This window comes from Bradyrhizobium sp. AUGA SZCCT0177 (assembly GCF_018130125.1).
In the GTDB taxonomy this organism is placed as follows: Bacteria; Pseudomonadota; Alphaproteobacteria; order Rhizobiales; family Xanthobacteraceae; genus Bradyrhizobium.
The window spans coordinates 1-54,255 of sequence record NZ_JAFCMA010000041.1; the positions used below are offsets into that span (position 1 = coordinate 1).

The window sequence follows — 54,255 nt, forward strand, 5'->3', positions numbered from 1 at the left end:
AGGCGTAAACCAGCGTCCACCGCAACCCGTCCAACGTCCGTGACGACGGCCGACGCCCTCTGAGTGGGACGGGATGGGCCTAGATGTGCCCCTGATTTGGGTCGAAGGAAAGGAGAATATTTTTGATTTTCAGAAATTAATGACTTGACATCATTTCTGATAATCGCAACTGATTTGCCCGTCGGGTCGTTTTGTCGCGCCTGCTGTGCCCGTCCGCGGGCATAGGCCTCCCAAATGGAACCGGCGGCCATTCAGAAAGTTTACATGGGGTGGAGGACACCATGCGCAAAGTCTTCTCACTGTTGGACGACGAACAGCGGCAGGCTCTCATTGAGGTTGTTGACCTCGGCACGGCCGTTGCTTCAGCCGGGCTGATCGTGTCGCTCCTCAACGTGTTCGTCGATCTGGTGACGTGAACCGCCTGAGCCATCGGGTGGGTGGGAGTTTCTGGTTAGCCCGCTTCGAGGGCCGGAACGATTCGTGCTTTCGGTTTGAACCTGGAGGTGGGTTATGAAACACGATCTGATTCATGAGGACGCTGCGAGAGAAGCGCTGCCGACCGAGAAAGAGCGGAACTACGGGATGCTGACCGCTGGGGTTATGGCCCTGGTGGCTGTTGGAATGGCAATCTACTGGATTGTGTAGAGCCTGCCGGATTTCACAAAGCGCCGGCGTCAGGAGATATCGCGCGGAAGTTTCCAATCGGGCCGCGGGTCGCAGGGCTCTTCGACCCTGGCGACGTGATAACCGCTGGGAATCACCTGGCCGCCTTCCTCATCCGCAACCGGAACGTCCGTCACAAGCCCCTCTATCAGGGCTGCTTCCCAGACCTCTTTCTCGGTAGGGAAGGCACTTCCGATCTGCTTGTCGCCTTCAAATAGCGCATACATCGGGCCTCCTAACCAAAACCCCGCCAGCTACACGTGTAACTGACGGGGCTTTTGAGATGATATTTCCGGTGGATTTCTCCCTCGTTGTATCACTCGAACAATCAACGTGCCCGGAGAAAAGTCGTTCCTATGTTCCTGCCGATTCTTTTTGTGGCTGGAAGCGGACATCGAGCGGGGAACCAGGGCAATTGAGAGGCCGTTTGTTTCGGTACGCGCAAAGCGTTCATCGCACGAGTGTGCTTTGGGGGCTCCGGAGAAACGTCATGATCCGTAAATTAGCTTCGGGCGAATACCGGCTCTATTCCCGCAAGATCAATCCCAAGACCGGGAAGAAACGCAATCTCGGCACCTTCAAGTCCCGCGCCGCGGCTGAAAAACATGAACGCGAAGTTCAGTATTTCAAGAGGCATTAAGCACGGAAGCATCGATAGGAACTCTCCAGCACCGATGGTGTTTTTGCATCAACCAACGAAGGAGGGATTCATGCCCCGCGGCGACAAATCTGCCTATACCGACAAGCAAAAGCGTCAGGCCGAGCACATCGAGGAGGGCTACGAGCAGCGCGGCGTCTCCCACGACGAAGCCGAGCGTCGGGCCTGGGCTACCGTGAACGCTGAAACCCATGGCGGCAAAAAGAGCGGGTCCGGCCGAGGCAAGAAGGTGGACCACGCCCCGTCCCGCAAGGGCGGCAAGCTCGGCGGGAAGGCCGCCGCCAAACGCCCGGCGGCGGAACGTTCCCGGTCGGCGAAGACGGCGGCACAGACCCGTAAACGACGTGCAGCTTAAGGAGGCGAGAGATGGCCAGTTGCGAGACCTGCGGAAATTCGTACGACAAGGCTTTTCAGGTCGTGATGAACGGCAAATCGCACACTTTCGATAGCTTTGAGTGCGCCATTTTTGCCCTTGCACCAACCTGCAAGCAGTGTGGAACGCGCATCGTCGGTCATGGCCTCGAAAAGGCCGGCACCTTCTACTGCTGCGACCATTGCGCTCTAAACGACGGGGTCAGCGGGTTGCGCGACCGTCTTTGATACCGCGATGTCGCTGCAACGAGGATGACGGCATTAAGCCCGCCGGATTCACGCCCGGCGGGCTTAATGGTCGCATCTAAATTTTAATGAGGTTTCCCGGTCAGGCCGTCTTGGCAAACATCGTGAGAACGCCGTCGGCGATGTTGATGGCCACGACTTGTGACGAAGTCAGGCCCTTGGCCTTGAGCACCGATGCCGCTTCCGGCGTCGCGTCGATGGACTTGCGAAGCGACTGAATGTCTTCCTCGCGGGTTTGGGCCACGAGTTCGTCGACCTTCGAACGTACCGCCGGCTGCAGATCCTTGACGTCGACGACCTGGATGCTCCGGATGACGGTGCTGGACTGCGAGGGCTGCGCCTCGGATTGCGAGGGGCTTCCCTGGGACTGCGAGGGGGTTCCCTGTGCCTGCACGATGGCTGGCGCGCCCAGAGAGAGGGCGGCAATGATGACGGATGCCGTAACGATGCGCATGCTCACTCCTTTTCAGTTTGACTGAAGGGACTCCTATCCACGAAGTTTGGTTGGGGTCTGATTCCGATGTGGCCATTCAGTGAAACCAATGCGGCTGCAATGCGCGCAGCCGAGCCTGCCGGTTCCCGGTCTGATCGGCCGAAGGTTCCGATTTTCCCGTCGATGTTGCGCCCTGTAGCGCGCTCAGCCCACCTGACGCACGCGAGGCTGTGTCAATCACTCGTGCGAAGCATCTGCAACTCGGCAATGCGTTTGTCGGCGCGGCGGAGCCGCCGGCAAAGCTCGCGGTTGATATTCTGCATCACCATCACATAGGCGTGGATGTCGGCTTTGTAGCAGGCGTAGAGTTGCCGGGCGGTGAGTTCGTACAGCACGGTCGGGCTCTCCGCGACGACGGTGGCTGACCGGTTCTGCATTTCGATCAGCGTCATTTCGCCGAAAAAATCTCCGGGCTCGAGACCCGTCATGCGCAGGACGCGCCCGGACTCCAGCAGCTTGCTCACCACCAGCTGGCCGGAGTGAACGATGAACATCGATCGACCCGCCTCGCCTTCCGCGACGACCGTGGCGCCGGCGTCGAAGCGGCGCTCGGCCAGCATTGAGATCAAAAGATCGAGGCTTGCGTCTGAGAGGCCACCGAAGAAAGGCGTGGCGAGCAGGAACGCTTTCAGATCTGGGGAGCTGACAGCCATCGGGCCAATATACCCGCGCGCCCGGCGGCGGCAAGCGGGCCAGGCCAAGGTGGGCACGGCGCAGACGCGCCTGTGCCCACCTTGCGGTTCCTTTGCAGTGACGATTTCAGCTCGTCGGCATCACGTAGGCGTAGATCCGGCCACGCGAGACCGGCGCTTCCCGGACCCGGTTGCCGTTGTTGCCGGAGATCATGATCGGGTTGCCCTTGGCGTCGATGCCGGTGATCACGCCGACATGGCCGCCGCCGCGGCCCCTTGTCATCACGGCGATGGCGCCGACCTGCGGGCCGGAGACGCGCTGGCCGTAGCTGGCGAACGATTTCGCCATGTCCGAGCCGGTGCCGCGATAGCCGGAATGCTGCAGCACCATGTTCATGAAGCGGGCGCACCACAGGCTGCCACGTCCGGTCGGGTTACCGCCAAGATACCGGCGCGCCTCAGTGACGACGTTGGAAGAGCCGCCGAAGCTGCTCGGCGCCATCACCCCGCCGGGCGGCGTCAGGGTCGAATTATGATCGGTAAAGGTTGCGCTGGCATCAACGTTTGCGTTGGCATCGGCAAAGCCGCCGGCCTGCATTTGCGCGACACCGCGCTCCCAGCGCGACAGGCGCGCGATCTTCCGGTGATGGTGGCGGGCGTAATGCCGTGCATGGTGACCGGCGTGGTAGCCGCGGACGTGGCGCCCTGCGCCATGGTGGGGCCGGGCTGACGCCGGCGTGGCAATGACTACGATCGAAACCGAACACAACGCCAGCGCAAGGACACGAAGCGACCGGCGAAACGCAAACAACTGAAGCATCTTTGATCCTCTATGACACACCACAATCCCGCAACGTTCGTGGACAAACGAACGCGGCGACGGGTTTGAATTTTTGGCTGTGGCGGGAGGAAGATTTCATGCGGCGGTGCGGAAACGATTCCGGGGTGATTCCGCGCCCATTTGATGGCCAAAAAGAAACGAGCCTGCCGCATTGCGGCCCAGAGCATTAACTGCAATTTTCGAGGCCGGAGAACGCGCCAAAACCAAGAGGAACCTTAAATGCCCCATGCCGTCACCAGCGATAATGTCCGCCTGCATTTCGAAGAAGCGGGCACGGGAACGCCGATCATCTTCCTGCATGAATTCGCGGCCGACCACACCAATTGGGAGCCGCAGATGCGCTACTTCTCGCGCGGCCACCGCTGCATCGCCTATTCGGCGCGGGGCTATACGCCTTCCGACGTGCCGCCGACATCGGACGTCTACACCTACCAGCATTTCTACACCGACGCGCTCGCGGTGCTCGATCACCTCGGGATCGCAAAGGCGCATTTCGTCGGGTTGTCGATGGGCGCCTATTCGTCGCTGCAGGTCGGCCTCAACGCCCCGGAGCGTGCGATGTCGATGACGCTGGCCGGCGTTGGCTCCGGCTCTGCAATCGAAAATCTCGAAGCCTTCCGCAAGCAATGCGTTGCCAATGCCGAGCAGTACGAGAAAATCGGCTCGGTGGAGGTCGCCAAAGTGACGCGCGAGGCGCCGAGCCGGATTCCGTTCCTGGTCAAGGACCCGCGCGGCCACGCCGATTTCTATGCCGCGCTGGCGCGCCATGACGCCAAAGGCTCGGCCAACACCATGCGCAGTTTTCAGGGCGGCCGCCCCTCGATCTACACCCTGACCGACGCGATCCGCAACGTGCCGACGCCGGCGCTGATCATCTGCGGCGACGAGGACGACAATTGCATCGAGCCGAGCCTGTACCTGAAGCAGCATCTGCCGGCGGCGGGACTGACGTTCTTCCCGAAATCGGGACACGTGCTCAATTTGGAAGAGCCCACGCTGTTCAACGAAATGGTCGAGCGCTTTATTGCGCTGGTCGAGGCCGGGAGGTGGCCGGTGCGGGATCCGAGGTCGATGGTGGCGGGGTAGCCTCTTTCCGTCATTCCGGGGCGTGCGTAGCACGAGCCCGGAATCCATTGAGCGACTAGTTGCGTGGATGAATGGATTCCGGGCTCGCTACGCGCGCCCCGGAATGACGGCGGGCGTCATTTCCCCTTCTCCGCCCGGCTCAGCAAAAACACACCCTGCTCGCCGAACATGTTCCAGAACCACCACGGCAAATTCAGCCGCAACGGGCGGCCGTAGAGATCGAGGGCGACCGCGCGCTCCATCTTGACGTTGATCTGTTCGCAGAGCTGGACGAAATCCTTGATGGTGCAGAAATGGATGTTCGGCGTGTCGTACCAGGTCGCGGGCAGGTTTTCGGTGCGCGGCATGTGGCCGCCGACCAATAGCTGCAGACGCATCCGCCAGAACCCGAAATTCGGGAACGAGACGATGGCGCGATGGCCGATCCGCAGCAGGTTTTCCAAGACCACCCTCGGCTGCCGGGTCGCCTGCAGCGTCTGCGACAGGATCACGTAGTCGAAGGCGTCGTCGGGATAATTGACGAGGTCGGTGTCGGCGTCGCCCTGCACCACCGCAAGGCCCTTGGCGACGCAGCGGTTGACGCCCTCGCGCGACAGCTCGATGCCGCGGCCGTCGATGCCGCGGCTTTCCAGCAGCTGCAGCAGTTCGCCATCGCCGCAGCCGACGTCGAGCACTTTGGAGCCGCGCTGCACCATTTCGGCGACCAGCAAATGATCGCTGCGATAGTTCCCGGTGCGGCCGGGTGTGACGCCCGTGAGCGGCAACGCCTGTTGGATACTCATGACGCAGCGCCACCATTTTCGAGGCCACGCGCCTTGCCAGCGGACTCCAGGAAGGCACGGGAGATGTCGAAGAATTCGGGCACGTCGAGCAGGAAGGCGTCGTGACCGCGATCGGTTTCGATTTCGGCGAACGACACCCGCGCGCTCGATGCGTTGAGCGCATGCACCAATGCCCGCGATTCCGAGGTCGGGAACAGCCAGTCTGACGTGAACGACACCACGCAGAACCGCGTCTGAATGCCGGAGAACGCCTTCGCCAGCACGCCGTCATGATCGGCGGCGATGTCGAAATAATCCATCGCCCGCGTCAGATAGAGATAGGAGTTGGCATCGAAGCGCTCGACGAACGACGAGCCCTGATAACGCAGATAGCTTTCGACCTGGAAATCGGCGTCGAACGAAAATGTCGGCAGATCCCGGTCCTGCATCCGCCGCCCGAACTTGCGATGCAGCGCGGCGTCCGACAAATAGGTGATATGCCCGGCCATCCGCGCCACCGCGAGGCCACGATGCGGATGCGTCCCCTGATCGACATAGCGTCCACCATGCCAATCCGGATCGGCCATTACTGCCTGCCGGCCGAGTTCGTGGAACGCGATATTCTGCGCCGAATGGCGCGTGCTGCACGCGGTCGGGAGCGCGGAGAACACGCGTTTCGGATAGGCCGCGGTCCATTGCAGCACCTGCATGCCGCCCATCGAGCCCCCGACAACACAGAGCAGCGTGTCGATGCCGAGGCGGTCGAGCAGCATGGCCTGCGCCCGCACCATGTCCGGTATCGTGACGACCGGAAAATCCAGTCCCCACACCTTACCTGTCGCGGGGTTGGTCGAGGCCGGACCGCTCGAACCCATGCAGCCGCCGATCACGTTGGAGCAGATGATGAAATACTTGTCAGTGTCGAGAGGACGGCCAGGACCGACCATGATTTCCCACCAGCCCGGCTTGCCGGTCAGCGGATGCACATTGGCGACATGCTGATCAAGCGTCAGCGCATGGCAGATCATGATGGCGTTGGATCGCCCTGCATTGAGCTTGCCATAGGTCTGGTAGGCGATCTGGAAGGGCGCCAGATCGATGCCGCAATCAAGCCGCAACGGTTGATCGGCGCCGAACGCCGCCACCAGCGAACTCGGATGGTCCGCCTCGTGCGCGCGCTCCTCGGTATGCACCGAGGAGCTGGCTATCGACTGAACGTTTGTCATTTCGGCCACCGACCTCCCAAAGGGAGGCCCTCCCGGACAGAAATCAGGCCATAAAAAAAACCCGGCCTGAACAAAGGTTCGACCGGGATCACTTCTGTCCCCGGCCTGTTTAGCGAGTTGTTTAACGTGGCTGCAAGCCGGCCGGCTCAAATGACCACGGAATAGGCTAAAGCTAGTCCGAAGGGAGCTTTTCGTCAAGGCGGGCCATGGTTAACCGGCCGGGCGCGCCATCATTGCCGATGTTTCTCTTTGCTTTCGGCGGCCGTCTTTCCTAATCAATGCCCTTGTATTTGCCGGTGATTTCGGCCCCCGGCGCTAAAGGCTAGAACATGTCCAAGGGACCCTCGAAGGCACCCCCCGCCCCGCCCTCCCTCGCGGTGCTGCGCCTGGAGATCGACAGCATCGACGAGCAGGTTCACCGCCTGCTGATGGCGCGCGGCGACATCATCGATCGGCTGATCCAGGTCAAGGAGACCCAGGAAGTCGGCTCCGCGTTCCGCCCGGCGCGCGAGGCCGACATGATGCGGCGGCTGGTGGAGCGTCACCGCGGCATTCTCCCGATCGACACCATCGAGAGCATCTGGCGCGTCATCATCTCGACGTTCACCTACGTCCAGGCGCCGTTCTCGGTGCATGCGGACGTCTCGGTCGGCGAATCCGCGATGCGCGATTCGGCGCGGTTTCATTTCGGATTCGTGGTGCCATACGTCGGGCATTTCAGCGCGCAGGCCGCGGTCGAAGCGGTGGCGAAATCGAAGGGCGATCTGGCGCTGGTCTCGGCGACGTCGAGCCGCACGCCGTGGTGGATTGAGCTCGAAGCCGACGGCGCGCCGAAGATCATCGCGCGGCTGCCGTTCCTCGAACGCGCCGACCATCCGGCAGCCTTGCCGGTGTTCGTGGTCTCGCGCGTCGCCGACAACGCCATGGTGACCGAAGTCGAGACCTGGAGCGTGCGCGTCTCCGGCTGGAACGCCGAGATTGCGCGCGCGCTGGCGCCGCTTGCCGAAATCGTCGCCGTCCCCGATACCGCCTTCGATGGTGCGGCGCTGCTGGTGTCGATATCAGGCATTGGCCTGGAGAAGATCAAAACCGCTTTGATCGAGGCCGGCGCGTCGGTGCGCTCTTCGGCCCTCGTCGGCAGCCACGCAACACGCTATACGGTGCCCCCGAACGGGGCGGCCAAATCCTGAATAGACGCCCTACGATCCGGAGCCAGAAGATGTCCCGCCCCGTGCCGAACCCCGGCATTCTCGATATTGCGCCCTACACCCCCGGCAAGAGCCCGGTGGCCGAGCCCGGCCGCAAGGTGTTCAAGCTGTCCGCCAACGAGACGCCGTTTGGCCCGTCACCGAAGGCGCTGGCGGTCTACAAGGACGCGGCTGGTCATCTGGAGGACTATCCGGAAGGCACCTCGCGGGTGCTGCGCGAGGCGATCGGCCGCGCCTTCGGGCTCGATCCGAACCGCATCATCTGCGGCGCCGGCTCGGACGAAATCCTCAACCTGCTGGCGCACACCTATCTCAAGCATGGCGACGAGGCGATCTCGACCAGCCACGGCTTCCTGGTGTACCCGATCGCGACCATGGCGAACGGCGCCAAGAATGTCGTGGCGGCCGAGACCGAGTTCACCGCCGACGTCGACGCGATCCTGAAGCTGGTCACGGCGCGCACCAAGATGGTGTGGCTCGCCAATCCGAACAACCCCACCGGAACCTACATTCCGTTCGACGAGGTCAAGCGGCTGCGCGCCGGATTGCCTGACCATGTGCTGCTGGTGCTCGACGCCGCCTATGCCGATTACGTGTCGCGCAACGATTACGAACTCGGCATCGAGCTGGTGGCGACCACCGAAAACACCGTGGTGACGCATACGTTCTCCAAGATTCACGGGCTGGCGTCGTTGCGGATCGGCTGGATGTTCGGCCCGGCGAACATCGTCGACGCCGTCAACCGGATTCGCGGGCCTTTCAACGTCTCGACGCCGGCAATGCTGGCGGCGGTGGCCGCGATCGAGGACACCGCGCATGTCCAGATGTCGAAGACCTTCACGGAGCACTGGCGCAACTGGCTGACGGAAGAAATTTCCAAGCTCGGCCTCAAGGTGACGCCGAGCGTGGCGAATTTTGTGCTGATCCATTTCCCGCAGGAGAAGGGCAAGACCTCGGCGGACGCCGACGCGTATCTGACAAAACGCGGCCTGGTGCTGCGGGCGCTGAACAATTACGGCCTGCCGCATGCGCTGCGCATGACCATTGGCACCGAAGAGGCCAACCGCCTCGTCGTCGACGGCCTCAAAGACTTTATGGCGGGCAAGTGAGCATCACGTGAGCACTGAACCTCTCTTCAAACGCGTCGCGCTGATCGGCTTCGGCCTGATCGGCGGCTCGATCGCCCGCGCCGCACGCGCGCAGGGTCTCGCCGGCGAGATCGTCACCTCGGCACGCTCGGCCAAGACCCGCGCGCGGGTGGAAGAATTGCGCGTGGTCGATCGCGTGCTCGAAACCAACGCGGAAGCGGTCAAAGGCGCCGACCTCGTGATCCTCTGCATCCCCGTCGGCGCCTGCGGACCGGTCGCCGAGGAGATCGCGCCGTTCCTCGAGCCGGGCGCCATCGTCTCCGACGTCGGCTCGGTCAAGGGCGCCATCGCGCGCGACATGGGCCCGCATATTCCGCAAGGCGTCCATTTCGTTCCCGCCCATCCCGTCGCCGGCACCGAGCACTCCGGTCCCGATTCCGGCTTTGCCGAACTCTTCATCAACCGCTGGTGCATTCTCACGCCGCCTGATGGGACCGATCCCGCCGCGGTGGAAAAGCTGCGCGAGTTCTGGGCCGGCCTCGGCGCCAAGGTCGAGATCATGACGCCGGATCATCATGATCTCGTGCTCGCGATCACCAGCCATCTGCCGCATCTGATCGCCTACACCATCGTCGGCACCGCCGACGAACTGGCGCAGGTGACGTCGTCGGAAGTGATCAAATTCTCCGCCGGCGGTTTTCGCGATTTCACCCGCATCGCAGCCTCGGATCCGACGATGTGGCGCGACGTGTTCCTGGCCAACAAGGAAGCGGTGCTGGAAATGCTCGGCACCTTCAACGAAGACCTCTCAAAACTCACGCGCGCGATCCGCCGCAACGATGGCGAGGCGCTGTTCGAGCATTTTACCCGCACCCGCGCCATCCGCCGCGGCATCGTCGAGATCGGCCAGGATTCGGCAGCGCCCGACTTCGGCCGCCCGCACGCGAATTTAACGAAGAAGCCGGAGTAGACCGGCTCACGACGGAGTGAAGCATGATCATCGACCATTCGAAGCTGCTTGGGCTTGCCAACCGCATCGTCACTGCCGGCGGCAGTTCGCCGACGGAAGCCGCCATCGTGGCCGAGCATCTGGTCGAGGCCAATTTACGCGGCCATGACAGCCATGGCGTCGGCATGCTGGTCGCCTATGTGCGCGACCTCGACGCCGGCACGCTGAAGATCAACCAGGCACCCGAGATCGTCTCGGACTCCGGAACCATCTCGGTATGGGATGCCCGCGCCGGCTACGGCCAAGTGGTCGCGCGCCAGGCGGTGGAATGGGCGATTGAGGCGGCCAGGAAACACGGCGTCGCGGTCAACGGGCTCCGCAATGCGCACCATATCGGCCGGGTCGGCACCTATGGCGAGATCGCCGCCCGCGCCGGCATGGTGGCGCTGCATTTTGTGAATGTCGCTTCGGGTTCACCCGGCGTTGCGCCCTTCCGCGGCCGCGAAGGAAGATTCCTGACCAACCCGGTCTGCATCGCGATCCCCGGCACCGACAACAACGAGCCGATCCTGCTCGATTTCGCCACCAGCCGCGTGGCGCTGGGAAAAGTGCGGGTGGCGCATAATGCCGGCAAGCCGATGCTTGATGGTGCGTTGCTCGACCATGCGGGCCAGCCCACCACCGACCCTTCCGTCATGTACACCGACCCGCGCGGCGTGGTGCTGCCGTTCGGCGAGCACAAGGGCTCCGGATTGGCGCTGGTGTGCGAACTCCTGGCCGGCGCCATTGTCGGCTCGCCTAGCGTCACCACATCGACGCCGCCCGAACGCGGCATCATCAATGGCATGCTGAGCATCGTGATCGACCCTATCAGGCTTTCGACGCGCGACAGCATGATGGCCGAGATCGACGACATGATTTCCTGGGTGAAATCGGCCAAGCCAGCGGAATCGGAATCGCCGGTGCTGATCGCCGGTGAGCCCGAGCGGCTTGCGCGGGCGCAGCGTATCGCCAAAGGCATCGAAATCGATGACACGACCTGGGGCCAGTTGACTGATATCGCCGAGCGCTATCAGATCCGGATCGATAGCTGAGCAACTCCGTTTGGGCGCATGCAATGAAGTCCTCTGCCGGCGGGATTCAGCTAACGGCGCTCGATCCCGCCGGCTACCAGCATATGCCCTGGAAGAACGGCGGCGGGGTCACGATCGATATCGCCGTATCCATGCTCCCTGGATTCGCGCCGGGCAGTTGGGAAGGAATCGTCTGGCGTTTCAGCCGGACCGCCATCGTGACGCCGGGCGCGTTCTCGGATTTGAGCGGCTATGACCGCCAGCTGGCGCTGGTTTCCGGCGAGGGGCTCGTGCTCGGGACACCCGTTGGAGAGATCGACGTCAGGCAACCGTTCAGGCCGGTCCGGTTTGCCGGAGAAACCAGTATTGTCAGCCGGATCGAAGCCGGACCCGTCGAAGTCGTCAATCTGATCGGTGACCGCTCACGCGTGGCGATTGACCTCTCCTGCCCTTTGAGCGGCGCAACGCACGCCTGCCCGGCCGGCGTTCACATCGTCTATGCCGCGACAGGTTCCTGCGAACTGTCGATCAACGACAAGGCCTGCGAGATCTCGGCCGGCCACGCCGTGCGCATCGATGCCGAAGAAAGTTTTGCAATCGCAAGCCGGTTTGGCACCGCGATCGTCGCCAGCGTTATTCCCGTGGTGCGGACATCCGGCTGATCCGGATTCGTCACGGAACGATGACGGTCGACGGCGCAGTTCCCATCGCGCAAGTGAGCGGGTCCAAAATTCATATGCCGGAAACACATTGGTAACGCTTCCACTTGTGTTAGCTTGCCAACACCACTTCCGCCAAAGAACTTGCCGCCACTTAAAGAAGCTGCAGCCACCGATCGCGGGGAAAAAATGTCCGGCTCCAAGAAGCGACCCATCATCCTCCCCGTCATCGCGTTGCTGGCCCTGCTGTTCGCGAGCGGCGATCCGGCGCGAGCCCAGACTCTGAACGCCGTCAAGGAGCGCGGCACGCTGAATTGCGGCGTCGGCCAGGGACTGCTGGGCTTTTCCAGCATGGATGACAAGAATGCCTGGAGCGGCTTCGACGTCGATATCTGCCGCGCCGTCGCCGCGGCGATCTTCGGTGACCCTGCCAAAGTGACGTTCACGCCGCTCGATGCGGCCACGCGCTTTTCCGCGCTGCAATCGAACAAGATCGACGTGCTGTCGCGCAACTCGACATGGACGATGTCGCGGGAAAGTTCGCTCGGCCTGATGTTTGCGGGCGTCGCCTATTACGACGGCCAGGGTTTCCTGCTGCGCCGGGATGCCAGGATCGATACCGCGCTACAGCTCGGCGGCAAGACCGTGTGCACCCAGACCGGCACCACGACCGAACTGAACCTGGCGGATTATTTCCGCGCCAACGACATGCAGCTCAAGGTGTTGGCGCTCGCCACCGCCGAGGAAAGCCTCAAGGCCTATGACGATCGTAAATGCGACGTGCTGACCAGCGACGTCTCGCAGCTCTACGCCGAGCGTCTAAAACTCTCTGCGCCCGACAGCCACATCATCCTGCCGGAAGTCATTTCAAAGGAGCCGCTCGGACCCGCGGTGCGGCAAGGCGACGACCAATGGTTCAACCTGGTCAAGTGGACGCTTTATTCCCTGATCAATGCCGAGGAGCTTGGCGTCAAACAGGCTGGCATCGACGATGCGGTGAAATCAGCCAATCCCAACATAAAACGCCTGCTCGGCACCGAAGGCGAATTCGGCACGCAGTTGGGCCTCGCCAATGACTGGGCCGCGCGCGCCGTGCGGGCCGTCGGCAATTACGGCGAGATCTATGAGAGAAACGTCGGCACGCAGTCGAAACTCAGTATTCCGCGCGGGCTGAATGCGCTCTGGACCCAGGGCGGCATCCAGTACGCGCCTCCCGTCAGATAGTTCTTCAGGGGTCAGGCCATGACCGTGGATTATTATGCATTGCTGACCAAAGCCGTTGCCGGCAAGGACACCCTCGGCCGCGACAAGATCTACAAGGATGCCTATGACCTCATTACGAGGTCGTCCCACCTCACCCGCGAGGCCGCCGCCTCAAATGTCGCCGCCCTCGAAGCCGCGATCCGGCGGATCGAGGATGAGATCGCCGTCGAGGAAGGCCGCGACGCCGCTCAGATCAACGAAGTGTTGTCGGAAGGCACGAACTGGAAGCCATGGGCCTTCGGCGCCGCCGCGCTTGCTGCCGCCATCGCCTTGTCGGCTCTGGTCTATAGCTATGTCGTCACCAAAGGCCCCGTCGTCGTCGCCACCGGCGTGACGGCCCCACCGCCGAAAGCGGCGCGCGCCCGCGAAGATGTCGTGATGGCCGACCTGAAGGCCGGCGAGGACGGCGGCTCCACCGGCGAAGGCCTGCCGTTTTCGCTGCAGCGGCAAGTGGTGTTCTACCGCACCACCGTGGTTCCCGGCTCGATCGTGATCGACCGGGAAAACCGCTTTCTCTATCTGATCGATTCCAACAATTCCGCGCGCCGCTACGGCATCGGGATTGCGCAGGAATGCCTCAAGGGCGGCAGCTTCTTCCGCGTCACCAACAAGCTCGAATGGCCGGACTGGCGCTCTTCCGCGCAAAACGCCCGGGATGCCGACGCGTTGGCCGCCTCCGCCGGCCGTCCCGGCAGTCCGCTCGGCGCCCGCGCGTTGCTATTGGACAAGCCCGGGCTGCTGATTCATGGCACGAACTCGCCCAAAACCATCGGTCACCTCGTCGCTTCCGGATGCATCCGGCTCGTCAACGACGACGTCGAGGATTTGTACCGCCGGGTTTCGCTGGAAACGCGGGTGGTGTTTGTGAGCTAGGGGCTGGTGTGCGCGCCGACGGCGGGCGCAATACTCCGGCTGTGACCGTCGTCACAGCCACCGGGAACTGCCGCGCTTACTCCTGCCCTGACGGATGGCGGGAATAGTCCCTCCACCGGCAACAGGAGGGACTAAAATGGAACAGCTGACCAAAAAAGCCGACGAACTGACCATCGACGAACTCGATGCCGCGTCGGGCGGCGCCCTCTACCAGCCGCTCATCGTGGTTGCGATTGTCACCGCCGTTGCAATCCGCGCAGGCATCGAGTCGCTGGTTCACAAGATTACCCGTTGAGGTTCCTGCAAGCGCCTTGCGGCGAATGTTCGATTCTTCGAAAGGCGCTTGCAGCGCCCGAAAACTCATCTCGTCGACAAAAGAGTCCTTGGATTACGTCGCGCGCGGATTAACGACGGTGTACCCGCGCAACGAGCGCGCATGGATTCTCGTTGCGTGGCCACCCGAGTTGGCATCGTACGCCATCCACGTATCACCTCCGACATGCTGCTCCAGGACGAAGACGTGCCCGCGTCGCGCGGCAACCATTCCCGGTGCAGGCGCCGTCCGGGGAAACCGCAGCCAGTTGGAGGCAAGATTTAATCCGGGCACGATATGGCCGAACACCCGCATGGATGCGCCGCACCCGCAGAAAGAGCGGGGACAACCGGCTGGGCGACCGCCGACGATTTGACCACGCCCGCTATTCGCTTCCGCCCTTGCATTGCGCGGCAAAATTGCCGACCGTTCTGTGCTCTGCGATTCCCGGCCGTATGCGTTCACACTAACGCGTTGCGTTGGCGAATTCGAAAAGTCACACGGCATGGTTACGTTGCATCCCGGCGCTTGACCAACGAAGCGGGGCGGGCGTGCTTCGGACGCGGTTGAAGAACAGGCAATGAGTACGGACGCAACAAATACTAGTCTCAACATGACAGGGCTCCGGCTTTTTAGCACCTGCCCTGCGTTCACATACCCATCATTGTTAGGCGAAAATGCGGTGGCGCAACGTCCGCTGCTCAGCCCTGAGCCCATCAGCGCCCGGGTTAGCCCCTCACAAGATCGGCCCCAGCGCGGGGGCTGGAGAGCGCTGGGGCCGTCTTGAGCGCGGCGCAGGGGCGGCCCTGGCGCTGCGCTAGAAGTTACCTGTTTGGAAGCGTCATAAGGTCCGGAACGGGCTCAGCGACCGGCCTCTTCGTAATTATCCCAATCCTCCCATCAGCTTTCACTCGTCAGATGTTTCAGCATCAGGTTGCACGCTTCCTCGGTCTCCTCGAACGTTGAAAAAGGCGATCCGCCGATCTTGATCGCCCCGCTGCCCAGATAAAGCGGACGCCATGACGCCACGTAGCCGGGCCGTCCGTGAAAGCCGGGGCCGGCGCGGCTCTCGTGGGTGATCACGAACGAAAAGCCGTCGCTGCTCGCGCTCCAGATTTCCAAACTATCGACGGCACGGTGGAATTGCAGGGCCATCAGCAGTCGTTCACTAGCCATCTTTCATCAAAGCTCGCCGCCACATGAAATCTCTTGCCAGAGCCCACAGCGCTTCAGCCGCGGGGTCCTGATCGGGCAGGACGAAATCAAAGCCCGCTGGACCGGGATCAGGTATTGAGAGCGCGTCGCTTTCTGCCTGGTGATGAAATTTCGGCAGCGACAGCTCCCATTCATTCGCTCTCACCGAGCTGCCTGTTAGTGGGCTTTGATCACCCAAGATTCCCATTGCTCCTGAGGGGCGCTTCGTCATCTGCTCCTCCTGCGGACAACCTCTCTTGTGGTGAGTTCCGAACTTGCAGTTTGCGATACTGTTTGAGTCGTCTGGCGGCCGATCACGGGCCTTACCTATCTGGACTCGATTTCGGAAGCTGCCATAGCCGAGCACCAAAGTGCTTCCGAGCGCAACATTCCCTCGGGGGTAAAGCACTCCCTTCACGGAGTACTCCATTTGCGCCGGGCAGATCACTTGAAAGATATATATCCAAGGCGATTAATGGCGCGAGGTCATTTTTTGCCAGCTCGATCCCGGTTGAGCGCGCCGACGTAGCGCGCCGATGCAAACCGGGGCCGCGTCATAAAAAAGCGACGCCCTCTCGTGACGTCGCGAAGGCAATCGCCAAAGCGAGACTGCTGAATCGAAAACGATCCGACAGCCTCGCGTTGCGCAATCAGCTCAAAAGATTGCGCTGATGCAATATCCGATGCCGCCGAGGAGCGCGCCGCCAATGGCACCCGGTATGGCGCCGATGCCGCCGACCGCCGCGCCGCCCATGCCGCCGGTCACGCCGCCGGCACCCACCGCGACGGCCAGTTCCTTCCAAAAGCCGCCGGCCGCGGCGTCGAGTTCATCGATCGAAAGCTCATGATTGGCTGCATCGTTTTTCGTAACGTTCGTCATTCCAGTTCTCCATCCATGTTGAGCTGCGGGATCATCCCGCAACCATCGTCAGGATGTCCGAATGGTTCGGAGTCTGCCGTGACAGAAATCACGCATCGTCAGCGCAGCTCGGTTGTTGAGAGAGTGTTCCAGAAACGGAACTATTCGATTCGAAAATTTACAGCAGCGTGCATCGTCGGACGCGCGCGTGGTTCTTTGAACCAGGCGCTGACGAGCGTCGATGTTTCAGGCCCGACGGCTTGTCATCGGCGTCTCATCTCGCCGCCCACCAGAACCGGCTTCAGTTCTCGAAGACAAAACTCAAACACGGTGCTTACCCTTGGCACTTTCCGCAGATCCTTATGGGTAAGCAGAAACAACGGATAATTCAGTTCGGGGATCGGACCGAGTACGTTGACGAGGTCATGGTCTGCCGCCGCATACACGGCGGGCAATGGCGCGAGACCCGCTCCGGACTTGATGGCCAAATGCACGCTGGGAATATTGCTGCAGGTTGCGACGATCGGCGCATTCGGCGCGTGCGATCTCATCCAACGCGCGGCGGGCAATCCTTCGATATCTCCGGAAAACTCGATAACACCGAAATTATTGAGGTCGCCGGATGTCTCCGGACGGCCGTGCCGGGCAACGAGGGCGGCGCTCGCGAAGATCGCCCAGGGCACCTCGGCAATCTTTTTGCCCACCAATGCACCGTTATCGGCACCTCCTCCCCGTATCGCGATATCAGCCTCGCCCTTGGAAAGATCGAGCGCCCGCTGTTCCATAATCAACTCAATCCTGATGCCCGGGTGGCGCGCATGAAACTGATCCAGGAACCCCGACCTGATGATGCGCTGTCCCACCGTGACGTGGCTGGTCAGTTTGACATGTCCGGCAGCGGTCAAATCGAGCGCGGATATCCTCCGATGCAACGCGTCGACCGCCGCTTCGACGTGCTCTGCATCCGCCAGCAATTGCTTGCCCGGAGGGGTCAAGCGATAACCTTCTGACGTACGCTCCGCGAGCGAACAGCCGATGGCGGTTTCGAGCGTCCGCAATCGCCGTTGCACCGTCGATGGATTGACGCCAAGCGCCTCGGCGGCGCTGGCGAGGCTGCCCTGGCGGGCCACCGCCAGAAAATATCGCAGGTCGTTCCAATCGAACATCAGGTCCACCCGCATCTTTGCCGACACGGCGCGCAAACTTGCGGCTCCAACCAGCCGGCCTTCGATAGTAATATTCGTACAGACCTTTCAGACCATTGCAGGATCAAACATGAAACAGCATCTGTCCATGGTTTATGCCGTTGGTCTCGCCCTGCTGGTTTCGGCGCCTACCGCATTCGCGCAAACACCCGACGGCGAGAGCGAGGCTGCCATCCGGCGAATCATCGTGGAAATGACAGAAGGATTCAACAACCACGACGGCAAGGCCGCCTCGCGCATGTACATGCAGGATGCCCGTCTCGTCACCGTTCGAGGTGACGTGATGAGCGGTCCCGCCGAGATTGAAAAGGGATTATCGGCCATCTTCGCCGCCCGCGCAAAAAATGCCACGCAACGCACGATGGACGTCAAGATTCGGTTGGTCAGGCCCGACATTGCGTTCGCTTATGTGACCAACGAACTGAGCGGACTGGTCGCCCCGGACGGAAGATCGTTACCTGCGCATCAGGAGTTAAGCTTGCGTGTATTCGTCAGGGATGGCGGCTCGTGGCAGGTAGCCGCATTTCACAACACAATGATTGCCCCATTTGCGCCACCCGTCCGGTAGGAAGCAGCACGGCGCGTGAGGATTCCACGTTCGTCGTCCCGGCCAATGTCGGGGCGGCAAAGCGATCAAAACAGCGGCGGTATCTGCCCAACCTTCAGAGGCCCCAGCAACACCGCGCCGTCGACGAAGCGCAGCGGGAAGCTGCGTGCCTTCTTGCCTTCAAGCTCGGCTGCGGTGCCGAGCGAATTTATGCCGACGGCGACGCCGACATTGGTGTTCTGCTTGACGACCTTGCCAAGACCCGGAATAGCCTTGTCGAGCGCGCCGAACAGATTGGTGAGGTCCTGGCTCTTGACGCCGGGCGCCACGCGATCGAGCGTGGCCTGCGGCACGCCCTGCTCCAGCATTTTGTCGATACCCAGCGCCGGGATCACCCGCTCCAGACCCGTCACCGTCATCTGCAGCTCGCCCTCGATCTGCCCCTGCGCGTTGAGGCCCAGTGTCCCCGCGGCCACGGCGACCAGTTCGCCCTGCTGAATCCGCGAGCGCACGATCTCGACCTTGCCGCCCGCGGCCTGCATTTCGCGGAAGCGCTCGGGCCACGGCTTTGGCGAGAAATCCTTCAGGCCGCTGAGCTTGGTCTGCACATCGGATTCGAACGGCGTCGCCAGCAGCGGATGCAATTCCTGAATGCTCCCTCCTGATATCTGCAGCGCGGTCTGGATCACCGGATCTGCAATCGATGATCCCTCCGCAAGCCTGCCGTGCAGTTCAACACGGTTGGCGCGCGCCAGCGGCGTCTGCACCGGTCCGTTGACGCGCTCGATCGAGGGATTGTCGAACACGATCGAGGCGCGCTCCGGAACGGCCGGCAGCCCCGCGACGCTGCTGCGGCCAACGCTCCAGCTCACCTTCAGCGACGGCGGCTGGCCGCGATCGGCAATCGTCGCCGGCGCCTTGAATTCGGCGATCAGGAGTTTCGGCTGGTAGATCGAGGCGATCACCATGATCTCGCCGAGCCGCGCCGTGAACGGCGCCTGCGCGCCCGCGGTCTGCGAGACCAGCGTCACGCTGGCGTCCTCGCAGCGGACTTCGAGGCGGAACGGATAGCCGGCGACCGAGCGCTTGCCGCAATCATAGATCCGGCCGGCTTTCGCTTCCTGCGCGCGCCACGCATCGGCGCGCACGCCGACCTCGGACGCCGCATAGAACCAGAAACCGCTCCAGGCGATGGCTGCGACCACCAGCAGTGCGGGCAAGATAAAAAGGCGCCAAAGCGGGCGCCGGCGCGGCGCAGGGGTGATGTCAGGCATGCGGCGACCTTTGGCTCATGATTTTGTCAAATGTAAGCGAGTAGAGACCCGGGCAAAAGCCGCTGAATTCGCTTCGCTTTGCCTAGCTGTTCTGGTAGCCGTGGCGCCCGATGTCCGCAATGACCCTGCAAGATTCGGAATTCTCGAGCGGCGACCTCTGGGTGTTCGGCTATGGCTCGCTGATGTGGCGGCCGGGCTTCGAATTCGTCGAACGGGTGCCGGCCCGGCTGATCGGCGAGCATCGCGCGCTCTGCGTTTATTCCTTTGTCCATCGCGGCACGCCTGAAAAGCCCGGCCTGGTGCTCGGGCTCGATCGCGGCGGCGCCTGCCGCGGCATCGCGTTCCGGGTCGCGGAGCAGAACCGCGCCGCCACGGTCGCCTACTTGCGCGAGCGCGAACAGGTCACCTCGGTCTACCGCGAGGTGGAGCGCTCGGTGTGGCTGGAAAACGAGGCGCGGCAGCGCGTCAGCGCGCTGGCCTATGTGGTCGATCGCGGCCATGTGCAGTATGCCGGAAGGCTCTCGCTGGCGGACCAATTGCGTCACGTGCTGCAGGGTCATGGCCAGTCCGGCATCAACCGCGACTATGTGCTGGCAACGGTGAAGGCGATCGAGGCCGAAGGTTTTCGCGATACGCAATTGCATCAGCTGGCACTGATGCTGCACGATTCGCACCCGGTCTTGCACCGGAAAACGCCTGCGAAATAGGCGTTTGCGGCATTTTCGCCACCCTGCTTCGATGAGGTGGAAAACGGGGTGACGCAAATGGCGTTCTGGGCTAGGTGTCCCGCATGGGCACGACATCACGCCGTTTCGACGGCTTCTTCAAAAGCGAATTCAGGGTCAACGATGCCGTCGGACGCAGCGTCAGCTACGTCCGGGACGGCAAGCTATTGGGTGGCAATTCGGGGTTCGCCCACATCGGGACCTATCGTTTCGACGGCGAGGCGATCGCCGTCGAGGTGACCAGCCGCCGGCACAATTTCGGCGCCGATCATCAATCGCTGCTCGGCTCCGACATTTCGACCATTGCGGTCACCGGACGGGCCGTCGGAAAAGCGTTTTGCTTTGAGGGCGGCTCGCCGCAAATGCCCAACGCGACGTTTCGATCCGTGATGACGCCGCTCGACGAGAGCGAACTCGCAGCCCCCGGCACGATCGGCGAAGGCGGCATTTCCGACGGGCTGTACTCGATTCACCTCAAAATCCTGGACGGCGTGCCCGGCGGCTTGACCGGCGTCATGCTGCTGAACAACGGCCGCATCGTCGGCGGCGATGCCTTCTTCTATTACCTCGGGTCGTATTCATCATCGAACGGCCGCTGGAAGGGCCAGATGGTCAATCAGGAACACACCCCGGCGCGGGGTGAAGACCCGGTGTTTGGCGGGCATGAAATCGGAATCGGGTTTTCCGGGACATGCGATGCGGAGGGCGGCACCCTCGAGGGTACCGCGCTCGCGGGCAAGCGAAGCATCCGGTTCGAAGCCGAGCTGAAACTGATCTGCGCGGCTTAGGACAGGGTGATCGCGCCGACGACCGGCTCACCTCTCCCCGCATGCGGGGAGAGGTCGGATTGCGAAGCAATCCGGGTGAGGGGGTACAGGTTCATCAATTGGCACAAGCGTTCGCGGTGAGAGCCCCTCACCCCGACCCTCTCCCCGCGAAGAGCGGGGCGAGGGAGAAGTGTCAATTGGCTTGCGCGGTGGCCGGCCGGCGCGGCGCCGTCGAACCGGCCGGCTGATCGTCGGGCAAAACTTCGATGCCGATATCGGCGAGCCGCACCCGCACCTCCGCCGCGACATATTTCGCATATTCCGACAGCAGCAGACGGAAGGTCGCACCTGAGGTCCACCATGGCTCGTCGCGCCATTTTTCGCCGACCACCGCAAACGGGATCAGTTCGATATCCGGCATCGCATGCGACAATTCGACGATCGCCCGCGGCATATGGTAGTTCGAAGTCACCACGATCAGCGATTTGAAACCGCGGTCCTTGACCCAGCGCCGCGTCTCCGCCGCGTTGCTTCGCGTATTCACGGCCGAGCGGTCGAGATCGACGCAGCAGCGCAGCAGCGAATGGTTGTCGGGCAGCGTGCGGGAGATGTCGCTGGCGGCGTTGGTCGGGTGCACGCCCGAAATCAAGAGCCGCTTGCCATAGCCGCCGGCCAGCAATTCCATCGCATCCGACACCCGCGACGAGCCGCCGGTCAGCACCACGATGCCGTCGGCATTGCGGGCCGGCTTGATTTCGACGCCGCGCAATTGCGACAGGAAGCCGATGAAGCCCACCGCCGCGCCGACAAAGCCGAGCGCCAGCGTGGCGACGATGGTCGCCCGCAGCCAACCTCGCGGCCGCACGGCCGGCGCATTCGGCGACGTATCGTCGGGTTGCACACGCATGCAGTTCTTGCTGTCCTCTCCGCTCGCAATTCTAGAAGTTTTTTGGGCGAAGTGGAGTCTGGTCCGGCGCCCTCCCCCGGATCAAGTCCCCGGCCATTGCTTCGCTCGAAAACGTTTCAATCAATGTCGTCCAGCGTCGCAAACAGCGTCCGCCGCGAGGCCCAGGCCGTGATCGCGGCGATCAGCACGGCCTGCGCCGCCAGCGCCAGATAGCCGGACGGACGCAGCGAAAACGTGCCCAGCAGCGCGGCAAATTGATCGCCGACCGGCGTGCCCGAGAACCAGCTCGCGATCGATTCCGAGAAACCAAAACCCAGCATTGCAGCGCCGCCGCCGATCAACCCACCCTCGAGGCCGAGCCTGAGGAAATGCCGCAGGAAGCGGTTGGCGATGTAGCTGTCGCCGGCGCCGACGAAATGCAGCACCTCGACGATCGGGCGGTTCGCCGCCATCGCGCCACGCGTCGCAAACGACACCGAAATAATGGTCGCCACGATCACCAGCGCCAGGATGCCGATGCCGGCGAATACCGTCGCCCCGGTCATCGAGCGCATGCGCTCGATCCAGGCGCGGTGATCGTCGACGCTGGCGGAGGGGGCTGCCTGCAGCACCCGCGCGCGCAAGGCGGCGAGGTCGGGCGTGGTGCCGGGCTGCACCCTTGCTACGATGACGCGCGGCACCGGCAGTTGCTCGATCGACAGCCCGGTGCCGAGCCACGGCTCCAGCAATCTGGCCGACTCGTCCTTGGTGAAGGGCCGGACCTCGACGATGCCGGGCTGCGCCCGCATCGCCTCGACGGCCGCGATCGCATCGCGGTCGAGATCGCGGCCTGCCGAGGGACGCACCTGGATGGTGATTTCGCTGGCAACTTCCGATTGCCACTCTGCCGCCGACGCGCTTACCAGCAGCACGGTGCCCGTGGTGATCGAGGCGAGGAACGTCATGATCGCGACCACCGCGACCAGCGCGCGGCCGGAGATCGAGGCGCGCGGCACGATCGGCGACATGTTGCGCGCCCGCGCCGGGACCTGCGGGCGTTCGTGCCCGAGATCGACCAGCGGACCATGCTCGTCACCGGATCTACTCATAGATATGCAGCCGTCCCTGATGCAGCACCAGACGCCGCGCCTCGTACTGATCCATCAGCGTGATGTCGTGGGTCGCGATGATCACGGCGGTGCCAGACTTGTTGAGCTCGATGAACAGCCGGAGCAACCGCCGGCCCAGCGTCGGATCGACGCTGCCGGTCGGCTCGTCCGCCAGCAATAATTGCGGACGCGAGATCACCGCGCGCGCGATCGCCGCGCGTTGTTTTTCGCCGCCGGACAGGATCGGCGGCAGCGCATCCATGCGCTCGCCGAGCCCGACCCATTTCAACAGATCGATCACTTCGCGCCGGTAGCTGGATTCATCCCGCCCCATGACGCGGAACGGCAGCGCCACGTTCTCATAGGTCGTCATGTGATCGAGCAGGCGAAAATCCTGCAGCACGATGCCGATGCGTTTGCGCAAATCCGCAACCTGGTCCTTGCCGAGCAGCGAGACGTCGTGGCCGAACAGATTGACCAGACCGCGCGTCGGCCGCATCGACAGGAATAACAGCCGCAGCAGCGAGGTCTTGCCGGCGCCCGACGGGCCGGTGAGGAACTGGAAGGAATGGGCCGGGATCAGGAACGACAGGTCGCGCAAAATCTCCGGGCCGAGCCCGTAGCGCAATCCAACATTTTCGAACCGAACCAAGCTCAGCTCCGCTCGAGATGGGCCTCGGCTTCTGCCTCGGCCTCGACGTTTGCCTGGGCCTTGACCGGAAACCCATACCTTGGGGCTCGCAGCCCCAGGCTTTGGGCGCGAGCCGGACAAAACGGTTGTGCGACCGTTATGGTTTCCGATTCGTTAACGGTCGCTAGGTAGCATCGGCCCAAAGACACTGTGGAAACGGGCTCCATGCACATCGTCTGCCCCCATTGTACAACATCCTACGCGATCAAGCTGGCCACCCTGGGTGCCGCCGGCCGTACCGTCCGTTGTTCCCGCTGCAAGGAAACCTGGCTGGCGCGCCCCGAGGACGCGGTCGAGATCGCACCTGCCGTGCCGGCGATGGCGGAAGCCAGCCAGGGAACCGGAAATGCCGAGGCCGACGCGGCCGCCGAGTGGGAGGCCATGGCCCGCCAGGAAGAGGCGCAGGACCCCCCCGTGGTCGACAGCCCGTCGATTTCGGCCGATTGGCCCGCCGAGGGCGAAGGTTCCCGGGGAAATGAAGCCGACTGGCCGTCGGTCGCCCAGCAGGATGCCGAGGCGCATCAGGAGGCGGTTTCCACCCACCGCTCGCGGCTGGCCAAGCTGTTCCGGCTGCCCAAATTGCCGTCCATGCGGATGCCGTCGATCGGCGCTCCCGTCGCCTGCGCCGCGATGGGCGCACTGGTCGTGGCGCTGATGTTCTGGCGCACCGATGTGGTGCGGCTGCTGCCGCAGACCGCGACGTTCTACAAGATGGTCGGGCTCGAGGTGAATTTGCGCGGGCTGTCGTTCAAGGACATCAAGATCACCAACGAGACCGTCGACGGCAAGCCGGTGCTTGTCATCGAAGGCATGATCGTCGGCGAGACCAGGAAGCCGGTCGAATTGCCGCGGCTGCGCTTTAGCGTTCGCGACGAACAGGGCGCGGAGATCTATGCCTGGAACGCGGTGCTCGAGCAGCCGGTGCTGAAGCCGGGCGAGCGCGCCTATTTCAAGTCGCGGCTGGCGTCACCGCCGCCCGAAGGCCGCAATATTGATGTACGCTTCTTCAACAAGCGGGATCTGGCCGCCGGCCGCGCGTAAACTTGGCCGGACGTCCCGCTCGCAAATGAGCTGTTGCCATGCCGCGTGTATTGATTGCCGACGACGAAGACTCGATGCGCTCCCTGGTGGCGCGCGCCATCGCCATGGACGGCCATGACACCGTCACCGCCGAGGACGGCGCCGAGGCGCTTGAAATCCTGACGCGCGAGAAGGGTGCGTTCGACCTGCTGCTCACCGACATCCAGATGCCCGTGATGGACGGGATCGCGCTGGCGCTGGCGGCGGCGCGCGATTTCCCCAACCTCAAGATTCTGCTGATGACCGGCTTTGCCGATCAGCGCGAACGCGCCTCCGGCCTCAATGCGATCGTGCATGACGTGGTGACAAAGCCGTTTTCGGTGGCCGATATCCGCACCGCGGTGGCAGATGCGCTGGCGGCAAGGAAGATGTAGCGCGGATCATCTTGTGAGCGGGCTCAACACCCTCCCCTGGAGGGGTCCGAGACAAGCGAAGCTTGCTCGTGGGTCGGTTCGCATGAAGCGCAGCGAAATGCGAAACGGGGTGGGGTGACGGTCTCTCACCTTGCACACTGTTCGTGTGGAGAGACCGTCACCCCACCCCGCCTCTTCGCGTCGACCCTCCCCCTCCAGGGGAGGGTAAGCACGCCGAAGCCGCTCTAGTAATCCTTCAGCAGCCGCTCGATGTAATCGAGTTCGATCTGCGGGCGGGCCGGATCGGCGAGGCGCCGGCGCAGTTCTTCCAGAATGCGGCGCACGCGTTGCACGTCGATCTCGCCGGGGATCTTCACCGAATAGTCGTCGCTGAACTCGTTGCTGCGCATTGGCCGCCCGAGCGGATCGGTATTCCGTTGCGCGCCCTGCTGCCGGCCGTTCGGATTGCCCGGGCCGTCTCCCGGCTGGTCGCCGTCGCCCTGCTGCATCGCTTCGGCGAGGCTCTGGGCGCCCTTGCGCAGCGCATCCAGCGCGCGGCCTTGCGAATCCACCGCACCGTCGGCGTTGCCTTCGCCGAGCCGGCCGGAGGCGTCACCCATCGCGCCATCGGCCTGCTCCAGGCCGTCCTCGCCGTCGCCCTGGTCGCCGCCGGGCTGGCCTTGCTGACCCTGCTGACCCTTTTCGCCGCGCTGGCCTTTCTCGCCGCGCTGGCTCGGACCCATGCCGCGCTTGGCGAGTTCTTCCTGCAATTTCTTCAAGCGGTCGCGCAGGCCCTGCTGGTCCTGCTGCAGATCGCCCATGCTCTGCTCGCCCTGCTTGCCGCGCTGACGATCGCGCCGCGAATCCTGGCCCTGCTTGTAGGTCTTGTCGCGCAATTGCTGCTGCTTGCGGATCATGTCGCCGAGTTCGTTCAGCGCCTGCTCCATGTCGTTGTCGCCGCCCTGCCCGGGCTGCGCCATCTGCAGGTTTTCCAGCATCTGCTGCAGCTGCTCCAGCAATTGCTTGGCCGCATCCTTGTCGCCGGAGCGTGACAGCCGCTCCATCCGGTCGAGCATGCTCTTGAGATCCTGCTGGCTCAGCATCTTGGTATTGGGATCGAGCGGCCGCGCCAGTTGCTGCGGATTGTTCTTGAGCTGTTCGGCGAGCTGGCGCAGGAAATTATCCAGAGCGGCCCGCAGATTGTCGGTGAGCTTCTTGATCTCCTCGTCGCTGGCGCCGCGCTCCAGCGCCTGCTTCAGCGCCTCCTGCGCCGCGCGCAACGCCTTGTCGACATCGGTGATGTTGCCGTCCTCGATCGTGACCGCGAGCGACCACAGGCTCGCCACCACCTCGCGCATGGCGTCATCGGTGCGCGCCGCCTCGAGCTGGCGCGAGACGCTGTAGAGGCCGAGATAATGGCCGGCTTCCGGCGTAAACAATTCCGGCGCGATCATCAGCGCGGCAAGCGCGGCATAGACCTGGCCATTCTGGTTGGCGTCGAGCGCCAGGATGCGGCGCTGCTCGATCAGCGCGCGCGCCAGCGGCTTGGTGAACAGCCGCTCCGGCAGCCGCATGTTGAACGGCTCGCTGCGGCCTTCATTGCCGGCCTCGTCCTTGGCCGTCAGCGTCAGCGTGACGTCGGCGCCGGCATAGGGATCCTCGCTGAGATCCTTGACGGTCTGGCCGACACCATTGCGGGTGCGCGCGTTCGGCAGGGCCAGCGGAAATTGTGGCGCCGGGAACAGCGGGCGCGCCTCGGTGGTTTTTTCGGCGGTCTTCTCGGCGGCCTTGTCTCCGCCTTTGGCGCCCTTTGCCGGTTCCTTGCCGATTTCCTTGACTGCTTCCTTGCCGGAATCGGCCGGCCGGGCGGCGAACGAGGCGCGGGCTTCGGTAACGCCGTAATCATCCTCGAGCTTGTAGGACATCTGCAGCGAACCGCGAGCCTGGCGCTCGGGATCCTTCGCCAGCGAAATGGTCGGGGCACGGTCGGGCGTCGCGGCGAACCGCCATTGCGGCTGGCCGGCCGGCGCACGGACATGGGCGGTGCCGTCGCTCGCGATCTTGAAATGCCGCTCGTTGGTGCCCTTCGGCGCCTGTTCGCTGGGCGCGACTTCAGTGACGCCGCCACCCACCACGACATCGATCGAGCCGCCGCTGGAGCGCACCAGCAGCGTGCTGCCGGCCGGAACCGCCAGCGGCCCGCTATTGGGTCCAGCGTCCTTGCTCGCGGCGGAAAGAATGATCGGCGGCTTGCTGGTGTAGACCGGCGGCGTCACCCAGGCGTCGACCCGGACATTGGCCGGCGCCAGCACGCCGTTCCAGTCGAACGCCGCGGCGATACGCATCGCGCGCTCGTCACCGGCGGCAAAATAGGCCGCCACCGCCATCACCATGACCAGCGCACGCAGCGCCCAGGGATCGTGGATCGGCAGCCGCGGCGACGGCAGACCGGCGCGGATCCGCTTGATCGAAGCCAGCGTCCGCTCGCGCTGCTCCTTCCAGAGCGCCAGCGCGATCGGATCCTTGCTGGCCAGCGTGTCGGTGAGCGCGGTCGCCGGGCGATGGCGAATGCCGGTGCCGCGGTCGAGCCGGCTCAGGCTCTCTTCGCGGGTCGGCCAGCGATAGCGCAAGATCGGGTACAACGCACCGAGCGCCAGGCCTGCGAACAAGGCGATGCCGACGACACGGGCGACAAACGGCAGCGCCAGCCACAAACCGGCCCAGGACGCCACCAGAAACAGTCCGACGACGGTCAACAGCCGGGCCAGAATCGGCCATCCGCGCTCCCACGCGATCGCATATTGGGCCCGCTGCAGGGCCTGCGTCAGTTGAAGCCGCGCGACCGCATCCGGCTCGCGCGCTGGCTCCGTGGGGTCAGGGTTGGCGCCGTTCAATAAACTCTCCGGGTTGCCGACAAATCAGCCTAGCACAGCGGCGGCAATGAGGCACCCGTTTCCACGGCTAACCCACACCCGGAAATACGCATAACACGAAGGCGTGACTGCGGGGCTTCGACCCCCTAACGTCCGCCCGAACCCGCAAAAATACCGCAAGAATACCGGAGGAACGTCATGGACAAGAAGACCTACAACAAGGGCCTGGAAGTGCGCAAAGCCGTGCTCGGCGAGGCCTATGTCAACAACGCCCTGAAGAACGTCGACGATTTCAACCGCCCATTCCAGGAGCTGCTCACCGAATATTGCTGGGGCGCGGTGTGGGGCCGCGAGGAACTGCCGCGCAAGACCCGCAGCATGCTCAACCTCGCCATGATCTCGATCCTGAACCGGCCGCATGAACTACGCACCCACATCAAGGGCGCGCTGACCAACGGCGTGACCAAAGACGAAATCCGCGAAATCTTCATGCAGGTCGCGATCTACGCCGGCGCGCCCGCCGGCGTCGACAGCTTTCGCATCGCGCGCGAGGTGTTCGCGGAAATGGACAAGGGTTAGGTCTCCCCCCTCATGGTGAGGAGGCGCACTTGCGCCGTCTCGAACCATGAGGCCCGAGATGATCGCCAACAAACTCACCCTTCGAGACGCGCGAAGGCGCGCTCCTCAGGGTGAGGACCGTCTTCAGAAACTCAGGAAAAACAACACCATGGAAATCGGATTCATCGGCCTCGGCAAGATGGGCTTCCCGATGGCGCGCCGCCTGATCGAGGCAGGCCACCAGCTCACCGTGTTCGATACGCGGAAGGAAGCCACCGACAAGCTTGTGGCGCTCGGCGCGCAAGTGGCGTCATCGCCAAAGGATGTCGCCGATCGCTGTGAAACGGTGCTGGCGAGCCTGCCGTCGTTGCAGGCCTCGCTCGACGTCGCCACCGGCGCCGGCGGCGTGATCGACGGCAAGCGCGTCAAGCGCTTCATCGACCTCTCCACCGTCGGCTCGCAAATGGCAACGCGGATTCACGGCCTCCTGGCCGCGAAGAACATCGTGCAGATAGACTCTCCCGTCAGCGGCGGCGTCGGCGGCGCGGAAAAAGGCACGCTCGCCGTGATGGTGTCGGGCCCGCGCGCCGATTGCGACATGTTGAAGCCCGCGCTCGGCGTCATCGGCAAGGTGTTCTTCATTGGCGAGAAACCGGGTTCCGCGCAGACCATGAAGCTCGCCAATAATTTCCTGTCGGCCACCGCGATGGTGGCGACCTCGGAAGCGGTGGTGATGGGCGTCAAATCGGGGCTCGATCCGGCCGTGATGATCGACGTGATCAATGCCGGCTCGGGAATGAATACCGCCAGCCGCGACAAATTTCCGCGCGCGGTGCTGCCGCGGACGTTCGACTTCGGCTTCGCCACCGGTCTGATGGTGAAAGACGTGCGGCTCGCGCTGGACGAAATGAAGTCACTGGGGCTGTCGATGGAGGTCGCCGAAGCGGTCGGGCGCCTGTGGGAAGTGGTGATCCGCGATCAGGGCGAGGGGTCGGATTTCACCGAGGCGATCAAGCCGATCGAAAAGGCCGCGGGTGTGATCGTCGGCGGCGCCAAGGGCGGCAGTCACGCGGCGAAGTAGCGCGCCGCGCACCCCCGGAGCTCGATCGCTAATAGCCGCTAATAGCCTTGGCGATAACGCCGGCCGCTGCCTTCCGGACGTCCGCCGTAATACGGATTCTCGATGCACTGGGCGGGAAGGCCCAGCGCGGTCGCGTTGCATTGCTCCAGCGAGGTATAGGTGCATTCGATGCGTTCACCACCGAAATTCTGGATGGCCTTGAGGCAGACCGGATACCTCGGATTATAGGTCTGGGCGCGCGCCGGCGACGTCGCCAAAACCGCCGCCATCGTCAAGACAGCCAAAGCCAGAATGCGCATCGGAACCTCCTTTGAAATCGGCACAATGTCAGCGCGCGCTGACAAATATGCCTTGGGTCACAGCCACGGCGCCTGCCGGTCCATCGCGATCAGTTCGTCGACCTCGATGCGCGGACGCACCACCGCGAATTGATCGTTCTTGACCAACACTTCCGGCACCAGCGCGCGGGTGTTGTAAAAGCCTGATTGCACCGCGCCATAGGCGCCGGCCGTCATGATCGCCAGGAGATCGCCGGCCTTGGGCTCGGGGATCTGGCGGTCGAGCGCCAGATAATCACCGGTTTCGCAGACCGGCCCGACCACGTCGGCGGTGATCGTCGGCGTGCCCGGCGCAGCTTCGCGGACCGGCAGGATGTCGTGATGGGCCTCATACAGCGTGGGGCGGATCAGATCGTTCATCGCGGCGTCGATGACGACGAAATTCTTGGCGTCGCCCGGCTTCACGTAGATCACGCGCGCAACGAGGATGCCGGCATTGCCGACGATCATCCGGCCCGGCTCAAACATCAGCGTGCAGCCGAGATTATGCGTCACCCGCTTGACCATCGCGGCATAGGCTGACGGCAGCGGCGGCGCTTCGCGGTCCATGTGATAGGGAATGCCGAGCCCGCCGCCGAAATCGATATGCGAGATGTTGTGGCCGTCGGCGCGCAAGGTCCGCACGAAGTCGGAGAGAATCCGGAACGCGGTCTCCATGCGGCTCAGATCCGTGATCTGGCTGCCGATATGCATGTCGGTGCCGGTAACCTCGATCCCGGGCAGCCTTGCGGCACGGGCGTAGACTTCGCGGGCACGCGCAATCGGCACGCCGAACTTGTTCTCGGATTTCCCGGTGGCGATCTTGGCGTGGGTGCCGGCATCGACGTCGGGATTGACGCGCACCGAAATCCGCGCGGTACGGCCCATTTCGACCGCGAGCCGCGACAACAGCTCGAGTTCAGGCTCGGATTCGACGTTGATGCAGAGGATATCCGCCGCCAGCGCGGCGCGAAGTTCCGCCTCGGTCTTGCCGACGCCGGAAAACAGGATCTTGTTTGCGGGGATCCCCGCCGCCAGCGCGCGCTTCAACTCGCCGCCGGAAACCACGTCGGCGCCGGCGCCGAGCTTCGCCAGCGTGCGCAGCACCGACTGGTTGGAATTGGCCTTCATGGCGTAGCAGACCAGCGTCTTCTCGCCGGCGAAGGCCTCGGTGAACACCCGGTAGTGGCGCTCCAGCGTCGCGGTCGAATAGCAATAGAACGGCGTTCCCACGGCATCCGCGAGATCGGAAAGATTGACCGCCTCGGCGTGGAGCACGCCGTTGCGATAGTCGAAGTGATTCATGGTGCGCCTTATAGCGTTTTCAAGCGAAGTGGGAACCGGTTCGCAGCGCAATCAAGTTTACGCAGATTGCGTGTACTTATCTGCGGCGGAAAACGCGTCAAAGCGAAATGCTCAGTTACCCAGCAGCGGGTCGAGTATGAATGGTTTCTTTTTGCCTCTGGCCGCCTCCGGCGGGGCGTCAGACCCGAAGCCCGGATTATATACCCCCGGCTGGGCCGCGCGCTCGGCCTCCGAATCGGTGGCCGCGGATTGCGACGACGCATTCGAGGCGCTCGGCGGCAGATCAAGGCCGCCCTTGCGGCCGCAGCCGCCGAGCGCAAGCGCGCTCACGCTCAGCAGGATGATGGCCCATCCCGACGAAGTCGGCCGGTAGTTACGTGTCACGACTAAATCCCCAATGCGCGCCGCACCATACAAAGATTGCCTTGCGATGGCGAGGCCTGACGCCCCCATGAAACCCAAGAAAAACCCAAGAAATTACAGCGAAATTTTTGGCCTCAGCCCAATTTTCGCTCTTTTTCCAGCCGCTTCAGCCAGGACTTGGCCTGGGCTGTCACATTCTTCGGCGCCGTGCCGCCATAGCTGGTGCGGCTCTTGACGGACGCCTCCACCGACAATACGCGCAGCGCCTCTGCCGTAATCTTCGGCTCGACCTCCTGCATCGCCTTCAGCGGCAGCTCGTGCAGCGCCACGCCCTGTTTCGAAGCAAGACCGACGATGCGCCCGGTGACGTGATGGGCGTCGCGGAACGGCATTTTCAGCGTCCGCACCAGCCAGTCGGCGAGATCGGTGGCGGTGGCATAGCCCTCGCCCGCGGCCGTCTTCATCCTGTTCTCGTCGGGCACGAGGTCGGCAACCATGCCGGTCATCGCCCGGATCGCCAGCGAGAGGGCTGCGAACGCTTCCATCGCGCCCTGCTTGTCCTCCTGCATGTCCTTTTGATAGGCGAGCGGCAGCCCCTTCATGACGATCAAGAGCGCCGTCAGCGCGCCGATCACCCGCCCGGTTTTGGCGCGCACCAGTTCGGCCGCATCGGGGTTGCGCTTTTGCGGCATGATCGAGGATCCCGTGGTGAACTTGTCGCTCAGCCTGATGAGGCCGACCAGCGGCGAGGTCCAGATCACGATCTCCTCGGCGAAGCGCGACATATGCACCGCCGCGATCGACGCCGCCGACAGGGTTTCGAGCACGAAGTCGCGGTCCGAGACCGCGTCGAGCGAATTGGCCATTGGCCGGTCGAAGCCGAGCGCCTTGGCGGTGGCGTGGCGGTCGATCGGAAACGAGGTGCCGGCGAGCGCGGCCGCACCGAGCGGTGATTCGTTCAGCCGCTTGCGCGCATCCGCAAAGCGGCCGCGGTCGCGCGCGGCCATCTCGACATAGGCCAGGAGATGATGCCCGAGCGTCACGGGCTGGGCGGTCTGCAGATGGGTGAAACCGGGCATCACGGTGCCGGCGTGTTCCAGCGCCCGCTCAACCAGGACATATTGGAATGCCGCCAGCGCCGCATCGGTCTCATCGATGGTGTCGCGCACATACAGACGAAAATCGGTCGCGACCTGGTCGTTGCGCGAACGCGCGGTGTGCAGCCGGCCGGCGGCGGGGCCGATCAGATCGGTCAACCGGCTCTCGACGTTCATATGGATGTCTTCGAGCGCGCGCTTGAAATCGAACGAGCCTTTTTCGATTTCTGACAGAATCGTGTCTAGACCTTTGCCGATATTTTTCGCATCACCGGCCGTGATAATGCCCTGCGCGGCGAGCATCGCGGCGTGGGCCTTGGACGCGGCGATGTCCTGGGAATACATGTGACGATCGACGTCGATGGAGACGTTGATTTCCTCCATGATCGCATCGGGACGTTCGGTGAACCGGCCGCCCCACATCTTGTTGCTCATGACTTCTCGCTCACGACTTCTTATTCAGGTGCTGGCTATTCAGGTCTGGCATTTATCGTCGAAACCGGCGAAACGCCGTGCCGGTTTCGGCCGTAACATGAGCACTGCATAGCCGTATCTGATACAGGATGACAAACGATATGCCCGAAACGCCTGCCCCTCGCCCGGCCGCCACGCGCCGGATCCCCATTGCCATCGGCGCGGTCCTGATTGGGGCGGCGATCGGCTTTGCCGGGGTCTACGGGTTCGGCGGCTTCAAGCGCGGCTCGGGCGGCGATGCCGCCTGTGCGGGCGCGGTCGAGCTGGCGCGGAGGATCGGGCCTTTGGCGCATGGCGAGGTCGCCGCGCTGACCATGGCCACCAGCCCGCTCCGGCTCCCCGACCTCGCGTTCGAAGATGCCGAGGGCAAGCCCCGAAAACTCTCGGACTGGCGCGGCAAGACCGTGCTGGTCAATCTGTGGGCCACCTGGTGCGTGCCCTGCCGGAAAGAGATGCCGGCGCTCGACAGCCTGCAGACCAAGCTCGGCGGCAAGGATTTCGAGGTGGTCGCGATCAACATCGACACCCGCGATCCCGAAAAGCCCAAAAACTTCCTGAAAGAGGCCAATCTGACCAAACTGGCCTATTTCAGCGACGCGAAAGCCAAGGTTTTTCAGGACCTTAAGGGCATAGGCAAGGCGCTGGGCATGCCGACTTCGATCCTGGTGGACGGCCAGGGCTGCGAAATCGCCAATCTGGCCGGTCCCGCCGAATGGGCCAGCGACGACGCGATTGCGCTGATCAAGGCCGCGGTGAAGCCGGTGACGGCGGGGTTCTAGAGGTTTTAGGCGATCGCGTTCAGATTGCCGCCGACGCCCGGCGCAAGGTTGGCCGTCGAGGGGGTGCCGAGCAGGGTCTGGACCGCGAATTTCTCGGCGTCGTTGTTCTGTTTGATCATCGAGGTCTGAATCTGCTGCTGCAGACCGCCCGCCTGCATGGCGAGCATGCTCGAGACCATAGCCATCATGTCCATACGCACGACTCCCGAAACGCCGGGAGACCCTAGCCGAGGCTGGTTAACGAGAAATTGAGGCTCAGCGCGTCGGGACCGGCTTGTCGCCGCGGTAATCGTAGAAACCGCGCTGGGTCTTGCGGCCGAGCCAGCCGGCTTCGACGTATTTCACCAAGAGTGGACACGGCCGGTATTTCGAATCCGCCAGCCCCTCATGCAGCACCTGCATGATCGACAGGCAGGTATCGAGACCGATGAAATCGGCCAGCTCCAGCGGGCCCATCGGATGATGCGCGCCGAGCTTCATCGCCGCGTCGATCGCCTCGACATTGCCGACGCCTTCATACAGCGTGTAGATCGCCTCGTTGATCATCGGCAGCAGGATCCGGTTGACGATGAAGGCCGGGAAATCCTCGGACACCGCGATCTGCTTGCCGACCTTGGTGACAAAGGCCTTGGCGGTATCGAAGGTCTCGTCATCGGTGGCGATGCCGCGGATCAGTTCGACCAGTTCCATCGCCGGCACCGGATTCATGAAATGAATGCCGATGAATTTCTCGGGGCGGTCGGTCGAGGCGGCGAGCCGTGTGATCGAAATCGACGAGGAATTGGTGGCGACGATAGCTTCCGGCTTGAGCACCGCGCAGACGTCGTGGAAGATCTTGCGCTTGACCTCTTCCTTTTCGACCGCGGTTTCGATCACGAGGTCGCAATCCGCCAACCCATCGATGGTTTCGGTCGAGGTGATACGGTCCAGCGCCTGCTTGCGGGCGTCCTCGGTGATCATCTTTTTCACGACCTGGCGCGACAGGTTGCCGTTGATGGTCGCCATCGCCGATTTCAGCCGGTCGGCGGAGACATCGTTGAGCACCACGTCCAGGCCGGCCAGCGCCGCCACATGGGCGATGCCATTGCCCATCTGGCCCGAGCCGATCACGCCGACCTTCTTGATTGTCACCGCCATCTTGCCATCCACTCGAACGGCACGCATATCGCGCCAGTTCATCCCGTTAGGCCCCGGTCCGAACCGAGGCTTAAACCTGTTTTCGACGCGTTTTCTTCAAGCGAACCCGGTAGCCACTTCGCTTGAAAACGCTGTCCCTAGATTAACACCGGCCGGAGCTTACGCGTCCGGCCGGTGTTTGACTGCCGTTATTTTCCGAGCTTGCCGAGCGCCTCGGTCAATTCCGGAACCGCCTGGTACAAATCCGCAACCAGGCCGTAATCGGCAACCTGGAAAATCGGCGCGTCCTCATCCTTGTTGATCGCAACGATCACCTTGGAATCCTTCATGCCGGCGAGATGCTGGATCGCGCCGGAGATGCCGATCGCGACATAGAGCTCCGGCGCCACCACCTTGCCGGTCTGGCCGACCTGCCAGTCGTTCGGCGCATAGCCGGCATCGACGGCGGCGCGCGAGGCGCCGACGCCGGCGCCTAACTTGTCGGCGAGCGGCTCGATGTACTTGGCGAAGTTCTCGCGGCTCTGCATGGCGCGGCCGCCGGACACGATGATTTTCGCGGACGTCAGTTCGGGGCGGTCGCTTTTGGCGACTTCCTCGCCGACGAAGGTGGAGAGGCCCGGATCGGCCGCGGAGGCGGCGTTCTCGATCGCAGCACTGCCGCCGTCACCGGCCGCGGCGAAGGTCGAGGTCCGTACCGTGATGACCTTCTTGGCGTCCTTGGACTTCACGGTCTGGATCGCGTTGCCGGCGTAGATCGGCCGCTCGAACGTGTCGGGTGAAATCACCTTGATGATTTCGGACACCTGCATCACGTCGAGCAAGGCTGCGACGCGCGGCATCACGTTCTTGAAGCGCGAAGTCGCGGGCGCGACGAAGGCGTCATAGGACGGCGCCAGCGCCACGATCAGCGCCGCCAGCGGCTCGGCAAGGTCGTGGGCATAGGCGTCGCCCTCGGCAACCAGCACCTTGGTGACGCCGGCGAGCTTCGCCGCCGCCTCGGCCGCCGCCTTGGTGCCCTGGCCGCCACCGGCGACCAGCACGTGAACCTCGGCACCCAGCTGGGTGGCCGCGGTCAGCGCCTTGTTGGTGGAGTCCTTGAGGGCCTCGTGGTCGTGTTCGGCAATCAACAGCGTGGTCATCAGAGAACCCCGGCTTCGGTCTTGAGCTTCGAAATCAGTTCGGCGACGTCCTTGACCTTGACGCCTCCCTTGCGGCCCGGCGGTTCGGTGGTTTTCAGCACTTCGAGATGCGGCGTGAGATCGACGCTGTAGTCGGCTGCGCTCTTGTCGGCGATCGGCTTCTTCTTCGCCTTCATGATGTTGGGCAGCGAGGCGTAGCGCGGCTCGTTGAGGCGGAGATCGGTGGTGACGATGGCCGGTCCCTTCAGCTTGAGGGTCTGCAGGCCGCCGTCGACTTCGCGCGTCACCTTGAAATCGGAGCCGTCGACTTCGAGCTTGGAGGCAAAGGTCGCCTGCGACCAGCCGAGAAGTGCGGCCAGCATCTGGCCGGTCTGGTTCGAGTCGTCGTCGATCGCCTGCTTGCCGAGGATGACGAGGCCGGGCTTCTCTTCGTCGACGATGGCTTTGAGAATCTTGGCGACCGCCAGCGGTTCGACATTGCCTTCGGCCTTGACGAGGATGCCGCGGTCGGCGCCCATCGCAAGACCGGTCCGGATCGTCTCGGAGGCCTGTGCGGGCCCGATCGATACCACCACCACTTCGGTCGCCTTGCCGGCTTCCTTCAGCCGCAGCGCTTCCTCGACGGCGATTTCGTCGAACGGATTCATCGACATCTTCACGTTGGCGAGTTCCACGCCCGTTCCGTCGCTCTTGACGCGGACCTTGACGTTGTAATCGACCACCCGTTTTACCGGCACAAGAACCTTCATCGATCCTCTTTCGCTTGAATTCTGGGGTTTGGTGAGCTCTCTATTAGCTTGGGCGCGGAACCTAAAGGTCCCGCTATCGGCGGTCAACGCGCGAAAGCCAAAAATCGACCCCTTTGGAAGGCCAGAGCCTGTTCCGTTTCGATTATCGAAACGGGGCTCCGGATTCCTTTTTTTGACGCGTTTTCTGAGCGCGAACCGGGTCCACTTCGCTGGAAAACGCTATGTTTAGCGGTTCTGGCCGGGCACCCACAACACGTCCCCGGCGCCATTATCGTTCATGGCGCGGCTGGCGACGAACAGGAAATCCGACAGGCGGTTCATATATTGTATGGCAGGTTCGCTGACCGGCTCTTCCGGCCTGGCCGCCAGTTCCACCATGATCCGTTCCGCTCTGCGACATATGGTGCGAGCGAGATGCAGGTATGCCGCAGCGGGGGTGCCGCCGGGCAGCACAAAGGAGGTCAGGGGCGCCAGATGGGCGTTGAGCGTATCGATATCACGCTCGAGCCGCTCGACCTGGCTGGACAGCATGCGCAGCCGCTCCGCCTTGCCGTCGCGCTGGGGCACCGCGAGATCGGCGCCGAGATCGAACAGGTCGTTCTGGATCAGGCCCAGCATCGCATCGAGTTCGCGCGCCTGCGCCAGATGCAGCCGCACCACGCCGATCGCGGCGTTGGTCTCGTCCACGGTTCCATAGGCGCTGACGCGCAGATCGTATTTCGGGCGGCGTTCGCCGCTGCCGAGCGCGGTGGTGCCGTCATCGCCGGTCCGCGTGTAGATTCGATTAAGCACGACCATTGGCGGATCCCCTCTTACTTGCCCTATTTGCCCATCGCCCAGACCACGGCCATCGTGATGACGATGGCGATGAATTGCAGCAGCACCCGCAGCCGCATCAGATTCTGCGAGCGGCTGGGCGAGCCGCCCCGCATCATGTTGATGAGACCCAATAACAACACGATCGCAACAGCAGCGACCGCGATGGGCAGAACAATCGAACCAAAAAAGGATGCCATCGGCGCTACATAACACCGCGCCGGGCTGGCCGCCATACGTTCACAGAGCCTGCACCGATGCCTGATCGATCTGGCTTTTAGCCCAATAATATCAGAAGCTAGGGTGATGTTCGGATCGAACCGTCAATCGCAAGGCCAGGGTGGCATGTGAGGCAGGCCAAGTACGTCTATCACGTCGTGATGGATGCATTTTATACGTTCCTCGCCGATGACGGCTGGGCGATCGCCAGCCATATCGCGCTGTCGACGCTGATGGCGCTGTTTCCGTTCCTGATCGTGCTGACCTCGCTGGCCGCCTTTGTCGGCTCCAAGGAACTTGCCGACCAGTCCGTTGAACTGTTGTTGCAGGTGTGGCCGCAGCAGGTCGCCGATTCGCTTTCAGGCGAAATTCACGACGTGCTGACCACGACCCGCGGCGACCTGCTGACCATCGGCGCGGTGCTGGCGGTGTATTTCGCCTCGAACGGCGTCGAGGCGCTGCGCGTGGCGCTGAACCGCGCCTATTCCGTGATCGAGCCGCGCAGCTGGTACTGGCTGCGGCTGGAGTCGATCGGCTACACGCTGGTCGCCGCCTTCACCGCGCTGGCGATGGCGTTCCTGATCGTGCTGTTTCCGTTGATGCTGGAGGCGGCGCGGCGCCACATTCCCTTCTTCGTCGAGACCAACGAGCACTTCCTCAACGTCACCCGCTACAGCGTCACCATCGGCGCTCTGATCATCGCCCTTTTCATCCTGCACGCGTGGCTGCCGGCGGGACGCCGGGGCTTTCTGCAGATCCTGCCCGGTATTATTTTCACTTTGGTTGCGTCGCTGCTGTCGGGCATCGTGTTCGGCCAGTATCTGACGCGCTTCGCCAGCAACTACGTGACGATGTATGCGGGATTGGCATCCGTCATCATCGCGCTTGTGTTCCTGTATTTCATCGCCGCGATCTTCGTCTATGGCGGCGAACTCAACGCAGCGATCATCAAGTCGCGGCTGCCGCACGGCGTGTCGCTTCAAGCAGCGCAGTCGCTAGCGCACGTGGACTGACCGGCTTGACCAGGAAGGCGTCGGCCCCCGCAGCGCGCGAGGCCGCCTCGTCCTCGCCGCGCCCCGACACGCAGATGATGGCGATGCGGCCGAGCGGCGGATCGAGCGCCCGAATGCGCCTGATAGCCTCGATGCCGTCGATGCCCGGCAGCACCATGTCCATCAGCACCGCGTCGAAACTTCCTTGCGCGATCCGCTCCGGCGCCGCCTCGCCCTGGCCGATGAACTCGGTCTGATGGCCGAGTTCGGTCAGGATGGCGTTGAGCACGACGCGGCCGAACGGATTGTCCTCGACGCTGAGCAGGTGCAAGGGCTGCAGCGCCCCGGTCGACGGCTCGCCGTCGGCCCCCGTCATGATCGTAATCGGGCCCTTGGCCGGCGACATCACGACGCTGAGCGTGAAGGTGGTACCGCCGCCGCGCCGCTGCGTCACCACGATGTCGCCGCCCATGGCGCGCGCGAGCTGCTTGACCGACGACAGCCCAAGCCCGGTGCCGCCGAACTTTGAGGCGATCGAGACATTGGCCTGCGAGAACGGGCGGAACAGGCGCTTGATCTCGCTGAGCGTGAGGCCGATGCCGCTGTCGGAGACCGCAAAGACGACGCCGATTTTGCCCCTGGGCGCGCGCAGCGGCGACACAACAAGCGTGACGCTGCCCTGTTCGGTGAATTTCACCGCATTGTCGATCAGGTTCTCCAGTGCCGCTCGCAGCCGTACGGGATCGCCGACGGCGAATGCCGGCAGCTTTTCGGAAATCTCGACCGACGACTGCAGACCCTTCGCCGCCGCCCGCCCGGTCAGCGAATCGCCGGCGTTGCGCGCCAGCGTGCGCAGGTCGAAGAAATCGTGGCGCACGGTGAGCCCGGGACCGCTGCTGCGCGCGGCATCGACGAACAAGGTCGCAAGGCTCGCCAGATGTTCCGCGCCGGCCTTGATGGTGTCGACCCAGCGCCGTTCGCGCTCGTCGAGGTCGGAGGTGGCCAAGAGATTGCTGATCGCGAGAATGCCGGTCAGCGGCGTGCGCACCTCGTGGGCAAAGGCCGCCAGTGCCACTTCGACCACCCCGGGCCCGGCCGCCGCTTTCCGCGAACCGCGTTTCTTCGCGGCAACGCGCGATACGCGCTTCTTCTTCGGCTGCCTCTTGGTCAGCCGTGTTGTACGCTGTACGCGCGGTTTTGCCGCCATGGTCCCCCACACCCCGTCCTTGATCAGCATGGCATGCCACGGCGGCCGGAGTCACGAAGGCCTTTGCGGCAGCTCACAGCAGTAGAACTACGGAAGTCCCAGCAGGCGGCGGATGTGCGCAGGCGTGGCGCCCTGCCCACGCAATTCGCGCAAGGCAGTGGCCTTGGTCGACTTCGACAGTTTCTGTCCGGCGTCGTCGAGGACCAGCCGGTGATGCCGGTAGGCCGGTTGCGGAACGCCGAGCAGCGATTGCAGCAGCCGGTGCACGCTGGTCGACCAGAACAGGTCCTGGCCGCGCACCACGTCGGTGACGCCCTGCAGGGCGTCGTCGATCACAACAGACAGATGATAGCTGGTCGGCGTCTCCTTTCGCGCCAGGATGACGTCGCCCCAGGCTTCCGGCCGGGCGGCCACGAGCCCGGTTTCGCCGCCAGCGCCCTCGCCGTGCTCGATCCAGGCGAGATCGGGCGCTTGTGCCATGGCCGCCGCCATATCGAGCCGCAACGCGTAAGGCAGCCCCTGTTCGATCAATTGCCGCCGCGCCGGCGCGGAAAACGACTTCGCCGCGCCCGGATAGAGCGGCGCGCCATCGGGATCACGCGGCCAGGACGTTCCGGCTTTCGCGGCGGATTCCCGTTCGGCGACCAGACGGGCGATTTCCGCGCGGCTCTCGAAGGCGGGATAGATCAGGCCGCGGCCTGACAGTTTTTCAACCGCCTCGCGAAAGTCGGAAAGATGTTCGGATTGCCGCCGCACCGGCGCTTCCCAGCCAATGCCGAGCCATTCAAGGTCCTGATAGATCGCGGCCTCGAATTCCGGCCGGCACCGCGCCGCATCGATATCCTCGATGCGGAGCAGGAATCTTCCACCGCTCGCGCGCGCCAGCTCGAAATTCAACAGCGCCGAAAAAGCGTGGCCGAGATGGAGGTAGCCATTGGGGCTTGGCGCAAATCGGAACACAGGTGACGGCATTGATCTCTTTCGCAGGACATGATGGTTTTAACGGGCAATGACCATTCACCTCAACTCCCAGGCCGACCTCGAAGACGCGATTGCGGCCCTCGTCGTACAGGACAAGCGGCTCAAACCGATTCTCGAACTCACGGGCATGCCGGCGCTGCGCCAGCGCGAGCCGGGCTTTGCCGGGCTGGCGCATATCGTGTGCGGTCAGCAACTCTCCACCGCCAGCGCCGGGGCGATCTGGGGGCGCCTCACCGCCGCGTTCGATCCGTTCGATCCCGAACCCATCCGCAAGGCGCGCGCCGACCGCCTCGGACGGCTCGGCCTTTCGGCGGCCAAGATCAAGACGCTGAAGAACATCGCGCGCGAACTGGCCGCGGAGCGGTTGAACCTCGACGTGCTGGCGGAAGAGGATGCCGACGCCGCGCACCATACGTTGACGGCGCTGCATGGCATCGGGCCGTGGACCGCCGACGTCTATTTGCTGTTCTGCCTCGGCCATGGCGACGCCTGGCCGGCCGGCGATATCGCGATCCAGGAAGCGATCAAAATCGGGCTCGGCCTGAAGACGCGCCCGACCGCCAAGCAAATGGCGCCGCTGGCCGAACCGTGGCGCCCCCTGCGCGGCGCGGCGGCGCATCTGTGGTGGAGCTACTACCGCGTAGTGAAGAATCGCGAGGGCGTGATCGCGAAGTAAACTCGATCTCGTGTCCCGGACGCGGTGCAGCGCTCTTCAGCGGTGCACCGCAGAGCTCAGATGCGCAATTGCGCATCGGGGGACCCACATTTGCGCCGCGGTGACATGGACCCCGGATCAGCAGCGCACCACGTCGCAAACGCGACGCACTGCGCAGCATCCGGGGAACGGAGACCGAGGTGAACGTCGAATTTTTTCAGCCACGCAATCTCACCCGGTCCTCGCGCGCGCATGCCGTGACAAAGTTGATCACCGCGCGCACGGCGGGCAGTTCGACCAGATCCGGATGCGCCAGCAGCCAGAGATCGGCTACGCTGACGAGTTTTTGCGGCGCGACCCGCACCAGATCGGGATCGCCGGCGGCGACGAAGCAGGACAGCGCCGAGATGCCGAGGCCGGCCTTCGCCGCGGCCAGCATGTCGCCCTGCGACGAACAGCGCAGCACCACCGATCCCTGCCGGGTGATGAGATCGCTCCAGCGCGCCAGGCGTTCGTTCGAGGCCCGGTCGGCGAAGCCGATGACGCTGTGCCCCTTCCATTCGTCGCGCCGCTCCGGCAGCCGTCGCCGCGCCGCATAGGCGCGCGAGGCGTAGAAGCCGGTGCCGAGCCGGCCGATCCTGCGGCCGATCAAATTCTCTTCGCCGCTGTCCACCGGACGCAGCACGACATCAGCCTCGCGGCGGCGCACGCTGGCCGGAAACGGATGGGTGATGATCTCGATCTGGATGTGGTCGTGCGCGCGCAGGAACGGGCCCAGCCGCGGCATCAGCCAGTGCGAGGCAAAGGTCGCCCCGATCGAGAGCTTGACCACGCCGCGGGCGTCCGCACCGGTCGCCGACACCGCGGCCTCGGCGCGCAACGCCGCCGCCGCCATGGCGTCGACATGCTCACGGAATTTGCGGCCCTGCGAGGTCAGCGACAGGCCTTCGTTGGAGCGCGCGAACAGGGGTATGCCGAGCTGGCCCTCCAGTTCGGCGATCTTGCGGCCGACCGTCGGATGGCTGGAACGGAGCTGGCGCGCCGCCGCGGCGAAGCTGCGGGTTTCGGCCACCGCGACGAAGGTCTTGCACAGGTCCCAGTCCATCGGCGATCAGGCCCATATGTTCATTACTGAATAGTCAGCTGTTCAATATTGAACGTCGGCGGCGGCCCGTCCAGCCCTATAATGCAGGGCGTAAGCAAGCCGGCTGGAGCGGAACCGTTCGCCGGCCTCAAAACCCAAAGGGAGGATTGAATGCCGTTGCCAGCGTCGCTTGCCAATTCGCTTGAACTGCCGGTGGTTGGCTCGCCACTTTTCATCGTGTCCGGGCCGGAGCTCGTGATCGCCCAGTGCAAGGCCGGGATCGTCGGATCGTTTCCGGCGCTGAACGCGCGGCCGGTCGAAAAGCTCGGCGAATGGCTGAGCCGAATCGAGGACGAACTCGGTGAGTACAAGGCGCTGCAGCCGGAGAAGAAGGTCGCGCCCTATGCGGTCAACCAGATCTGCCACGCCTCCAACGACCGGCTGATGAAAGACATGGAAACCTGCGTCAAGCACCAGGTTCCGATCATCATCACCTCGCTGCGGCCGCCGCTGGAGATCGTGGAAGCCGCGCATTCCTATGGCGGTGTCGTGTTCCACGATGTGATCAACGTCAAGCATGCACGCAAGGCTGCCGAACAGGGCGTCGACGGGTTAATTCTGGTTTGCGCCGGCGCCGGCGGGCATGCCGGTACGCTGTCGCCATTCGCGCTGCTGCGCGAGGTCAAGCAATGGTTCAAGGGCACCATCCTGCTGTCGGGCGCGATCTCCGACGGCTGGAGCATTGCCTCCGCGCTCGCGCTCGGCGCCGACCTCGCCTACATGGGCACCCGCTTCATCGCCACCGAAGAGGCCAATGCCGACCTCGCCTACAAGAAGGCGCTGACCGAGCACGCCGCCCATGACATCGTCTATTCGAACCTGTTCACCGGCGTGCACGGCAATTATCTCGGCCCCTCGATCGTGGCCGCGGGCCTCGATCCCGACAATCTGCCGGTCGCCGACAAGACCAAGATGAATTTCGGCTCCGGCGGCAACACCAAGTCCAAGGCGTGGCGCGACATCTGGGGCTCGGGCCAGGGCATCGGCCAGATCAATGATGCGCCGCCGGTCGCCGAACTCGTCGCGCGCCTGAAAGCCGAATTCGACGACGCCGGCAGCGACTTTCTGAGGCGGGCGCGCGCTTAGGCGGCGCGCCCCCGGCTTCGACAACAATCAAAACAGAGGGATGGGAACGATGAGCGTGTCACGCACTGCATTGAGCATTGTGTTCGCAATGTTGGCGACCGCAGCCGTCGCCGCCGACGACAAGGGCGAAATCCGTATCGGCCAGACGCTGCCCTATAGCGGGCCGGTGTCCGGCTTCGGCGTCATCGGCCGCGCGCAGGAGGCCTATTTCGAGAAGGTCAACGCGGACGGCGGCATCAACGGCCGTAAGGTCAAGTTCATCACCCTCGACGACGCCTACTCGCCGCCCAAGACGGTGGAGCAGACCCGCAAGCTGGTCGAGCAGGAAGAAGTGCTTGTCATGTTCGGCTCGCTGGGTACCGCGACCAACAACGCCGTGCATCGCTACCTCAACAGCAAAAAGGTGCCGCAGCTGTTCGTGCTGAGCGGCGCCACCAAATGGGCCGACCCGAAGAATTACCCGTGGACCATGCCGGGCATGGCGACCTATCAATCCGAGGGCGTTGTCTATGCCAAGTACATCTTGCAGGCCAAGCCGGACGCGAAGATCGCCATCCTGGCGCAGAACGACGATTTCGGCCGCGACTATGTCGCCGGCTTCAAGCGCGCGCTGGGAGACAAAGCCGCGACCATGATCGTCTCCGAGGCGAGCTATGAGACCAGCGCGCCGACCATCAGTTCGCAGCTCGCGACGCTGAAGGCCTCCGGCGCCAACGTGATGTTCGGCGTCGTGCTCGGGAAATTCACCTCGCAGATGATCAAGGGCGTCGCCGAACTGAGCTGGAAGCCCGACCTGTTCTTTGTGCCGACATCGGCGTCATCGATCTCGTTCCTGGAGCCCGGCGGACTGGAAAACGCGGTCGGGCTGATTTCGTCGAGCAACCAGAAGGACACGATGGACGCTCAATGGGCCAATGACGCCGGCGTGAAAGAGTATTTCGCGTTCATGAAACAGTACTTGCCCAATGCCGATCTCAACAATTCGAACTACGCGGCGGGCTACCATTATGCCAACCTGATGACGAAGGTGCTCGCTGCGTGCAAGGACGATTTCAGCCGCGAGAACGTCATGCGCCAGGCAGCTTCGCTGCGCCAGGTTTCGCTGCCGCTGCTGTTGCCTGATATAACCGTGTCGACCGATGCCGAGGATTATCTGCCGTTCCAGCAATTGCGACTGCGGCGCTTCGACGGCAAGAGCTGGGTCGGCTTTGGTGAAATTCTGGACGACCGATAGGGAGCACGCAACGTGATCATCGGCGGCGAACGTTCCATCAGCTACCCCCAGATCTACGACCGCATCGCACGCGCGGCGACGGGATTTCAAAGCCTCGGCCTTGGCGGCGGCACGCCGGTCGCCATGATGCTGCGCAATGATTTTGCGTTGTTCGAGGTTACCGGCGCAGCCGCAGCGCTTGGCAGCCCGGTGGTTCCGATCAACTGGCACCTGAAGGCCGAAGAGGTCGCCTATATCCTGGCCGACAGCGGTGCCCGGATTTTGGTCTGCCACGCGGACCTGTTGCCGCAAATCAGGGACGGGCTATCAGCCCATATCAAGCTGTTGATCGTGACCACACCGCCGGAAATCGCCGCGGCGTTCGATGTTCCGCCCGCGCTGACGCAAATCCCTGGTGGCATGACCGACTGGGACGTCTGGCGCGACACCCATGCGCCATCGCCGGAGCCGCCGATCGGCAGCGCGCCGATGTTCTATACGTCAGGCACCACGGGCCTGCCCAAGGGCGTGCGGCGCAAGCCGATGAAGCCGGAACAGCAAGCGGCCTCGGCGCGCGTGGGCACCATCGCCTACGGCATCAAGGCCGATGACGATCAGATCGTCCTGATGAACGGCCCGATGTACCATTCGGCGCCAAGCTCCTACGGCATGCTGGCGTTTCGCAGCGGCTGCCGCATCGTGCTCGAACCGCGCTTCGACCCCGAGGACATGCTGCAACTGATCGCGCGCCATCGCGTCACCCACATGCATATGGTGCCGACCATGTTCGTGCGGCTGCTGCGCCTGCCGGACGAGGTGAAACAACGTTATGACCTGTCGTCGCTGCGCTTCGTCGTCCACGGCGCGGCCCCCTGCCCGCCGCAGGTCAAGCGCGCCATGATCGACTGGTGGGGACCGGTCATCAACGAATATTTCGGCTCGACCGAAACCGGAATCCCGGTGTGGCACTCGGCCGAGGAGGCGTTGGCCAAACCCGGCACCGTCGGCCGAGCGATCGAGGGCGGCGTCGTCAAAATCTTCCGCCCCGACGGCGAGCTGTGCGGCGTCAATGAGCCCGGCGAAATCTTCATGCGGCAGGTGTCGGTGCCGGATTTCGATTACCACGGCAAGGCCGAGGCGCGCGCCGAGGCCGGCCGCGACGGCCTCGTCAGCGTCGGTGACGTCGGCTATCTCGACGAGGATGGTTATCTGTTCCTGTGCGATCGCAAACGCGACATGGTGATATCAGGCGGCGTCAACATCTATCCCGCCGAAATCGAGAACGCGCTGATCGGCATGGACGGCGTGCGCGACTGCGCGGTGTTTGGAGTTCCCGACGACGAGTTCGGCGAGCGGCTGTTTGCCTGCATCGAGCCCGACACCAACGCCGCGCTGTCGCCGGCGGCGGTGCAGGATTTTTTGCGCACCCGCCTCGCCAACTTCAAGGTACCAAAGGACATCCAGTTCATGGACGCGATGCCGCGCGAAGCCACCGGCAAGATTTTTAAACGCAAGCTCAGGGATCTCCATGCGGAAGGGCGTCTGCGCGCCATCGTGTGATCCGTCTGTCCGTGATTGCGAGGAGCGAAGCGACGAAGCAATCCATCTATCCCCGGGCGGAAAGGTGGATTGCTTCGCTTCGCTCGCAATGACGGGGATGCATTTCGACGCTTGATCCGAACGATGTTTTAAACATCATTGCTGTTGCAAAACGTTCATCGTTGGGCGCAAAGATCACCGCACGTCACAAGCAGGGATCGAGCACATGCACGCCACCGACTTCATCGTCGCCCGCAACGATCTGCAGCAATGCAAATCGATCGAAACGCAACTGCCGGACGCAGCCGCGTTGCCGGCCGACGCGCTGCTGGTCAAGATCACCCGCTTCGCCTTCACCGCCAACAACGTCACCTATGCCGTGATGGGCGATGCGTTGAAATACTGGCAGCTGTTTCCGGCACCAAAGGATTTCGGCAACATTCCGGTGTGGGGATTTGGCGAGGTGATCGCCTCGAAGCATCCGAACGTCGCCGTGGGCGAAACCCTGTTCGGCTACTTCCCGATGGCGACCCACCTCGTGATCGAGGCCGCCGACGTCACCAAGCGCGGCCTGCGCGACGGTGCCGCGCACCGGCAAGTCGCTGCGCCGGTCTACAACGCCTATGCCCGTGTCAGCGGCGATCCGGCGTTCACCGGCAAGCAGGGCGATTATCAGGCGCTGCTGCGGCCGCTGTTCATGCTGTCGTTCCTGGTCGACGACTTCCTCGCCGAAAATGATTTCTATGGCGCGCGCCGCGTGATGCTGTCGTCGGCCTCCAGCAAGACCGCCTACGGCCTCGCGCATCTCCTGCACGGGCGTGACGGGATCAAGGTGATCGGGCTGACCTCGGCTCCGAACGTCGCATTCGTCAAATCGCTCGGCTGCTACGATGAGGTCGTGACCTACGACGCCGTGACATCGATTCCTGCGGACGCGCCGGCCGCCTATGTCGACATGGCCGGCAATAGCGATCTGCGCGAGCGCCTGCACCGGCATTTCGGCGACCAGATGAAATATTCCGGACGCGTCGGCCTCACCCACCGCAGCACGTCGCCCGACGAGCCGGAATTGCCGGGCGCCAAGCCGAGTTGGTTCTTTGCACCGGATCATATCCGCAAGCGCGCCAAGGAATGGGGACCGGGCGGCGTCGATACGCGATTTGGCGCGGCATGGTCCGGCTTCGTCCCGAAGCTGGATCAATGGCTCACCGTGACCGAAGGCCGCGGACCGGCGGCGGTTCAACAGGTCTATCTCGACACCCTCAACGGCCGCGTGCCGCCGGACCAGGGGCATATCCTGTCGATTTAGAGATAACCGCTATCTCCTCACGCCCTTCCTGCAGTCTCCCGAATGGGTATAGGCTCGCAGCCACAGGGAAAACGCCGCACAGACGGCCGGTGACGAGAAGCGCGCATGCTCGACAGGACGGACGATATTTCGGTGGCCGCCGACAACTGGCTGGCGCAGTTCGAAGAGGCGCTGGCGAAATCCGATAGCGACCTGCTGAAGACGCTGTTTCATGCCGACAGCCATTGGCGCGACGTGCTGGCGCTGAGCTGGAACATCCAGACTGTCAACGGCGCGGACGCCATCCTGGAAGAGCTCGCGCTTCACGCGCCCGCCGCCGGCCCTGTTGAATTTGCGGTCGATCCCAACCGCGCCGCGCCGCGCAAGGTGATGCGCGCGGGCACCAACGCAATCGAGGCGATCTTCAAGTTCGAGACCAGGGTCGGACGCGGCAGCGGCATCATCCGGCTGATTCCGGATGCCGGCAACGTCCTGAAGGCCTGGACGCTGCTGACCGAGCTTGGCGAACTCAAGGGCTTTGAAGAGCAGATCGGCGTCGCGCGGCCGCGCGGCAACGCCTATTCACGCGATTTCCGCGGCCCCAACTGGCTCGATCTGCGCAGGGCTTCCGCCGGCTATGCCGAACACGACCCGACCGTGCTCGTGATCGGCGGCGGACAATCCGGCCTCTCGATCGCGGCACGGCTGAAGCAATTGAATGTCGATACGCTGATCGTCGATCGCGAGAAGCGCATCGGCGACAATTGGCGCAAGCGCTACCACGCGCTGACGCTGCACAACCAGGTGCAGGTCAACCACCTGCCCTACATGTACTTCCCGCCGAACTGGCCGACCTACATCCCGAAGGACAAGCTCGCCAACTGGTTCGAGGCCTATGTCGAGGCCATGGAGCTGAATTTCTGGACCGAGACCGAGTTCGAGGGCGGCAGCTACGACGAGCATGAACAGCGCTGGACCGTGACGCTGCGGCGCGCCGACGGCAGCAGGCGCACCATGCATCCGCGCCATGTCGTGCTCGCGACCGGCGTCAGCGGTATCCCGAGCCGGCCCGACATTGCCGGCCTGAAGGATTTCAAGGGCAGCTTGATGCATTCCAGCCAGTACGACGACGGCGAGAACTGGAAGGGCAAGCGCGCGATCGTGATCGGCACCGGCAACAGCGGCCACGACATCGCGCAGGATCTGCATTCAAGCGGCGCCGAGGTGACGCTGTTTCAGCGCTCATCGACGCTGGTCGTCAGCATCGAGCCCTCGGCGCAACTGGTCTACGCGCCCTACAATGAGGGCACGCTCGAGGACAACGATCTGATCGCGACCTCGATGCCGCTGAAGGTGGCGCGGAGGAGCCACGCGCTGACCACGGAGAAATCAAAGGAGCTCGACAAGGAGCTGCTGGAGGGACTTACGCGCGCGGGCTTCAAGCTCGATTTCGGCGAGGATAACACCGGCTGGCAGTTCAAATACCTCACCCGCGGCGGCGGTTATTATTTCAACGTCGGCTGCTCCGATTTGATCGTCAAAGGCGACATCGCTCTGAAGCAATTCGCCGATGTCGAAGGCTTTGTCGCCGATGGCGCTGACATGAAGGACGGCGAGACCATCGCCGCCGATCTCGTCGTGCTGGCGACCGGCTACAAGCGGCAGGAAGAGCTGGTGCGGTTATTGTTCGGCGAAGCCGTCATGAACCGCGTCGGCACCATCTGGGGCTTTGGCGACGGCCAGGAACTGCGCAACATGTACACCCGCACGGGCCAGCCCGGCCTGTGGTTCATCGCCGGCGGCCTCGCGCAATGCCGCATCGGATCGAAACATCTGGCGCTGCAGATCAAGGCGATCGAGGAAGGGTTGCTGCCGCGCGGTGCCAAGCCGGCGGCGGCCAGCGCGTGAATCCATCAACCAAACCAACGCCGTCATTCCGGGGCGTGCGAAGCACGAACTACGATGTGCAATTGCACATCGGAGAATCTCGAGATTCCGGGTCTGGTCCTTCGGACCATCCCGGAATGACAGCAACAATGGGGGAATAAACATGCCATCCATTCTGGGCTCGGGCGAACACCGTTATCGCGTGGTGGAGAACTGGGCGAAGCTGCCCGATGGCTGGAGCCTGACCGACGTCGCTTCCGTCGCGGTCGACAGCCGCGACCGCATCTACGTCTTCAACCGCGGCGCCCACCCGATGGTGGTGCTGGACCGCGAGGGGAATTTCCTCAGGAGTTGGGGCGAAGGGCTGTTCAACCGCGCCCATGGGCTGCACATCGACGCCGACGACAATCTCTATTGCACCGATGACGGCGACCACACCGTGCGCAAGTGCTCGGTCGACGGCAAGGTGCTGCTGACGATCGGCATCCCGAACCGGCCAAAGCCGTATATGAGCGGCGAGCCGTTCCACCGCTGCACCCATACGGCGCTGTCGCCGAAGGGCGAGATCTATGTCTCTGATGGTTACGGCAATGCCTGCGTCCACAAATACACACCCGACGGCAAGCTGTTGAAGAGCTGGGGCGAGCCGGGCTCCGATCCCGGCCAGTTCAACATCGTCCACAACATCGCAACCGACGTGGACGGCTTCGTCTACGTCGCCGACCGCGAAAACCACCGCGTGCAGGTGTTCGACGGCAACGGCAAGTACGAGACCCAGTGGAACAATTTGCACCGGCCCTGCGCGCTGCATTGCTGCGGCGGCAAGCATCCCACCTTCATTGTCGGCGAGCTCGGCCCCGGCATGCCGGTCAACCTCAAGGTACCGAATCTCGGGCCGCGACTCTCCATCGTCGACGCCAAGGGCCAGCGGATCGCCCGGCTCGGCGGTGAGGACGGCCCGGGGATCGAGACCGGCAAATTCCTCGCCCCCCACGGCCTGGCGCTGGATTCCAGAGGCGACATCTATGTCGGCGAGGTCGGCGTCACCAACTGGAAGACCAGCTTTCCGGACACGCCGATGCCGACGGAGGTCGGCGTCGGCCGCTGCCTGCAGAAGCTGGAGAAGGTGTAGGACCGGCCGCGCGGCTCGAGGCTGGCACGCCCGATCACGATGGATTGACCGCCGATGCCTGCCCCTGGAGATGCCTCGAAGGCCCACGGAACCATGGCGATTCGGGGGCGGCATATGCTGGATAAGGCCCGGAACACTCTTCACAATCCCGTCACGCTGCCTGTAGTATGCAGGGCGCATGCTGCTTCGCAGCTAACATGGGAGTCAGGAGCGTTTCTTGAACGCACACGTCTCGCAAGGCGGTTGGCCGGTATTGGTGCTGAACGCGGATTTCCGGCCGCTGAGTTACTACCCGCTGTCTCTCTGGTCGTGGCAGGACGCGATCAAGGCGGTGTTCCTCGACCGCGTCAACATCGTCGAGCATTACGACCGCGCGGTGCACAGCCCGAGCTTCGAGATTCAGCTGCCGAGCGTGGTGTCGCTCAAATCCTTCGTCAAGCCGACCACGCATCCCGCCTTCACCCGGTTCAACGTCTTCCTGCGCGACCGGTTCTGCTGCCAATATTGCCTGGCGCATGACGACCTCACCTTCGATCACATCATCCCGCGCAGCAAGGGCGGCCAGACCACCTGGGAGAACGTCGTCGCGGCCTGCTCGCCGTGCAATCTGCGCAAGGGCAATTTGACGCCGCAGCAGGCGCGGATGTTTCCAAGGCAACACCCGTTCGCACCGACCGTGCATCAACTGCACCGCAACGGGCGCCTGTTCCCGCCGAACTATCTGCACGATAGCTGGCTCGACTATTTGTATTGGGACACCGAGCTCGATCCGTAGAGCCGGGGACGCTGTTATCGCGGGAATCAAATGAGTGCCACGCTTTCCGGCGCTGTGAGTTTCCGATAATTCAATCTGAGATAAGCGGGTACGCCGCGGCCTGGCTTTCCCATGCCCCTTACGAGTTCGATCACGCCCTACGATCCCGAGTGGCCGCAACGGTATGCGGAGGAAGCCGAGCGATTGTCTCCTACCTTCGGATCGGCATTGCAGGAGATCCATCACGTCGGCAGCACAGCCGTGTCGGGATTGGCGGCGAAACCTGAGATCGACATCCTGGCCGTGGTCACATCCGGCAGCGTTCCCGAGGAGTGGACCCGGGCATTTGAAGCGCTTGGCTACCGGCGCGGCGGCGACCTTTCACCAGGCCACCATTTCTTCAAGCGGGATGTCGGCGGCGTCCGCACGCACAAGCTCCACGTTTGCCGCGAAGGCCATCCGGCCATCGCGCGAATGCTGAAATTCCGAGACCATCTTCGCCTGCATCCGGCCGATCGGTTGAGGTATCAGGAATTGAAGCTCGCCCTCGAACGGGAAAATGCCGACGGCATTCACCAGTACCTTGCGGACAAGGCGCCGTTTATCAACTCCCTTCTCGCCGGCCTCGAGTGAGAAGCCCCGGCTCGCGCACCAGGCCGCTTGGTGGCCGGCACGTCTCGGCATCCGCCGCGCCATGTCGGGTTCAACGGCGCTAATCGTGACGGCCGGCCTCCCGGTCCCTCACTTCCCGCCCCTCAACCTATCCGCCATCCGCTCGGCGATCGCGACCGTCGTCAAATGAGTGTTGGCGCGCGGGACTTCCGGCATGATGGAGGCGTCGATGACGCGCAGGCCGGTGCAGCCGATCACGCGGCATTCGGGATCGACCACGGCGCGAGGGTCGTCGGCCGCGCCCATGCGGCAGGTGCCGCTGGCGTGCTGGGCGTCGCTGCACTCAGTGAACAGCCAGTCGTCGAGTTCGGCTTCGCCGAGCGCCTCGTCCATCGAGCGTCCGGTGGCGCCGTATTCGACGCGGTGGGCGATGTCGGTGATGGCGGGCTGCAGGCAGATCTCGCGCAGGCGGCGCACGCCGTCGCGCATACGAATGAGATCGCTGCGATCGGACAGCATACGCTCCTCCACCGCCGGATCGATGGTCGGGTCTGACGTGGTGATGCGGACGTGGCCCTGGCTGAACGCCTGGTAGATCGACACCGCGATGCGGCCGCGCGCGGTGCTGGCCGTCTGATTGACGTCTCGGGCGAGGTTGCCGGCGATCATGATCATGTCGTTCTCACCGGCGCCTTCGAGACCGGAGCTGTAGCGCAGGCAGCAATTGGTGTGCCGGTGCATCAGCGTGCCGACCTGGCCGTGCTCGCGCAGATGCAGCAGCGCATCCATGATCGGATGATCGAGCAGGTTTTCGCCGACCGGCAGATCGGCCAGAACAGGGATGCCCAACCCTTCCAGCAATGCCGCAGGACCGATGCCGGAGCGCTGCAGAATGGCGGGAGAGTGAATGGCACCGGCGCAGAGGATCACCTCATACTTCGCCGTGGGCGCATATGATTTGCCGCCGATGCGCACCCGGACCGCACGGGCGTGGAGCCGGTTGCCTTCGAATTCGATTCCTTCGACCAGGGCATCGCCGACGATCCGCAAATTCTCGCGGCCGCGCGCCGGCTCGAGGTAGCCGTCATTGGTGGAGACGCGGCGCCCGGCCTCGCTGTTGATGGCGTAGGGCGACACACCTGTGCCATCAGGCGCGTTGTGGTCGTCGCACCAGCCATAGCCGAGGCCGAGCGCGGACTGGCGCAGCGCCCGGTCCACGTTTCCCCAATCCGGCACCGGCGCGCGATACACCGGGATCGGGCCGCGATCGCCGTGATAGGCCGCGTCCGGAAAATTCTTGTCGGTCTCCAGTTTGCAGAACCAGGGCAGCATCGCGTCCCAGCCCCATCCCTCACAGCCGCTTCTTTCCCAGCGGTCGAGATCGTCAGGCATCGCGCGGATGGCGATCTGGCCGTTGATCGTGGAACTGCCGCCCATGGCGCGCCCGCGCCACAGCAGGCGCGGCGCCTGCTGCTCGGTTCGCCTCGCCAGGAGCTTGGGCCAGCGGAAATTATCATCGCCGATGGCGCGCATCGGGTTCGGGATCTGGATGTGCTCCGGCGTGTCGGCGGTGCGAAAATCCTGCCCGGCCTCGAGCAGCAGCACGCGATGGGCGGGGTCCTCGCTGAGGCGCGCGGCCAGCGTGGCACCGGCGGAGCCGCCGCCGATGATGATCGTGTCGTACTCCTGGTCAATCATGCACGGTCACCGACAAAGTCATTCCCTCACGTATTTCTGGATGCGCCAGTTCAGCGTGTCGGCGAC

The 54,255-nt window shown here is 63.6% G+C and carries 62 protein-coding genes and 1 riboswitch (1 of these 63 only partly in view); of the genes, 32 read left to right on the top strand and 30 right to left on the bottom strand.

Annotation, left to right across the window (positions count from 1 at the left end; translation table 11 throughout):
* The first annotated feature begins 281 nt into the window (after window positions 1–281).
* Both JQ597_RS38165 and JQ597_RS38170 read left to right on the top strand, forming a co-directional pair.
* A complete protein-coding gene (locus JQ597_RS38165; protein ID WP_283813474.1) occupies window positions 282–416 on the top strand; it encodes a hypothetical protein in 135 nt (44 codons plus the stop codon).
* Window positions 417–510: 94 nt separating this feature from the next.
* Entirely contained in the window at window positions 511–645 is a 135-nt protein-coding gene (locus tag JQ597_RS38170) for a hypothetical protein (RefSeq protein WP_283813475.1), read from the top strand.
* Window positions 646–674: 29 nt separating this feature from the next.
* On the opposite strand, the gene JQ597_RS32815 is transcribed toward JQ597_RS38170, so the two are convergent.
* Entirely contained in the window at window positions 675–890 is a 216-nt protein-coding gene (locus JQ597_RS32815) for a hypothetical protein (RefSeq protein ID WP_212269564.1), read from the bottom strand.
* A 263-nt stretch (window positions 891–1,153) separates the two neighbouring features.
* On the opposite strand from JQ597_RS32815, the gene JQ597_RS32820 reads away from it, so the two are divergent.
* The 3 genes from JQ597_RS32820 (at window position 1,154) to JQ597_RS32830 (ending at window position 1,921) form a co-directional block, all read left to right on the top strand.
* On the top strand, window positions 1,154–1,303 hold the full coding sequence (locus JQ597_RS32820) for a hypothetical protein (protein ID WP_212269565.1): 150 nt from the start codon (window positions 1,154–1,156) through the stop codon (window positions 1,301–1,303).
* A 70-nt stretch (window positions 1,304–1,373) separates the two neighbouring features.
* The gene (locus JQ597_RS32825) at window positions 1,374–1,676 is read left to right on the top strand and encodes a plasmid stabilization protein (protein ID WP_212269566.1); all 303 of its coding nucleotides are present in this window, start codon (window positions 1,374–1,376) and stop codon (window positions 1,674–1,676) included.
* Window positions 1,677–1,687: 11 nt separating this feature from the next.
* Window positions 1,688–1,921, top strand: a complete 234-nt coding sequence (locus JQ597_RS32830; protein WP_212269567.1) for a metallothionein — start codon at window positions 1,688–1,690, stop codon at window positions 1,919–1,921.
* 100 nt (window positions 1,922–2,021) lie between these two features.
* Here the strand turns inward: JQ597_RS32830 and JQ597_RS32835 are convergent, their stop codons facing one another.
* From JQ597_RS32835 to JQ597_RS32845, 3 genes are all read right to left on the bottom strand, one after another.
* The gene (locus JQ597_RS32835) at window positions 2,022–2,393 is read right to left on the bottom strand and encodes a hypothetical protein (RefSeq protein WP_212269568.1); all 372 of its coding nucleotides are present in this window, start codon (window positions 2,391–2,393) and stop codon (window positions 2,022–2,024) included.
* Between the two features lie 212 nt (window positions 2,394–2,605).
* Entirely contained in the window at window positions 2,606–3,085 is a 480-nt protein-coding gene (locus JQ597_RS32840) for a Crp/Fnr family transcriptional regulator (RefSeq protein ID WP_212269569.1), read from the bottom strand.
* A gap of 106 nt (window positions 3,086–3,191) precedes the next feature.
* Entirely contained in the window at window positions 3,192–3,884 is a 693-nt protein-coding gene (locus tag JQ597_RS32845; RefSeq protein WP_212269570.1) for a TIGR02594 family protein, read from the bottom strand.
* A 240-nt stretch (window positions 3,885–4,124) separates the two neighbouring features.
* Here JQ597_RS32845 and JQ597_RS32850 point away from each other — a divergent pair, with 240 nt between their 5' ends.
* Window positions 4,125–4,991 (top strand): alpha/beta fold hydrolase, encoded by an 867-nt coding sequence (locus JQ597_RS32850; RefSeq protein ID WP_212269571.1) that lies wholly within the window; start codon window positions 4,125–4,127, stop codon window positions 4,989–4,991.
* Between the two features lie 116 nt (window positions 4,992–5,107).
* Here JQ597_RS32850 and metW read toward each other — a convergent pair whose 3' ends face one another.
* Entirely contained in the window at window positions 5,108–5,773 is a 666-nt protein-coding gene (gene metW / locus JQ597_RS32855) for a methionine biosynthesis protein MetW (RefSeq protein ID WP_212269572.1), read from the bottom strand.
* Window positions 5,770–6,978, bottom strand: coding sequence for a homoserine O-acetyltransferase MetX (gene metX, locus JQ597_RS32860; protein ID WP_212269573.1), 1,209 nt, complete (start codon window positions 6,976–6,978; stop codon window positions 5,770–5,772). Before metX ends, metW begins: the two co-directional genes overlap by 4 nt.
* A gap of 88 nt (window positions 6,979–7,066) precedes the next feature.
* Window positions 7,067–7,146, bottom strand: a riboswitch (SAM riboswitch).
* A 161-nt stretch (window positions 7,147–7,307) separates the two neighbouring features.
* Here metX and JQ597_RS32865 point away from each other — a divergent pair.
* The 8 genes from JQ597_RS32865 to JQ597_RS32900 all read left to right on the top strand — a co-directional run bounded on the left by JQ597_RS32865 (window position 7,308) and on the right by JQ597_RS32900 (window position 14,386).
* Window positions 7,308–8,168 (top strand): chorismate mutase, encoded by an 861-nt coding sequence (locus JQ597_RS32865; RefSeq protein WP_212269574.1) that lies wholly within the window; start codon window positions 7,308–7,310, stop codon window positions 8,166–8,168.
* 29 nt (window positions 8,169–8,197) lie between these two features.
* Entirely contained in the window at window positions 8,198–9,295 is a 1,098-nt protein-coding gene (gene hisC / locus JQ597_RS32870) for a histidinol-phosphate transaminase (protein WP_212269575.1), read from the top strand.
* Window positions 9,296–9,302: 7 nt separating this feature from the next.
* Window positions 9,303–10,244 carry a prephenate/arogenate dehydrogenase family protein gene (locus JQ597_RS32875; protein WP_212269576.1) on the top strand — a complete coding sequence of 314 codons (942 nt, stop codon included), beginning with the start codon at window positions 9,303–9,305 and terminating at the stop codon, window positions 10,242–10,244.
* Window positions 10,245–10,267: 23 nt separating this feature from the next.
* Complete coding sequence (locus JQ597_RS32880; protein ID WP_212269577.1) at window positions 10,268–11,317, top strand: malate/lactate/ureidoglycolate dehydrogenase; 1,050 nt, start codon at window positions 10,268–10,270, stop codon at window positions 11,315–11,317.
* 23 nt (window positions 11,318–11,340) lie between these two features.
* A complete protein-coding gene (locus JQ597_RS32885; protein WP_212269578.1) occupies window positions 11,341–11,958 on the top strand; it encodes a HutD/Ves family protein in 618 nt (205 codons plus the stop codon).
* A 186-nt stretch (window positions 11,959–12,144) separates the two neighbouring features.
* A complete protein-coding gene (locus JQ597_RS32890) occupies window positions 12,145–13,179 on the top strand; it encodes an amino acid ABC transporter substrate-binding protein (protein WP_212269579.1) in 1,035 nt (344 codons plus the stop codon).
* A gap of 18 nt (window positions 13,180–13,197) precedes the next feature.
* Window positions 13,198–14,091: a L,D-transpeptidase gene (locus JQ597_RS32895; RefSeq protein WP_212269580.1), complete on the top strand. Its 894-nt coding sequence runs from the start codon at window positions 13,198–13,200 to the stop codon at window positions 14,089–14,091.
* 136 nt (window positions 14,092–14,227) lie between these two features.
* The gene (locus JQ597_RS32900; protein ID WP_212269581.1) at window positions 14,228–14,386 is read left to right on the top strand and encodes a hypothetical protein; all 159 of its coding nucleotides are present in this window, start codon (window positions 14,228–14,230) and stop codon (window positions 14,384–14,386) included.
* Window positions 14,387–15,304: 918 nt separating this feature from the next.
* Here JQ597_RS32900 and JQ597_RS32905 read toward each other — a convergent pair.
* From JQ597_RS32905 to JQ597_RS32920, 4 genes are all read right to left on the bottom strand, one after another.
* Window positions 15,305–15,559 (bottom strand): hypothetical protein, encoded by a 255-nt coding sequence (locus JQ597_RS32905; RefSeq protein WP_212269617.1) that lies wholly within the window; start codon window positions 15,557–15,559, stop codon window positions 15,305–15,307.
* 13 nt (window positions 15,560–15,572) lie between these two features.
* Window positions 15,573–15,830 carry a hypothetical protein gene (locus tag JQ597_RS32910; RefSeq protein WP_212269582.1) on the bottom strand — a complete coding sequence of 86 codons (258 nt, stop codon included), beginning with the start codon at window positions 15,828–15,830 and terminating at the stop codon, window positions 15,573–15,575.
* 423 nt (window positions 15,831–16,253) lie between these two features.
* On the bottom strand, window positions 16,254–16,478 hold the full coding sequence (locus JQ597_RS32915; protein WP_192738297.1) for a hypothetical protein: 225 nt from the start codon (window positions 16,476–16,478) through the stop codon (window positions 16,254–16,256).
* A 242-nt stretch (window positions 16,479–16,720) separates the two neighbouring features.
* Complete coding sequence (locus JQ597_RS32920; RefSeq protein WP_312011180.1) at window positions 16,721–17,650, bottom strand: LysR family transcriptional regulator; 930 nt, start codon at window positions 17,648–17,650, stop codon at window positions 16,721–16,723.
* Window positions 17,651–17,732: 82 nt separating this feature from the next.
* On the opposite strand from JQ597_RS32920, the gene JQ597_RS32925 reads away from it, so the two are divergent.
* Entirely contained in the window at window positions 17,733–18,230 is a 498-nt protein-coding gene (locus JQ597_RS32925; protein ID WP_212269584.1) for a YybH family protein, read from the top strand.
* 65 nt (window positions 18,231–18,295) lie between these two features.
* On the opposite strand, the gene JQ597_RS32930 is transcribed toward JQ597_RS32925, so the two are convergent.
* Window positions 18,296–19,483 carry a DUF2125 domain-containing protein gene (locus JQ597_RS32930; RefSeq protein ID WP_212269585.1) on the bottom strand — a complete coding sequence of 396 codons (1,188 nt, stop codon included), beginning with the start codon at window positions 19,481–19,483 and terminating at the stop codon, window positions 18,296–18,298.
* Window positions 19,484–19,593: 110 nt separating this feature from the next.
* Here JQ597_RS32930 and JQ597_RS32935 point away from each other — a divergent pair, with 110 nt between their 5' ends.
* Entirely contained in the window at window positions 19,594–20,190 is a 597-nt protein-coding gene (locus JQ597_RS32935; protein WP_212269586.1) for a gamma-glutamylcyclotransferase, read from the top strand.
* A gap of 83 nt (window positions 20,191–20,273) precedes the next feature.
* Window positions 20,274–20,996, top strand: a complete 723-nt coding sequence (locus tag JQ597_RS32940) for a GrlR family regulatory protein (protein WP_212269587.1) — start codon at window positions 20,274–20,276, stop codon at window positions 20,994–20,996.
* Between the two features lie 172 nt (window positions 20,997–21,168).
* Here the strand turns inward: JQ597_RS32940 and JQ597_RS32945 are convergent, their stop codons facing one another.
* From JQ597_RS32945 to ftsE, 3 genes are all read right to left on the bottom strand, one after another.
* Window positions 21,169–21,882, bottom strand: coding sequence for a YdcF family protein (locus JQ597_RS32945; protein ID WP_212269588.1), 714 nt, complete (start codon window positions 21,880–21,882; stop codon window positions 21,169–21,171).
* Between the two features lie 116 nt (window positions 21,883–21,998).
* Window positions 21,999–22,970 (bottom strand): cell division protein FtsX, encoded by a 972-nt coding sequence (locus JQ597_RS32950; RefSeq protein WP_212269589.1) that lies wholly within the window; start codon window positions 22,968–22,970, stop codon window positions 21,999–22,001.
* Window positions 22,963–23,622: a cell division ATP-binding protein FtsE gene (gene ftsE / locus JQ597_RS32955; protein ID WP_212269590.1), complete on the bottom strand. Its 660-nt coding sequence runs from the start codon at window positions 23,620–23,622 to the stop codon at window positions 22,963–22,965. The genes JQ597_RS32950 and ftsE overlap by 8 nt, the downstream gene beginning before the upstream one ends.
* Window positions 23,623–23,826: 204 nt before the next feature.
* On the opposite strand from ftsE, the gene JQ597_RS32960 reads away from it, so the two are divergent.
* Both JQ597_RS32960 and JQ597_RS32965 read left to right on the top strand, forming a co-directional pair.
* Window positions 23,827–24,702 carry an MJ0042-type zinc finger domain-containing protein gene (locus tag JQ597_RS32960; protein WP_212269591.1) on the top strand — a complete coding sequence of 292 codons (876 nt, stop codon included), beginning with the start codon at window positions 23,827–23,829 and terminating at the stop codon, window positions 24,700–24,702.
* 38 nt (window positions 24,703–24,740) lie between these two features.
* Window positions 24,741–25,115, top strand: coding sequence for a response regulator (locus JQ597_RS32965; protein ID WP_212269592.1), 375 nt, complete (start codon window positions 24,741–24,743; stop codon window positions 25,113–25,115).
* 224 nt (window positions 25,116–25,339) lie between these two features.
* Here JQ597_RS32965 and JQ597_RS32970 read toward each other — a convergent pair whose 3' ends face one another.
* Window positions 25,340–27,988, bottom strand: coding sequence for a TIGR02302 family protein (locus JQ597_RS32970; protein WP_212269593.1), 2,649 nt, complete (start codon window positions 27,986–27,988; stop codon window positions 25,340–25,342).
* Between the two features lie 177 nt (window positions 27,989–28,165).
* Between JQ597_RS32970 and JQ597_RS32975 the strand changes: the two genes are divergently transcribed.
* Together JQ597_RS32975 and JQ597_RS32980 are read left to right on the top strand one after the other, a co-directional pair.
* Window positions 28,166–28,546 carry a carboxymuconolactone decarboxylase family protein gene (locus JQ597_RS32975; protein ID WP_212269594.1) on the top strand — a complete coding sequence of 127 codons (381 nt, stop codon included), beginning with the start codon at window positions 28,166–28,168 and terminating at the stop codon, window positions 28,544–28,546.
* A 148-nt stretch (window positions 28,547–28,694) separates the two neighbouring features.
* Window positions 28,695–29,606: an NAD(P)-dependent oxidoreductase gene (locus JQ597_RS32980; protein ID WP_212269595.1), complete on the top strand. Its 912-nt coding sequence runs from the start codon at window positions 28,695–28,697 to the stop codon at window positions 29,604–29,606.
* A 38-nt stretch (window positions 29,607–29,644) separates the two neighbouring features.
* Here the strand turns inward: JQ597_RS32980 and JQ597_RS32985 are convergent, their stop codons facing one another.
* The 4 genes from JQ597_RS32985 to argH all read right to left on the bottom strand — a co-directional run bounded on the left by JQ597_RS32985 (window position 29,645) and on the right by argH (window position 33,123).
* On the bottom strand, window positions 29,645–29,905 hold the full coding sequence (locus tag JQ597_RS32985) for a DUF3551 domain-containing protein (RefSeq protein ID WP_212269596.1): 261 nt from the start codon (window positions 29,903–29,905) through the stop codon (window positions 29,645–29,647).
* A 57-nt stretch (window positions 29,906–29,962) separates the two neighbouring features.
* Complete coding sequence (lysA, locus tag JQ597_RS32990; RefSeq protein ID WP_212269597.1) at window positions 29,963–31,228, bottom strand: diaminopimelate decarboxylase; 1,266 nt, start codon at window positions 31,226–31,228, stop codon at window positions 29,963–29,965.
* Between the two features lie 111 nt (window positions 31,229–31,339).
* On the bottom strand, window positions 31,340–31,612 hold the full coding sequence (lptM, locus tag JQ597_RS32995; protein WP_212269598.1) for an LPS translocon maturation chaperone LptM: 273 nt from the start codon (window positions 31,610–31,612) through the stop codon (window positions 31,340–31,342).
* Window positions 31,613–31,725: 113 nt separating this feature from the next.
* Entirely contained in the window at window positions 31,726–33,123 is a 1,398-nt protein-coding gene (argH, locus tag JQ597_RS33000) for an argininosuccinate lyase (RefSeq protein ID WP_212269599.1), read from the bottom strand.
* Between the two features lie 140 nt (window positions 33,124–33,263).
* Here argH and tlpA point away from each other — a divergent pair, with 140 nt between their 5' ends.
* On the top strand, window positions 33,264–33,941 hold the full coding sequence (tlpA, locus tag JQ597_RS33005) for a thiol:disulfide interchange protein TlpA (protein ID WP_212269600.1): 678 nt from the start codon (window positions 33,264–33,266) through the stop codon (window positions 33,939–33,941).
* A 5-nt stretch (window positions 33,942–33,946) separates the two neighbouring features.
* Here the strand turns inward: tlpA and JQ597_RS33010 are convergent, their stop codons facing one another.
* The 6 genes from JQ597_RS33010 to JQ597_RS33035 form a co-directional block, all read right to left on the bottom strand.
* Window positions 33,947–34,135 (bottom strand): hypothetical protein, encoded by a 189-nt coding sequence (locus tag JQ597_RS33010; protein WP_212269601.1) that lies wholly within the window; start codon window positions 34,133–34,135, stop codon window positions 33,947–33,949.
* A 61-nt stretch (window positions 34,136–34,196) separates the two neighbouring features.
* Window positions 34,197–35,078, bottom strand: a complete 882-nt coding sequence (locus JQ597_RS33015; protein WP_211994142.1) for a 3-hydroxybutyryl-CoA dehydrogenase — start codon at window positions 35,076–35,078, stop codon at window positions 34,197–34,199.
* 188 nt (window positions 35,079–35,266) lie between these two features.
* Window positions 35,267–36,217 (bottom strand): electron transfer flavoprotein subunit alpha/FixB family protein, encoded by a 951-nt coding sequence (locus JQ597_RS33020; RefSeq protein WP_212269602.1) that lies wholly within the window; start codon window positions 36,215–36,217, stop codon window positions 35,267–35,269.
* Window positions 36,217–36,966, bottom strand: a complete 750-nt coding sequence (locus tag JQ597_RS33025) for an electron transfer flavoprotein subunit beta/FixA family protein (RefSeq protein WP_192738320.1) — start codon at window positions 36,964–36,966, stop codon at window positions 36,217–36,219. Before JQ597_RS33025 ends, JQ597_RS33020 begins: the two co-directional genes overlap by 1 nt.
* Window positions 36,967–37,191: 225 nt before the next feature.
* Window positions 37,192–37,764 (bottom strand): cob(I)yrinic acid a,c-diamide adenosyltransferase, encoded by a 573-nt coding sequence (locus tag JQ597_RS33030; RefSeq protein WP_212269603.1) that lies wholly within the window; start codon window positions 37,762–37,764, stop codon window positions 37,192–37,194.
* A gap of 23 nt (window positions 37,765–37,787) precedes the next feature.
* Window positions 37,788–37,982 carry a twin transmembrane helix small protein gene (locus JQ597_RS33035; RefSeq protein WP_192738322.1) on the bottom strand — a complete coding sequence of 65 codons (195 nt, stop codon included), beginning with the start codon at window positions 37,980–37,982 and terminating at the stop codon, window positions 37,788–37,790.
* A gap of 180 nt (window positions 37,983–38,162) precedes the next feature.
* Here JQ597_RS33035 and JQ597_RS33040 point away from each other — a divergent pair, with 180 nt between their 5' ends.
* Window positions 38,163–39,014, top strand: coding sequence for a YihY/virulence factor BrkB family protein (locus JQ597_RS33040; protein ID WP_212269618.1), 852 nt, complete (start codon window positions 38,163–38,165; stop codon window positions 39,012–39,014).
* Here the strand turns inward: JQ597_RS33040 and JQ597_RS33045 are convergent.
* Window positions 38,950–40,200: an ATP-binding protein gene (locus JQ597_RS33045; RefSeq protein ID WP_212269619.1), complete on the bottom strand. Its 1,251-nt coding sequence runs from the start codon at window positions 40,198–40,200 to the stop codon at window positions 38,950–38,952. The genes JQ597_RS33040 and JQ597_RS33045 overlap by 65 nt on opposite strands.
* 87 nt (window positions 40,201–40,287) lie before the next feature.
* Window positions 40,288–41,172 (bottom strand): tRNA glutamyl-Q(34) synthetase GluQRS, encoded by an 885-nt coding sequence (gene gluQRS, locus JQ597_RS33050; RefSeq protein ID WP_212269604.1) that lies wholly within the window; start codon window positions 41,170–41,172, stop codon window positions 40,288–40,290.
* Window positions 41,173–41,209: 37 nt separating this feature from the next.
* On the opposite strand from gluQRS, the gene JQ597_RS33055 reads away from it, so the two are divergent.
* Complete coding sequence (locus tag JQ597_RS33055) at window positions 41,210–41,857, top strand: DNA-3-methyladenine glycosylase family protein (protein WP_212269605.1); 648 nt, start codon at window positions 41,210–41,212, stop codon at window positions 41,855–41,857.
* Window positions 41,858–42,053: 196 nt separating this feature from the next.
* Here JQ597_RS33055 and JQ597_RS33060 read toward each other — a convergent pair whose 3' ends face one another.
* The gene (locus JQ597_RS33060; RefSeq protein ID WP_212269606.1) at window positions 42,054–42,941 is read right to left on the bottom strand and encodes a LysR family transcriptional regulator; all 888 of its coding nucleotides are present in this window, start codon (window positions 42,939–42,941) and stop codon (window positions 42,054–42,056) included.
* Between the two features lie 150 nt (window positions 42,942–43,091).
* Between JQ597_RS33060 and JQ597_RS33065 the strand changes: the two genes are divergently transcribed.
* The 8 genes from JQ597_RS33065 to JQ597_RS33100 all read left to right on the top strand — a co-directional run bounded on the left by JQ597_RS33065 (window position 43,092) and on the right by JQ597_RS33100 (window position 52,512).
* Window positions 43,092–44,066 (top strand): NAD(P)H-dependent flavin oxidoreductase, encoded by a 975-nt coding sequence (locus JQ597_RS33065; RefSeq protein WP_212269607.1) that lies wholly within the window; start codon window positions 43,092–43,094, stop codon window positions 44,064–44,066.
* 88 nt (window positions 44,067–44,154) lie between these two features.
* Window positions 44,155–45,300, top strand: a complete 1,146-nt coding sequence (locus JQ597_RS33070; RefSeq protein ID WP_249133266.1) for an ABC transporter substrate-binding protein — start codon at window positions 44,155–44,157, stop codon at window positions 45,298–45,300.
* A gap of 12 nt (window positions 45,301–45,312) precedes the next feature.
* Window positions 45,313–46,839 carry an acyl-CoA synthetase gene (locus tag JQ597_RS33075; RefSeq protein WP_212269609.1) on the top strand — a complete coding sequence of 509 codons (1,527 nt, stop codon included), beginning with the start codon at window positions 45,313–45,315 and terminating at the stop codon, window positions 46,837–46,839.
* Between the two features lie 205 nt (window positions 46,840–47,044).
* Window positions 47,045–48,127, top strand: coding sequence for a DUF2855 family protein (locus JQ597_RS33080; protein ID WP_212269610.1), 1,083 nt, complete (start codon window positions 47,045–47,047; stop codon window positions 48,125–48,127).
* A gap of 105 nt (window positions 48,128–48,232) precedes the next feature.
* Window positions 48,233–50,014: a flavin-containing monooxygenase gene (locus tag JQ597_RS33085; RefSeq protein WP_212269611.1), complete on the top strand. Its 1,782-nt coding sequence runs from the start codon at window positions 48,233–48,235 to the stop codon at window positions 50,012–50,014.
* 142 nt (window positions 50,015–50,156) lie between these two features.
* Entirely contained in the window at window positions 50,157–51,125 is a 969-nt protein-coding gene (locus JQ597_RS33090) for a peptidyl-alpha-hydroxyglycine alpha-amidating lyase family protein (protein WP_212269612.1), read from the top strand.
* A gap of 217 nt (window positions 51,126–51,342) precedes the next feature.
* Window positions 51,343–51,900: an HNH endonuclease gene (locus JQ597_RS33095; RefSeq protein WP_192738334.1), complete on the top strand. Its 558-nt coding sequence runs from the start codon at window positions 51,343–51,345 to the stop codon at window positions 51,898–51,900.
* A 111-nt stretch (window positions 51,901–52,011) separates the two neighbouring features.
* A complete protein-coding gene (locus JQ597_RS33100) occupies window positions 52,012–52,512 on the top strand; it encodes a GrpB family protein (RefSeq protein ID WP_212269613.1) in 501 nt (166 codons plus the stop codon).
* A gap of 108 nt (window positions 52,513–52,620) precedes the next feature.
* On the opposite strand, the gene JQ597_RS33105 is transcribed toward JQ597_RS33100, so the two are convergent.
* Window positions 52,621–54,189, bottom strand: coding sequence for a GMC family oxidoreductase (locus JQ597_RS33105; RefSeq protein WP_212269614.1), 1,569 nt, complete (start codon window positions 54,187–54,189; stop codon window positions 52,621–52,623).
* Between the two features lie 18 nt (window positions 54,190–54,207).
* Window positions 54,208–54,255: the 3' end of a peptidyl-alpha-hydroxyglycine alpha-amidating lyase family protein gene (locus JQ597_RS33110; RefSeq protein WP_212269615.1), read on the bottom strand. 822 nt of this gene lie beyond the right edge of the window; 48 of the gene's 870 nt are visible here — the last part of the coding sequence; its start codon lies beyond the right edge, outside the window; its stop codon occupies window positions 54,208–54,210.

Excerpts from the sequence above, each read along its gene's own strand:
- JQ597_RS33025 (WP_192738320.1), bottom strand. The coding sequence starts at position 36,966 with ATGAAGGTTCTTGTGCCGGTAAAACGGGTGGTCGATTACAACGTCAAG.
- JQ597_RS32840 (WP_212269569.1), bottom strand. The coding sequence starts at position 3,085 with ATGGCTGTCAGCTCCCCAGATCTGAAAGCGTTCCTGCTCGCCACGCCT.
- JQ597_RS33090 (WP_212269612.1), top strand. The coding sequence starts at position 50,157 with ATGCCATCCATTCTGGGCTCGGGCGAACACCGTTATCGCGTGGTGGAG.
- JQ597_RS32915 (WP_192738297.1), bottom strand. The coding sequence starts at position 16,478 with ATGACGAACGTTACGAAAAACGATGCAGCCAATCATGAGCTTTCGATC.
- JQ597_RS33070 (WP_249133266.1), top strand. The coding sequence starts at position 44,155 with ATGTTGGCGACCGCAGCCGTCGCCGCCGACGACAAGGGCGAAATCCGT.
- JQ597_RS32905 (WP_212269617.1), bottom strand. The coding sequence starts at position 15,559 with ATGGCCCTGCAATTCCACCGTGCCGTCGATAGTTTGGAAATCTGGAGC.
- JQ597_RS32880 (WP_212269577.1), top strand. The coding sequence starts at position 10,268 with ATGATCATCGACCATTCGAAGCTGCTTGGGCTTGCCAACCGCATCGTC.
- JQ597_RS32900 (WP_212269581.1), top strand. The coding sequence starts at position 14,228 with ATGGAACAGCTGACCAAAAAAGCCGACGAACTGACCATCGACGAACTC.
- JQ597_RS33010 (WP_212269601.1), bottom strand. The coding sequence starts at position 34,135 with ATGGACATGATGGCTATGGTCTCGAGCATGCTCGCCATGCAGGCGGGC.
- JQ597_RS32835 (WP_212269568.1), bottom strand. The coding sequence starts at position 2,393 with ATGCGCATCGTTACGGCATCCGTCATCATTGCCGCCCTCTCTCTGGGC.
- JQ597_RS33045 (WP_212269619.1), bottom strand. The coding sequence starts at position 40,200 with ATGGCGGCAAAACCGCGCGTACAGCGTACAACACGGCTGACCAAGAGG.
- JQ597_RS32815 (WP_212269564.1), bottom strand. The coding sequence starts at position 890 with ATGTATGCGCTATTTGAAGGCGACAAGCAGATCGGAAGTGCCTTCCCT.
- argH (WP_212269599.1), bottom strand. The coding sequence starts at position 33,123 with ATGAGCAACAAGATGTGGGGCGGCCGGTTCACCGAACGTCCCGATGCG.
- JQ597_RS32890 (WP_212269579.1), top strand. The coding sequence starts at position 12,145 with ATGTCCGGCTCCAAGAAGCGACCCATCATCCTCCCCGTCATCGCGTTG.
- JQ597_RS38170 (WP_283813475.1), top strand. The coding sequence starts at position 511 with ATGAAACACGATCTGATTCATGAGGACGCTGCGAGAGAAGCGCTGCCG.
- JQ597_RS32965 (WP_212269592.1), top strand. The coding sequence starts at position 24,741 with ATGCCGCGTGTATTGATTGCCGACGACGAAGACTCGATGCGCTCCCTG.
- metW (WP_212269572.1), bottom strand. The coding sequence starts at position 5,773 with ATGAGTATCCAACAGGCGTTGCCGCTCACGGGCGTCACACCCGGCCGC.
- JQ597_RS33020 (WP_212269602.1), bottom strand. The coding sequence starts at position 36,217 with ATGACCACGCTGTTGATTGCCGAACACGACCACGAGGCCCTCAAGGAC.
- JQ597_RS33035 (WP_192738322.1), bottom strand. The coding sequence starts at position 37,982 with ATGGCATCCTTTTTTGGTTCGATTGTTCTGCCCATCGCGGTCGCTGCT.
- JQ597_RS32885 (WP_212269578.1), top strand. The coding sequence starts at position 11,341 with ATGAAGTCCTCTGCCGGCGGGATTCAGCTAACGGCGCTCGATCCCGCC.
- metX (WP_212269573.1), bottom strand. The coding sequence starts at position 6,978 with ATGACAAACGTTCAGTCGATAGCCAGCTCCTCGGTGCATACCGAGGAG.
- JQ597_RS32935 (WP_212269586.1), top strand. The coding sequence starts at position 19,594 with ATGTCCGCAATGACCCTGCAAGATTCGGAATTCTCGAGCGGCGACCTC.
- hisC (WP_212269575.1), top strand. The coding sequence starts at position 8,198 with ATGTCCCGCCCCGTGCCGAACCCCGGCATTCTCGATATTGCGCCCTAC.
- JQ597_RS32930 (WP_212269585.1), bottom strand. The coding sequence starts at position 19,483 with ATGCCTGACATCACCCCTGCGCCGCGCCGGCGCCCGCTTTGGCGCCTT.
- JQ597_RS33060 (WP_212269606.1), bottom strand. The coding sequence starts at position 42,941 with ATGGACTGGGACCTGTGCAAGACCTTCGTCGCGGTGGCCGAAACCCGC.
- JQ597_RS33080 (WP_212269610.1), top strand. The coding sequence starts at position 47,045 with ATGCACGCCACCGACTTCATCGTCGCCCGCAACGATCTGCAGCAATGC.
- JQ597_RS32950 (WP_212269589.1), bottom strand. The coding sequence starts at position 22,970 with ATGAGTAGATCCGGTGACGAGCATGGTCCGCTGGTCGATCTCGGGCAC.
- JQ597_RS33015 (WP_211994142.1), bottom strand. The coding sequence starts at position 35,078 with ATGGCGGTGACAATCAAGAAGGTCGGCGTGATCGGCTCGGGCCAGATG.
- JQ597_RS32825 (WP_212269566.1), top strand. The coding sequence starts at position 1,374 with ATGCCCCGCGGCGACAAATCTGCCTATACCGACAAGCAAAAGCGTCAG.
- JQ597_RS33085 (WP_212269611.1), top strand. The coding sequence starts at position 48,233 with ATGCTCGACAGGACGGACGATATTTCGGTGGCCGCCGACAACTGGCTG.
- JQ597_RS32820 (WP_212269565.1), top strand. The coding sequence starts at position 1,154 with ATGATCCGTAAATTAGCTTCGGGCGAATACCGGCTCTATTCCCGCAAG.
- JQ597_RS33105 (WP_212269614.1), bottom strand. The coding sequence starts at position 54,189 with ATGATTGACCAGGAGTACGACACGATCATCATCGGCGGCGGCTCCGCC.
- JQ597_RS32940 (WP_212269587.1), top strand. The coding sequence starts at position 20,274 with ATGGGCACGACATCACGCCGTTTCGACGGCTTCTTCAAAAGCGAATTC.
- JQ597_RS32830 (WP_212269567.1), top strand. The coding sequence starts at position 1,688 with ATGGCCAGTTGCGAGACCTGCGGAAATTCGTACGACAAGGCTTTTCAG.
- JQ597_RS32850 (WP_212269571.1), top strand. The coding sequence starts at position 4,125 with ATGCCCCATGCCGTCACCAGCGATAATGTCCGCCTGCATTTCGAAGAA.
- lysA (WP_212269597.1), bottom strand. The coding sequence starts at position 31,228 with ATGAATCACTTCGACTATCGCAACGGCGTGCTCCACGCCGAGGCGGTC.
- JQ597_RS32925 (WP_212269584.1), top strand. The coding sequence starts at position 17,733 with ATGAAACAGCATCTGTCCATGGTTTATGCCGTTGGTCTCGCCCTGCTG.
- JQ597_RS33040 (WP_212269618.1), top strand. The coding sequence starts at position 38,163 with ATGGATGCATTTTATACGTTCCTCGCCGATGACGGCTGGGCGATCGCC.
- JQ597_RS32895 (WP_212269580.1), top strand. The coding sequence starts at position 13,198 with ATGACCGTGGATTATTATGCATTGCTGACCAAAGCCGTTGCCGGCAAG.
- JQ597_RS38165 (WP_283813474.1), top strand. The coding sequence starts at position 282 with ATGCGCAAAGTCTTCTCACTGTTGGACGACGAACAGCGGCAGGCTCTC.
- JQ597_RS33030 (WP_212269603.1), bottom strand. The coding sequence starts at position 37,764 with ATGGTCGTGCTTAATCGAATCTACACGCGGACCGGCGATGACGGCACC.
- JQ597_RS32960 (WP_212269591.1), top strand. The coding sequence starts at position 23,827 with ATGCACATCGTCTGCCCCCATTGTACAACATCCTACGCGATCAAGCTG.
- JQ597_RS32865 (WP_212269574.1), top strand. The coding sequence starts at position 7,308 with ATGTCCAAGGGACCCTCGAAGGCACCCCCCGCCCCGCCCTCCCTCGCG.
- JQ597_RS33100 (WP_212269613.1), top strand. The coding sequence starts at position 52,012 with ATGCCCCTTACGAGTTCGATCACGCCCTACGATCCCGAGTGGCCGCAA.
- JQ597_RS32975 (WP_212269594.1), top strand. The coding sequence starts at position 28,166 with ATGGACAAGAAGACCTACAACAAGGGCCTGGAAGTGCGCAAAGCCGTG.
- tlpA (WP_212269600.1), top strand. The coding sequence starts at position 33,264 with ATGCCCGAAACGCCTGCCCCTCGCCCGGCCGCCACGCGCCGGATCCCC.
- JQ597_RS32980 (WP_212269595.1), top strand. The coding sequence starts at position 28,695 with ATGGAAATCGGATTCATCGGCCTCGGCAAGATGGGCTTCCCGATGGCG.
- JQ597_RS33055 (WP_212269605.1), top strand. The coding sequence starts at position 41,210 with ATGACCATTCACCTCAACTCCCAGGCCGACCTCGAAGACGCGATTGCG.
- JQ597_RS32845 (WP_212269570.1), bottom strand. The coding sequence starts at position 3,884 with ATGCTTCAGTTGTTTGCGTTTCGCCGGTCGCTTCGTGTCCTTGCGCTG.
- JQ597_RS32985 (WP_212269596.1), bottom strand. The coding sequence starts at position 29,905 with ATGCGCATTCTGGCTTTGGCTGTCTTGACGATGGCGGCGGTTTTGGCG.
- JQ597_RS32945 (WP_212269588.1), bottom strand. The coding sequence starts at position 21,882 with ATGCGTGTGCAACCCGACGATACGTCGCCGAATGCGCCGGCCGTGCGG.
- gluQRS (WP_212269604.1), bottom strand. The coding sequence starts at position 41,172 with ATGCCGTCACCTGTGTTCCGATTTGCGCCAAGCCCCAATGGCTACCTC.
- JQ597_RS33065 (WP_212269607.1), top strand. The coding sequence starts at position 43,092 with ATGCCGTTGCCAGCGTCGCTTGCCAATTCGCTTGAACTGCCGGTGGTT.
- JQ597_RS32910 (WP_212269582.1), bottom strand. The coding sequence starts at position 15,830 with ATGACGAAGCGCCCCTCAGGAGCAATGGGAATCTTGGGTGATCAAAGC.